Genomic DNA, 56701 nt, shown 5'->3' with positions numbered 1-56701 from the left:
GCCGAATGTCCGATTTCCGTAGACCACCGTCGCCCGGCCGTCGAGCACCGGAGCTAGCAGCTTGGGGATGTCCTGCGGGTCGTACTCGAGGTCGGCGTCGAGGATCACCATGTACTCGCCCTCGGCATTGTCGACCGCGCTCTTGATCGCAGCACCCTTTCCCGCATTACGCGGATGAGTGATCACCCGGAGCCGGGTGTCGTCGGCCCGTCCGAGGATCTCTCCGGTACCATCACGGCTACCGTCGTCGACCACAACAAGTTCGATCTCGCACGGATAGTCGACCGCGAGTGCCTGCTTGAGGGCGTCCGCGATGCGTTCTTCCTCGTTGTAGACCGGCATGAGGATCGAGAGCTTCACGGGGATCTCCACGGTGCCGACGACGAATCGGCCCTAGCCTAGCCTGAGTGGCGCCCTTCGCCGTCCCTGGCATCGCCACGGCCCCTGGTCAGATCTTCGTGACACGGTCTCGCGTCCATGTTGCCTCCGGCGCCTCCGGCCGCTGGTCGGGACCGGTTCGGCCGCTGCTCGGCGCCGTCAGCCCGTCCGGTAGGCGGCCGGCAGCCAGACGGTGAACCGGGCGCCACCCTCCGGGGCGTGACCCGCGCTGATCCGCCCGCCCAACCGGCGGACCAACCCGGCGGCGAGCGCCAGGCCCAGGCCGCTGCCGACCTTGCGGACACCCTGGTAGCGCTGCCGTAACGCGCCGCGTTCGAAAGCCACCGCGAGGTCGTCGTCGGCGAGCCCCGGCCCACCGTCCCGGACCTCCAGCACGCCACCCGCCGGCTCACCCGGACCTGGCGGCCGTACCGCGAGCACGATCGTCGCCCCCGGCGGCACCACCCGGAGCGCATTCTCCAGCAGCCCGTCGATGACCTGCCGGATCCGCCCGGGGTCGGTGTGGACCCAGGTCGGTACGGCCGGAATCTCGGTCCGCAACACGACGGCGAGGGCCGCGCAGCGGGCCGACCAGGTCTGCGCGGCATCGCTACCCAACTGGTCGAGGTCGACCGGCACCGGCTCCAACGCGAAGTCGGCCGCCTCCAGCCGGGCCAGTGACAGCAGATCGCTGACCAGCCGATCGAGGTGCTCCGCCTCGGTCAGCATGATCTGACCGGCCCGCTGGCCCCCGTCCGGGCCGACCACCCCGTCGGCCAGGGCCTCCGCGTAGCCACGGATCGCGGTCAACGGCGTACGCAACTCGTGCGAGACGGAGAGCAGGAACTCCCGCTGCCGCCCCTCGCTCTGGGCGAGCGCGGCGGCCAGGTCGTTGAGCGCGTACGCCAGGTCGGCGGCCTCCTCCGGCGGCTCCACCGGCACCCGTACCGCCCGGTCGCCGGCGCGTAGCCGGACCGCCGCCGTGGCCGCGTTGCTGATCGGCCGGGCCAGCCGGCGGGCGAGCAACGCCCCGGCCACGACTCCGGCCGCGAGCCCGGCGAGCAGCGGCAGCCAGAGCCACCCGACGATCTCCTCCCACAGGCCGGTGGTCGCCGGACGGGCCAGCACGACGCCGTTGCCGCCCGGCAACCAGCGGCCAACGATCACTGTCGACTGGCCGGAGACCTGTCGACGACCGGAGAAGTTCCGGCCCCCGGCCACCCGATCCACCACCTCGGTCGGCAGTCCGGGCCGGTCGGCGCGGCCGGCGCGGATCAGGTACGCGTTGATCCCCTGGTTGCGGAGTTGTCGGACGATCCGCTCCTCGTCGGCCGTCCGTCCCCGGTCGATCCGTGGGCGCAGCGCCTCGGCGGCCAGCCGGGCCTGTGCCGTCAACGCGTCCCGGGCCTGCCGCTCCGCCGAGCGCGCGGCGAGCGGGACGGCGACCACGGCGGTGACGAATACCGACACCAGGGCCACCGCGCAGCTGACCGCGACCGCGCGGGCCGTCAGGGTACGACCGAACCGGCGCCGCCGCCCCTGGCCGGACGGCTCGGTGCCGGCCGGCCGCCCGACGGGGTCAGTCGGCACAGGCGTACCCGACGCCGCGATGGGTGCGGATCACCTCGGCGGCGCCGCCCAGCTTGCCCCGTACCTGCGCGACGTGCACGTCGACGGTGCGGGTTCCCGTGTGCGCCGCGTAGCCCCAGACGCTGGCCAGCAGCTCCTCCCGGGTGAACACCCGTCCGGGGCGGCCCATCAGGTGCGCCAGCAGGTCGAACTCGGTCGAGGTGAGCTGTACCGGGGCCCCGTCCACGGTCACCAGTCGCCGTACCGGGTCGAGCGTGACCGGGCCGACGGTCCGGGGCCGCTCCGCACCGTCCGGGCTACCGCCGGTCCGACGCAGCACCGCCCGGATCCGAGCGACCAGTTCCCGAGGGCTGAACGGCTTCGTCACGTAGTCATCGGCGCCGAGTTCCAGGCCGACGACCCGGTCCACCTCGTCGTCCCGGGCGGTGAGGAAGATTACCGGGGTCCAGTCACCGGCGGCACGCATCCGACGGCAGACCTCGGTACCGGCCATGCCGGGCAGTGCGATGTCCAGTACGCAGGCGACCGGACGCATCCGGCGGGCGGCGTCGAGTCCGGCGGTGCCGTCGTGCTCGACGTGCACTCCGAACCCGTCCCGGGACAGGTAGAGGCGGACCAGGTCGGCGATGGACCGCTCGTCCTCGACGACGAGGACGAGCCCTCGCGGGTACGCGTCGACGGCCACCCGACAATGATGTCCGACGGGCGGCCCGGCCACCCGGGCCGGAACGTTCGGATCGGGTACGGAGTTGCGGTCGGTGCCGGCCGCGCCGGCGAGGACTCAGACGGCGATGGCGGGGCGCAGCCTCGGCGTACGACCGATGCCGGCCGGGCTCGCCCCCACGGGCCGGACCGCCGGTGACGCCCCGGGACGGCTGCCCTGGATGGCCGTGGTGCCGGCGGTGGGCACCGCGACGGCCTGCGGGACGGGGATGGCCCGTGCCGTCATCTTCGGCCGGAACACGTGACTGAACAGGGCGTCGAGTTCCCACACCTGACTGGGGCGGTCGGCCCGGATCAGGAAGCGTTCACGGACGCCGTCGACCGCGGTCGCGGCCAACTCGACCAGCAGTTCCCGAGGATCCGGGGTCCAGGTGACGTTGCCGAGGTGCCGCAGATCGGTGTTGAGGTGCAACCGGAGCCGGTGCAGGACCCGGCTCTGTTCGGTGACCACCAGCCGCCGGGTGGTCAACAGCAGCAGATAGCTGTGGTGTGCCGACTGCTCCGGCCGGATGCACCGGGTCACCAGGATCGTGGGATCTCCGGCATCCACGCAGTTGCGCAGGATCGGCAGGTGCCGACTCACAGTCGGGCTGGCCACCCCGGTCTCCGCGGCGGCCGGCAGGAACGTTCGAAAGAACACATCCATGTCCGTTTCAACGAGATTCTGCCGAGATTGACGCGGCAGGGACATGGATGAAAATGAAACTATAGAAGTTCCACGATGGTTGCGTTGGCCATGCCACCGCCCTCGCACATGGTCTGCAGGCCGTACCGGATGCCGTTGTCGCGCATGTGCTGGAGCATCGTGGTCATGATCCGGGCGCCCGAACCGCCCAACGGATGGCCCAGGGCGATCGCCCCACCCCGGGGGTTGAGCCGGGCCGGATCGGCCTCGGTCTCGGCCAGCCAGGCCAGCGGGACCGGTGCGAACGCCTCGTTGACCTCGTACACCCCGATCTCCTCGATTCCCAGCCCGGCCCGGCGCAGCGCCTTCGCGGTGGCCGGGATCGGCGCGGTGAGCATCAGCACCGGATCGTCGGCGGCGACCACGGCGGTGTGGATCCGGGCCAGCGGTCGCAGGCCCCGCTCCCGGGCCCACTCCGAACTGGTCACCGCGAGCGCGGCGGCACCGTCGGAGATCTGCGAGGCGGATCCGGCGGTGACCATTCCATCCGCCCGGAACGGGGTCGGCAGTTCGGCCAGTCGGGCCAGCGTGGTGTCCCGGCGGATCCCCTCGTCGACGGCGACCTTCGCCCCGTCGGGTACGGCGACCGGAACGATCTCCGGCTCGAACGCGCCGGCGTCCTGCGCGGCGGCCGCCTTCTGGTGGCTGGCCAGCGCGTACTCGTCGAGTTGGGTCCGGGACAGCCGCCATCGCTGCGCGATCATCTCCGCGCCGACGCCCTGGTTGAACGGCACCGGATCGTCGGCGGCGAAGCCCGGTCGGCCCCGGTAGCGGTCCCGCAGTTGCCCGCCGTAGGGCAGTCCGGTGCCGGCCGGCGTGCCGCCCGCCGGAGGCTGGATGCTACTGCCCATCGGCACCCGGGTCATCGACTCCACCCCACCGGCGACCACGAGATCCGCCTGTCCGGAGCTGACTGCGGCGGCGGCGAAGTGCAACGCCTGCTGGCTCGATCCGCACTGCCGGTCCAGCGTGGTACCGGGCACCGACTCCGGCCAGCCGGCGGCGAGTACGGCGTTCCGGCCGACGTTCCACGCCTGCTCGCCGACCTGGGACACGCATCCCCAGATCACGTCGTCCACTTCGGCCGGGTCCAGCCCGGCACGCTCGGCCAGCGCGGTGAGCACCCGCGCCGACAGGTCAACCGGATGCACCGGGGCAAGTCCGCCCCGACGCCGCCCGACCGGGGTCCGTACCGCACCGACGATGACCGCGTCCGCCATATCTACTCCCCAGTAACTTGCCTACTCCGATCCTACGTCGTCACCGGCGGCTCTCGGGCGCTGGCTCGGACCGGGTACGCCGGACCCGATCGCTGGCGGTGGCATCCTGGACCCGTGCATTCCGACCCGGACACTCCGCCGCTCCGCTGGCACGTCAACCGGGCGCTGCCCGTACTCAAGCTGACCGGGGCGGCGATCTTCGTCGCGCTGGGTGTGGCCTTCGCCGACGGCGACCCGGTACGGCTCGGCATCGCCGCGCTCGTCGCGCTCGGCCTGCTCGGCTGGGCGGTACGGGATCTCGTCGCCCCGGTGCGGCTCGCCGCCGATGCCGGCGGCATCACCGTGCCCAGGGGATTCGCCGGGCGACGGTACATCCCCTGGGCGGAGGTGGAACAGATCAACGTCGACAGCCGGCCCCGCCTCGGGCTGCGCACCGAGACGCTGGAGATCGACACCGGCGCCTCGATCCACCTGCTCAGCCAGTACGACCTCGGCGCAGCGCCGACGGACGTCGCCACCGCACTGGAGACGGCACGCCCGACCCAGCCGACGGGCCAGTCCAGCGATCCGTCCCACTGAACCCGGATCGCTCGCTGGTGCCCGCCGGCGATCGGTCAGCTCAGCAGGGCGGCCGTCTGCATCAGGGTCAACCCGGTCAGCACCAGCCCGATCAGCGCGCCGCCACCGACCTGGAAGAGCGTGCGCCGGGACCGTGGGGCGTACGCCAGCACCAGGGCCATGGCGGCGCCGGCCGTCAGGCCGCCCAGGTGGCCCGCGATGGAGATGCCGGGTACGGCGAAGGTGAAGACCAGGTTGATCACGAGGATCGGAATCACCGACGAGGTGTCCCGACCCATCCGCCGCATGATCACGAACAGGGCGGCGAAGAGTCCGAAGATCGCGGTCGAGGCACCGACGGTCCGGGCGGTCGGATCGCTGAACAGGTACGCCGCGACGTTGCCGCCCACCCCGGCGACCAGGTACAACGCCAGGAACCGCAGCGGCCCGAGGGTGGCCTCCAGGGATCGACCCAGCACCCAGAGCGCCCACATGTTCATCAGGAGATGCAGCGGCCCGTAGTGCAGGAACATCGCGGTGAACAGCCGGTAGTACTCGCCCGCCGCCACGCCCTCCTCCGGGCCGAACGGAAAGACGGTGTCCAGTCCGAGCACCGCTCCCCAGTTGGTCAGCGGCGTCGACCCGCCGAGCAACCCGCCGAAACCGGCACCGGCCAGCGAGTTGCCACCCCGGGCGGAGTAGACGGAGAGCAGGATCAGCAGGACGTTGATCGCGATCAGGGCCTTGGTCACGTAGCCCGAGTGACCGGCGGCACCGCCACCGAAGACGGTGCGCGCCGGCCGGGACGTTCGGCGCCCCTCGGCCACGCACTCCGGGCACTGGTGCCCGACCGAGGCCTCCCGCATGCAGTCCGGACAGATCGGCCGGTCGCACCGCGTACACCGGACGTAGGTTTCCCGGGACGGGTGGCGATAACAGGCCGGGGTGGTCGGAGGGGACTCGCTCATGCCAGCCCTCCGCGACACTCCGGTCCGGCAGAAGCCGGACCGAGCTGACCGATTCGCCCGCTACGCTCGCTCATGCCCGCCCTCCGCCGCGCTTATTCATGCCGGCAAAGGTACCCGGGATCGACGTCAGACGTCTTTACGCTCGATCTGGACGCGCTCGATGACGACGTCCTGGATCGGCCGGTCCTGCGCTCCGGTCGGAGTGTTCGCGATCGAGTCGACGACCTTTGCCGAGTCCTCGTCCGCGACCTGCCCGAAGATGGTGTGCCGGTTGTTCAGGTGCGGCGTCGGTCCGACGGTGATGAAGAACTGCGAGCCGTTGGTGCCCGGCCCGGCGTTCGCCATCGCCAGCAGGTAGGGCCGGTCGAACCGCAGGTCCGGGTGGAACTCGTCGGCGAAGTTGTAACCCGGGCCACCCCGGCCGGTGCCGGTCGGGTCGCCCATCTGGACCATGAAGCCGCTGATCACGCGGTGCGAGATCGTGCCGTCGTAGTACGGCCCACTACCCGGCTGGCCGGTGCGCGGATCGGTGTACTGCCGGGTGCCCTCGGCGAGTTCCACGAAGTTGGTGACGGTCTTGGGTGCGTGGTTGGGAAAGAGCTCCAGCCGGATCGGCCCGGCGTTGGTGTGCAGAGTTGCGTAGACGGCCTCGGCCACGAGTACTCCTCGATCGACATGCCGCCGGCCGAGAGGTACCGGCCGGCGGGACTCCTCCGCCGGCCAGGAGGCCCGGGCCGGCGCTGGGTAGGTGGTTCTATGCGGATCCTCCCATGTGCCCGTTCTGGCAGTGCGGGCGCATCCGAAGGTGCAGGATGACGGAGGAACAACACCCAAGGAGGTGGGGACCGGTGTTTGGATTCGGGGGGCGCAGATCCCGCAGGAAACTCGCCAAGGCCGAACTGGGCGAGAGTCTCGATCACCTGATGCGAGCGGCCACCCACGCCGCGTCAGGGTTCGGGGCGGCGGTGGGGCCACGGGCGGATGCCGCCCGTGCTTACCTCTCGCCGACGGCGACCATGGTGCGGCAGACGGCGTCGGAGGGCTGGGAGTCGACGGTGACCCGGTTCGCACCGCTGGCCGTGGCCGCCGCAGCCGCTGCGGACGGCGCCCGCCAGGCAGGCTCGGTCGCCCTTAAGGCGAGGTCGAAGAAGATGAAAGCGATGCGGAAGAAGAACTCGATGATGCGTCGACGTTGGCCGATGCTGACCGGGCTGCTGGTCGCCGGGGCGGTGGCCGGGGCCATGGGCGCGGCCGCGATGCGGCGGCGGGGGCGACACCCATGGGACGAGTACGACCCGGCGGCCACCCTGGACGCGGTACGCGACGACGCTGCCTCGATCATGGGCAGTTCCGGGCGCGAACCGGCCTCGCCGAAGTCCTCCCCGATGGACAAGGCCAAGGATCGCACCGCGGCGGCCGGCGAGAAACTCGCCACGACCACCGCGCCGATCAGCGAGAGCACCAAGAAGGTCGTGACGAAGAGCGGCGACAAGTCGGACGGCCTGCTCGGCGCCGCCGCCACGCCGTCGCGGAACAGCGGCGGCTGAGCACCGGACACCGGCAGGCGGCACTCCGTCCGCGCGATGCGTCGAGGGCGGAGCGGGGGCCGGGGACGGACGAGACGATCGCGGCGTGGGGCAAGACTCGCCCCACGCCGCGTCTCACGCCGGTCCGGTCGGTCAGAGCCAGCGGTTGCGCCGGAACCAGCGGTAGAGACCCAACGAGATCGCCAGCATCAGGGCCAGGACGACCGGATAACCGTATTTCCAGTTCGTCTCCGGCATGAAGTCAAAATTCATTCCGTAGATTCCGGCTATCGCGGTCCAGACCGCCGCGATCGCGGCCCATGCGGCGATCTTGCGCATGTCGTTGTTCTGCTCGACCGTCACCTGGGCCAGCCGGGCCTGCAAAATCGAGTTCAGCAGGTCGTCGTAGGCGCTGACCTGCTCGACCGTCCGGGTCACGTGATCCTGCACGTCGCGGAAGTACCGCCGGATCTCCTTCGGCACGTTCCGGTTCACCTGCGCGGTCAGCGACATCAGCGGCCGCTGCAACGGGACCACGGCGCGCTTGAACTCGACCAGTTCCCGCTTCATCTGGTAGATCCGCTGGATCCGGCCGTGCGCCTGGCGGGCGAACACCTCGCCCTCGAGGATGTCCAGATCGTCGCCGACCCGGTCGGTCACCTCCAGGTAGATGTCGACCACCCGGTCCATCACGGCGTACGCCACCGCCCAGGGCCCCTGGCCCAGGATCTCCCGCCGGCTCTCCAGGTCCGACCGGACCGGAGCGAGCCGGCAGGCGTCGCCGTGCCGCACACTGACCACGAAGTCCGGACCGATGAAGAGCATCACCTGGCCGGTCTCGATCACGTCGGAGTTCTCGGTCAGCTCGCCGTGCCGGACATAGCGGACGGTACGCAGCACCAGGAACGTGACCTCGCCGAACCGTTCCAGTTTGGGGCGCTGCTCCGCCTTGACCGCGTCCTCGACGGCCAGCTCGTGCAGCCCGTACGTCTCCGCGATGCCGGCCATCTCCGCCGAACTCGGCTCGTGCACGCCGAGCCAGACGAAGGCACCGGGCTGCGCGCGGGCGGCCTCCAGGGCGTCGGCGTGGCTCCACTCGCCCGGCTGGCGTACCCCGTCGACGTAGACGCCGCAGTCGACCACGCCGCCGTGCTCGGACCGGCTGTCCGGGGTCCGCTGCTGGCCGACCTCGGTGTTGAGCATGCGGGTCACCGCGCGCACCGGCGCGGTCCAGGCCCGGGGTCTCGGCCTGCCGCTCCCGTTGAGGTCAACTCGATCGTGATCAACTCGATCCGGCATCGCCGCCCCCCTTTCGGCCAGAGTCTGGGTGCGGATTGCAGGGTACGCCGACCCCGCGCGCCCGCCGGCATGTCACGAGTCACCACCCAGGCTGGGCCAGGTCACCGGCGGCGATCAACTGGCCCGGCGAGCGTGGCCGGCAGGGACGGCTCACCGGGAGCCGCGCTCCGGGTGGACGGGATCAGGCGGTTCCGCCGGTCGGGTCACCAGGGGGTGGCGCCGGGTGGACCGTCCACGTCGGGGGGTAAGGTGCGGACGGCCCACCCGGCGCCGTGGGGGCGGGGGGTTCTGTCTTGCGCGCCAACCACGGACGGAACTCCGCCGGGCCGCCGCCGCCCGTAGGCGGATGCTCGGCCCTGACGCGAGTGGCGCTCGCAGCATTGTGAGCCGCCTACCGGCCCGTAGGAAACCCCGGATCGACCCCTGGCGGCCATTGTCGGATATCCGACACAAGTTCCGGCCGAAAAAAGGGGCACTGGCGGCAGGCTCCGGCTAGCCCGAGCCCTGGGCAAGCCCTCCCCGAGGCCTGGGCAGGCCCTCCCCGCGACCGCGAGCCCTTCCCGCGACCGGCCGAACCCAGGCCGACGACGAGGCCGACGACGAGGGCCGGTCCGGAACACGAACGCCGGGGCACGAAACGGGCGGCGTCCGCCCCCGTCCGTACCCCGGCGCCAGGTCGCTCCCGGGTCAGTCGCGTACCGCCCGCACGGCGTCGGCGAGCCGGCGTACGCCCTCGTCGATCTGGTCCACCGTCACCCCCGAGTACGCCAGCCGCAACGCGTGCTGACCGCCCTCGACGAGGAAGTCACTGCCCTTGACCACCGTCACGCCCCGCTCGGCCGCCGCCGGCGCCAGCCGGTCCACGTGCACGTTCTGCGGCAGCTCGATCCAGAGGAAGTAACCACCGTTCGGCTCGGTGAACCGGACATCCGGGATGTGCTTCCGCAGCGCCGACGCCAGCGTCCCGGCCCGGTCCCCGAGCGCGGTGCTGACGGTACGGATCGACCTGTCGATGTCGCCGGAGACACAGAACTGGTGCACGATCGCCTGGGCCACCATCCCCGGCGAGATGTAGAGGTTGGTCGCCTCCTTGGCGATGTCGGCGATCAGCGGGGCCGGTCCGACCAGGTAGCCGACCCGGACGCCCGGGCAGACCGTCTTGGTGAAGCTGGAGGCGTGCACCACGCTGCCCCGCTCGTCGAGCGAGAGCATCGAGGGCAGCGGCTCGCCCCGGAACCGGATGTCCGCGTACGGGTCGTCCTCGAAGATGGTGAAGTCGTACTCGGCGGCCAGTTCGAGGAGGGCCTGCCGCTTCTCCAGCGAGAGGGTCACCCCGGCCGGGTTCTGGAAGTTCGGAATGATGTGCGCCAGCTTCGGACGTACCCCGGATTCCAGCAGTTTGCCCAGCTCGTCGGTGTCGATCCCGTCCGGCTGGATGGTCACCGCATGGATCTCGCCGCCCTGCTGTTGCAGGTTGAGCAGCGTCCGGTCGTACGTCGGCCGCTCCACCACGACCGCGTCGCCCGGCCGGATCAGGTGCGCGAACAGAAACGCGTCGGCCTGGAGGGACCCGTTGGTGACCAGGACCTGGTCGACTTCGACGCCGTGCTTGTCGGCGATCCACTTCCGCAGGGGCGGGTATCCGACCGATGTCCCGTACCCGGTGATGCCGGCCGGATCGGCGTCGAAGGCGCGCCCGGCCGCGGCCTTCAGTCCGTCGATATCGACGATGTCCAGCGACGGCGCACCACGGGCGAAGGAGATCAGCTGCTCGGCAGTCATGACTCCCCAGCCTACGGGCGCTCCCGGCGTCCGGGGCGGAGGCACGACAATGTCCGTATCTTGAGCAACGGAACCGGCGGGCACGCGTTCGCCCATCGGGGAATGACCGGGTACCACCTCCGAGGCGGGCCGGCGGAACGGTCAGATCGACGCGACCGCCGGGGCGTCGACCCAGACCCGGACGATGTCCCGGACCGAGATCATGCCGAGCACCTCGCCGTCTTCCAGCACCACCAGGTGCCGGAAGCCGCCCCGGGCCATCGCCTCGGCCGCCTCGTGCACCGTCCAGTCCGGGCCGGCGTAGACGACGTCCCAGGTCAGATGGGCCGCGGTCCGTTCGACATCGCAGTCGAGCCCGGCACCGATCGCCTTGAGAACATCGCGTTCGGTCATGATGCCGACGCCCTCGGAATCGGGATCGACCACGACCGCGGAGCCGACACCCCGCCGGGACATCATCTGGGCGGCCTGCCGAAGCGTGTGCTCCGGACCGACCACGAGAACGTTGCTGGACATCGCTTCGCGTACCCGCATCACACATCACACCTTCGGGACGGGACGGGCGGTACCGGTAGGAACAGACTGGACGCTCGGCCGGGGAAGTACAAGCCGGCGGTGGGTGGTGTCAGGTCAGGGTGACTAGTCTCGACGGGTGTCCACAGAGCCCCTACGCTGCGCCGGAGCCCTCGTCGTCGACGACGAGGGCCGGATCTTTTTCCAGCGACGGTCCCCCCACCGTAAGCTCTTTCCCAACACCTGGGACATCGTCGGCGGCCATCTCGAACCGGGCGAGACCGTCGAGGAGGCGCTGTTCCGCGAGGTCACCGAGGAGACCGGCTGGACCGTCTCGCTGGTGCTGGGCCTGGTCGGCGAGCATCGCTACACCGGCAGCGACGGACTCGACCGGATCGAATCCGACTTCCTGGTCCGGGTCGACGGTGACCTCTCCCGGCCCCGGCTCGAACCCGGCAAGCACACCGAGTTCCGCTGGCTCGCCGAGCACGAGGTCGGCGTTCTCGACGAGGGCCGCGACCCGGGCGACGGGCTGATCCGGCAGATCGCGGAGGACGCCTTCCGCGCCCTGCACCTGATCGGCCTGTGAACGACCTCGTCCCGCTCGCGCCGCACCAGGCAGCCGCGCTGGTCTGGCCGGCGGTCGACCGGGTCTTCCGCGCCGCGATGACGGCCGCCCGCAGCCGAGGTGGGGCAGAACTGGTCCAGCGCTATGGCGGACCGGCCGCGGTGGGCTTCCTGGTCGACTTCCGGACCCGGCTGGCCGCGCCAACCGGAACGATCAGCGGTACCGGACTGGCCGCCCTGATCCGCTACGGCGACCAGGCCGAGTGCCAACGTGCGCTCGACAAACAGGTCGCGCACGGCATGATCCATCGGCAGCCGGACGGCGGGATCCTCGCCACCGAGCGCGGCCGGGCCTTCCTGGGCGAGCTCTACGAGTTGCACGCCGAGGTGACCCGGGAGATCTGGACCGGACACTCCGAGCGGGTACGTCGGCTCGTCGACACGGTCGGCCGGCTGCTCGGCGCCGCACTCGACGCCCCACCACCCGCGCTCGACCTCCCGCCGGTCGGTGGGACCGGCCCGACCGGCGGTGGCCCGGCCGATCCGGGTCGACCGGTCGAGGTCGGCGCGTTCGGCGCGATGGCGTCGCCGTACGAGCCGGACGGCACTCCGGCCGGCGTTCTGCTGCTCAACCGCCTCGGCACGCTGCGCTACCACCGCGCCGACGCGCACGCCGCCGCCTGGCAGGCCGCGGGGCATACCGCCCGGACGATCGTCGACCTGACGTCGGGGCCGGAACGGCTCGCCATCGAGTTGGAGACCGACCGGCGGGCCGCCGGCCCCTACGCCGTACTCACTCCTCCCGAACGGCTGCGACTCCTCGCCGACCTGGCCGCCCTGCCCGGCTGATCTGGAACCGATCACCTGCTGTCCTGTCCGGCTGATTCCGGGGCGGCCTGCCTGTTGACGGCCGCCGCCGGGCGGGACCGTGCCCGGGGCGGCTACGGTCGACACGGATTGGCCCAGGATTCGCCGGGAATTCGTGCTGCTGTCACGCGGCGCTATCCTCCCTGCGATGGCGGTTGTCGTGAGGAAGGACCCGGAATGATCGGTATGGTGCTGGCCGCGGGAGCGGGCCGCAGATTGCGCCCGTACACGGACACCCTACCCAAAGCACTCATTCCGGTCGACGGCGAGACGACGATCCTCGACATCGCGCTGGGCAACCTCGCCGAGGTCGGGCTCACCGACGTCACCGTGGTGGTCGGGTACGCGGCCGAGGCCGTCGAGTCGCGGAAGGCCGCCCTGGAGGACCGGTACGGCGTACGGCTGACCCTGGTGCACAACGACCGGGCCGAGGAGTGGAACAACGCGTACTCGCTCTGGCTGGCCCGGGACCACTTCGCCCAGGGGGCGCTGCTGGTCAACGGCGACACCGTGCATCCGGTGAGCGTGGAGAAGACCCTGCTCGCCCAGCGTGGCCCCGGCATCCTGCTCGCGATCGACAACATCAAGAAGTTGGCCGACGAGGAGATGAAGACCATCTTCGACAGCCGTGGTCAGCTCACCCGGATCAACAAGCAGCTGGACCCCGCCGAGGCGTACGGGGAGTACATCGGGGCGACGTTGATCGAGTCCCGGATCGCCGCGGAGCTGGCCGACGCCCTGGAGACCACCTGGCGGCGCGATCCGCACCTCTACTACGAGGACGGGTACCAGGAGTTCGCCGACCGGGGCGGCGAGGTGCGGGCGGCCCCGATCGGTGACGTCTCCTGGGTCGAGGTCGACAACCACGACGACCTCGCCCGAGCACGGGAGATCGCATGCCACTACTAGCCCGTACCGTCAACACCCCGCTGGCGATCGACGTGCGCCGCGGCGCGATCGCGGACCTGGGTCCGCTGCTGGCCGACCGGCGCATCTCGGCCGGCGGCGAGGTGGCGGTGGTGGTCGGCCCCGGGCAGGGCGAGCGGATCGCCGAACTGATCCGGCCGGGCCTCGGCAACGCCGACGTCTTCACCGTGGTCGGCGGCACCATCGACGCCGCACAGGAACTCGGCCAGAACCTGCGCCGCCGCTCCTACGACGCGGTGGTCGGGATCGGTGGCGGCAAGACCATCGACACCACCAAGTACGCCGCCTCCCGGTACGGCATCCCGATGGTGAGCGTGGCGACCAGCCTCGCCCACGACGGCATCGCCTCGCCCACGGCCTCCCTCGACCACGACGGCGGGAAGGGCTCCTACGGGGTGCACATCCCGATCGCCGTCGTGGTCGACCTCGATTTCGTGGAGAACGGTCCGGACCGGCAGACCCAGGCCGGCATCGGGGACGCGCTCAGCAACCTCAGCGCGGTCGCCGACTGGGAACTGTCGCACCGGATACGCGCCGAGCCGATCGACGGGCTGGCCGTGACGCTGGCCCGGACCGGGGCCGAGGCGCTGGTCAACCACCCCGGCAAGATCACCGATGACGGATTCCTGACCACGCTGGCCGAGGCACTGATCCTGGGCGGTATCGCGAGTTCCGTCTGCGGGTCGAGCCGGCCGGCCAGTGGCGGCTGTCACGAGATCTCGCACGCCCTCGACCACCTGTGTCCGGGTCGGGCCTCGCACGGCGAGCAGGTCGGGCTCGGTGCACTGTTCTGCACGTTCCTACGTGGGGACCTGGAGCGGTTCGGCCAGCTGGCGGCCTGCCTGCACCGGCACGGACTGCCCACCACCCCCGGCGAGCTGGGCCTGACCGACGCCGAGTTCGTCGCGGCGGTGTACCACGCGCCGCGTACCCGACCGGACCGGTACACCATTCTCGAACACCTCGACCTGGCTCCTGACGCGATCGGTGAACGGCTGGCAAACTACGTCGATGCACTCCGTGAACATCTCGGCTGAGTTCTTGCCCCCGCCCACCGCTGCCGACTTCTACCGGGTCAACCGGGGCGGTGGTCTGTTCAGTGAGGCGATCAGCCAACGGATCGGCGCCGGCATGGCCCTGGCCGCGCACCGGATGGGACTGCCACCCACCGCGCTGACCATGGGCAACCTGCTGCTCGGGCTGGCGGTCTCGGTGACCGTGGTGACGCTTGCCGGGCAGGTGGCCACGGGGGACGTGGCCGCCTGGGTCGTGGGCCTGGTCGCGCTGGTCGGCTGGCAGTTGGCGTACGCCCTGGACTGCGCGGACGGGCAGCTCGCCCGGGTCACCGGCCAGGGCAGCCCGGCCGGCGCCCGGGTGGACGTGCTCTGCGACGTGGCGGCCCAGATCGCGCTGGTGACCGCGCTGTCGGCGACGGCGGTGGCGCAGCGGCCGTCGGCGCCGACCTGGCTGGTCGCGGCGTTCGCCGGCACCTGGATGGTCAACCTGGTGACCTCGGTGATGGCCGCCGGCCCGAACGCGGCCAGCATGGTCACCTCGACCTCGCTGCCGGTCCGGCTGGCGAAGCTGATCCGGGACTACGGCGCGGTGATCTTCCTGGCCGGTGTGGTGCTGACCCTCGTGCCGGAGTGGACGACCTGGCTCATCGCCGCGTTCACCCTCGTCAACGGCGGCTTCCTGCTCGCCAGCATCGCCTTCTCGGCCCGCGCGTCGCTTCGCTGAGCGCCGCGCGCTCCGCTGAGCGGTTAGGAAGGGGCCCTTCTTCTACAGAAAACGATAAGAAGGGGCCCTTCCTTACAGCTTGGTGTACACGTCGACCAGCTGCCGGGTGACCACGTCGGGGTGGAACGTCCGCTCGTAGCGGGTGCGGGCGAGTGGGGCGAGGTCGGCGGCCGTGGCGCGGGCGGTGGGGAGGGCGGCGGCCAGGGCTGCGGGGTCCGCGGGGACGACCCAGCCGGCCGGGCCGGTGGGGTCGTGGGCGCCGACCAGGTAGGGGATGCCGCCGAGTGCGGTGCCGAGCACCGGGCGGCCGGCGGCCAGGGCCTCGATCACCACCGTCGGTAGGACGTCGTGCCAGGTGGGTACGGCGAGGACGACGGCGGTGGAGCGGAGCGCGGCAGCCACTCCGGCCCGGTCCAGGGGGCCGAGGAACTCGACGTCGCCGCGTTCGGCGGCGGCGGCCTCGGCAAGGCCGCGCAGTTCGCCGTCGCCGGCGATCCGGAGTGGACCGAGCGCGCCGTCCGGGTGCCGGCGCCAGGCGTCCAGCAGCAGCCCGACGCCCTTCTCCGGGGAGAGACGGCCGAAGAACAGGAAGCCCTCGCCGAGCGGTGCCGGTGTTCCGGGGTCCGGGATCCCGTTCGGCTTGATCACGATCCGGTCGTCGGGGATGCCGTAGTCCCGCAGGTGGTCGGCGATGCCCGAGGTGAGCGCGATGTACCGGTCCACCGAGCGCCAGGTCGGCCGGTGTACGGCGAGCGTCGTCGCCATCAGCGCGCTCTGCGCCCGGGAGCCCCGGTAGCACCGGTGCACGATCGCCGGCACGCCCAGCGCCCGACCTCGGCAGTCCTGGCAGATCCGGCCGTCCCGGAAGTAGAGCCCCGAGGAGCAGACCTGGCGGTAGTTGTGCACCGTCTGCACCACCGGCACCCCGTGCTTGTGCGCGGTCCGGACCACCCAGGGCGAGAGCAGCGGGTACGGGTTGTGCAGGTGCAGTACGTCCGGCCGGTGCTCGGTGATCAGCCGGCTCAGCTCCTGCTGCGCCCTCGGAGCGTAGATCGGCGAGATCGGCAGCAGCGCCTTGGCGGCCGGCGAGAACTCGGCGATCTCGTCGGAACTGCGCAGGAAGGGAAGAACCTCCACGCCGGCCGCCCGGAGCTGGATGATCTCCTGGTCGACGATGGTGTTCTCACCGGACGGCTGCGCCTCGCGGTAACGGTTGTGCGCGACGATCACCTGCACGCCGGTTGCCCTCCTTCGTGACCGCCGCCGACCCGGCCGCGCGGCGAGCGGGCCCGGTCGGATGGGCGCGCATTGCCGCACCCGGGGGATTGAACGCTACCGTTTACCTCGTGCCTGAGTTACCGGAGGTGGAGGCCCTCGCCGGCTACCTGCGCGAGCGGGCGGTCGGCCGGCGGGTCGACCGGATAGAGGTCGCGGCGATCAGCGCCCTGAAGACGTACGACCCGGCGCCGTCGGCGGCAGCCGGGCGGGAGGTCGTGGACGCGGGTCGACACGGCAAGTTCCTGGACGTACGACTGGACGGCGAGCTGCATCTGGTGGTCCATCTGGCCCGTGCGGGCTGGCTGCACTACCGGGAGGCGTTCAACTCGACCCTCCCTCTCAAACCCGGCAAAGGCCCCATAGCCCTTCGAGTACGCCTCGACGACGGGTCGGGCTTCGACCTGACCGAGGCCGGTACGCAGAAGAAGCTCGCCGCCTACCTGGTCACCGACCCGGCGCTGGTGCCCGGGGTGAGCCGACTCGGGCCGGACGCGCTCGCCACCGACCTGGCGACCTTCACCGAGCGGCTCCGCAGCCGGCGTGGACAGGTCAAGGGCGTACTGACCGACCAGGAGGTGCTGGCCGGGGTCGGGAACGCGTACTCGGACGAGATCCTGCACGTGGCGAAGCTCTCGCCGTTCGCGCTCACGAACCGGCTCTCCGAGGCACAGCTGGCGACCCTGCACGCGGCGGTCCGCGAGGTGCTCGGCGACGCCGTCGCGCGCTCGATGGGGCAGCGGGCCGCCGAACTGAAGGGGGAGAAACGGGCCGGGCTGCGGGTACACGCCCGAACCGGTCTGCCCTGTCCCGTCTGTGGCGACACCGTCCGGGAAGTGTCGTTCGCCGACTCCAGCCTCCAGTACTGCCCCGGCTGTCAGACCGGCGGCAAGCCGCTCGCCGACCGCCGGCTCTCCCGGCTCGTCCGTTGACCGGCGTCGCGGAACCGTCGCGCTCGTTGATCGGTTCGGCTCGCCCGCTGAGTGCGCGTGCTTGTATGTTGAGCGATTGTGCTTGTACGTTGGGTGACCCTGGCTCTTGATAAGCATGGAAAACGCCCACGGGACGATGAAACGGCCCGCGCTGGGCTCTACCGCCAACCCTTTCCGTCGGTATAGTGACCCGGTCTGCGACTCTGCTCTGGGGCGGCCCGGCTCTTCTTGCCGGTGGGGCGGGCGGCGTACTGTCCCTCGGGTCGGCGTCCCCGTGGGGCCTGCATGGGAGAGACTGAGACGGTGGGCGACCCGAGCCCTTACGGCAAATGGGCGGCACGTGTCACGCGGGAGGACGTGGGTGAGGTGACGACAAGCCTCCAGCGCCCGGTAGGCAACGCTGGCCAACCGAGCACCCTGCGGCACGTCGACAGCTTCGAGATCCAGCCGCCGACCGCTCCGCAGCCCAATGGCGTACCCCGCTCCGCGTGGGCGCGGTCCCACCGGCGGGTGTCCCGCTGGCACCGGCCGTACATCGCGATCCTGCTGCTACTGGACTTCGCGGCGACGGTGCTGGCGAGCTGGCTCGCCAGCACCGAGTTCGAGCAGGCCAGAGCCGGTTTCCAGACCTCCAACGCCACCTGGTTCTACACCGTCTCCTACCTGTTACTTCCACTCGGCTGGCTGATCGTGCTCTGGTCCAACGGGGCCTACGACCGGCGCTACCTCGGGCTCGGCACCGACGAGTTCAAGCGGGTCACCCGGGCCGGGGTGGCGGTCGCGGCGAGCGTCTCCTTCGTCACCTTCGCCACCAACACCGACGTGTCCCGGCTCACGGTCGGCACGGCGCTGCTCGGCGCGATGCTGCTGGTCCTGTTCGCCCGGTACCTCGCCCGGATCGTCCTGCACACGGTCCGCCGCCGAGCCGGGCAGGCCGCCCAGCAGGTGGTGCTGGTGGGCACCCTGCCGGAGACGCTCGAGGTCTACACGGCGGTCAGCCGGAGCCCCGCCGCCGGGCTCATCCCGGTGGCCATCCACCTCACCGACGGGTACGCGGCGGCCCGGGGCATCGAGACCCCGATCCCGGTGTACGCCGGCCGGGACGTCCTGTCGCTGGTCCGGGAGGTCGGCGGCGACACCATCGCGGTCTGCGGCTCGGCCAGCACGGAACCGGGTGAGTTGCGCCGGCTCGCCTGGCAGTTGGAGGGCTCCGGGGTCGACCTGATCGTGGCGCCGCAGCTCACCGACATCGCCGGTCCCCGGGTGCACATCCGGCCGATCGAGGGCCTGCCGCTGCTGCACGTCGAGGAGCCGACCCTCTCCGGTCCGGCCCTGCTGGCCAAGAACCTGCTCGACCGGCTGGCCGCCGGGCTCGGACTTCTGCTGCTGATCCCGCTCTTCGTCACGATCGCGGTCGCGATCCGGCTCTCCGATCCCGGGCCGGTCTTCTTCCGCCAGCCCCGGGTCGGCCACGAGGGCCGGACGTTCCGGGTCTGGAAGTTCCGGACGATGTACGTCGACGCCGAACAGCGCCTCGCCGGCCTGGTCGACCAGAACGAGACCGACGGCATGCTGTTCAAGATCAAGGAGGATCCCCGGGTCTTCCCCGCCGGGCGATTCCTCCGGGCAAGTTCGCTCGACGAACTACCCCAGTTGATCAACGTGCTCTGGGGCGAGATGTCCCTGGTCGGCCCCCGCCCGCTCCCCGCCGACGACGGCGACTTCCTCGGCGACGTCCGGCGCCGGCTGCTGGTCCGTCCCGGCATCACCGGGCTCTGGCAGGTCTCCGGCCGCTCGGACCTGTCCTGGGACGAGGCCGTCCGGCTGGACCTCTACTACGTCGACAACTGGTCGCTGGCGTACGACCTGAGCATCCTGTGGCGGACCATCGGGGTCGTGCTGGCCCGCAAGGGCGCGTACTGACGACGCAGGGACGCGTACTGGCGGCGCATCGGCAGCGGCGCGATCCGGACCGACCGGGGGCGGGATCCGGACGTACGCGGGCTTGGCGAACCGGGCGGGAACCGTCAGGATCTCTGCGTGGGGCCGAACCTTTCCACGGCGATCGCCGTGGTGGCGATGATCAGCGCGTTGGTCGCCGCGCTCTTCGCCGTCGTCCGGCTTCGGGCCCGGCGGGGCATCGCCACCGCCACCCAACGGGCCACCTACGACGTTCTGCACACCGCCGGCCTGGCCGCCGAGCCGCTCCGCGCCGGGCTCACCCCGGCCGGCGCGGCCAAGGCGGTACGCCACCTGCGTACCCTGGTCGGCTCCGCCGGACTGGCGCTGGCCGACCGCGACCGGATACTGGCACTCGACGGCCGGGGCAGCCACCACAGCCAACAACTGCTCGCCGCCGCCGTCCAGACCATCACCACGCGCCGGTCCACAGTGCTCGGCGAGACGGAACTACGCTGTGACCGGGTCGACTGCCCGGTTCGGGGCGCCGTGGTCGCCCCGCTGACCGGTCCGGACGGCCGGGCCACGGTGGCACTGGTGGCAATCGCCGACAACCAGCCCGTGCCGGGCCTGGTGCAGGCGGCGCTGGAGACCGCGCACTGGGCCGGGGCACAGCTCGCGCTCGCCGAACTCGACTCGTCCCGGGAGCGGCTGGCCCGGGCCGAGGTACGGGCGCTACGGGCGCAGATCAGCCCACACTTCATCTACAACGCCCTGACCGCGATCGGATCGTTCGTCCGGACCGATCCCGAGCGGGCCCGCGAACTGATCCTGGAGTTCGCCGAGTTCACCCGGTACTCGTTCCGCGCCCACGGGGAGTTCACCACGCTCGCCGAGGAACTGCGGTCCATCGACCGGTACCTGACCATCGAGCGTGCCCGGTTCGGCGACCGACTCCAGGTGCGGCTACAGATCGCACCCGAGGTGCTGCCGGTCAGCCTGCCGTTCCTGTGCCTGCAACCACTGGTCGAGAACGCCGTCCGACACGGGTTGTCCCGCAAACCGGGGGTGGGAATGGTGAGCATCGAAGCACGGGACGCCGGCGCCGAGTGCCACATCACGGTCGAGGACGACGGCGTGGGGATGGATCCGGCCGTACTGGTCGCCGGGATCGCCGACGCCGCGGCCGATCCGACCGACGACTCCGGCCAGCACGTCGGGCTGTCGAACGTGGACGAGCGACTCCGGTCGGTCTTCGGCGACCAGTTCGGCCTGGTGGTGGAGACCGGCCTCGGATCGGGTACGAAGGTGAGCATGCGGGTGCCGAAGTTCCATCGCCACGTCCGGGCGAGCGCATGAGCGAACGCAGCGAGGTGTCGGCATGAGCGGGTTCCTGCGGGTACTGGCGGTCGACGACGAGCCTCCGGCGCTCGACGAACTCGCGTACCACCTGCGGGCCGACCCCCGGGTGGCCCGGCTGCACACCGCCGGTGACGCGACCGAGGCGCTGCGGGTGCTCCGCGACGCCGACGTCGACGTGGTCTTCCTCGACATCCGGATGCCCGGCCTCGACGGCATGGAACTGGCCCGGGTGCTACGGCGGTTCGCCCGGCCACCGGCGATCGTCTTCGTCACCGCGTACGACGACGGCGCGGTCGACGCCTTCGACCTCGGCGCCACCGACTACGTACGCAAGCCGGTCCGGGCCGAACGGCTCGCCGAGTCGCTGCGCCGGGTCGTCGGCTCGCGGGTGGTGCCGACGCATCCGGCGGCGATGGCGAGGGCCGAACCCGATCCGACGATCCCGGTGGAGCTGGCCGGCACCACCCGGATGCTGCCCCGCTCGGCCGTACGCTGGGTGGAGGCGCAGGGCGACTACGCCCGGCTGCACACCGCCGACGGCTCACACCTGGTCCGGGTGCCGCTGGCCACCCTCGCCGAGCGCTGGGCCGACGCGGGATTCGTCCGGATCCACCGGTCCTATCTGGTGCAGCTCCGCCTGATCGCCGAGCTGCGGCTGGCGAACTCGGGCTACGTCGTCGTGGTCGACGAGACCGAGTTGCCGGTCAGCCGGCGGCACACCCGCGAGCTGAAGGACAAACTGGTCCGCGCCGCGAAGCAGGACTGGAATCGCTGACGCGGGGCGCCTTCCTCGGCATCGCCGCCACCATTTCTCTCGGCGCCACCTGCCGGACGTCTCGACGGGCAGGCCGTACCGTACGAAGGGTGAGCTCCACTGACGGGGATCCCGAGATCCGGCGCCGGAACAGTGAGCGGTACCAGTGGGAGAAGGACCGGGTACGGCTCGACGAGGCAGAGCGGCGCCGGACCGGCGGGACCGAGCGGGACACCGGCCTGAGCACGCACGATCTCGACTTCCACGCCGAGTACGCCCGGATCGAGGCCGACGAGGACCTGGCCTCGGCGTTCGGGGTGCCGGCCGGTACTCCACTGCTCCGCCGGGCGTACCGGACCAGCCGCCGGGGCGAGGCCGTTCCGCTCTCCGCCTCCCGTTCCTACCTGCCGTACGAGTTGGTGGCGCGGAACCCGGACCTGCTGGACCCGGAGAACGAACCCTGGCCGGGCGGTACGCAGCACCAGCTCCACACCGTCGGTGTCGAGTTGGCGCGGGTCGAGGACCAGATCCGGGCCCGGCCGTCGTCGTCGGACGAGGCCACGATGCTCGGCATCGACCCGGGAGTATCCGTCCTGACGCTGCGCAAGATCTCGGTGGACGTCACCGGGCGGGTGGTCGAGGTTGCCGACGCCGTGTTTCCGGGGGACCAGACCGAGCTGGTCTACGCCACGAACCTGAAGCGGTGGACCGCCTGACGACCCGCGTCATTCCGGCGCGTCCGGCACCACCGTGGACGTCGGCAGCGGTGGCACGTGCGACAACCGAACCCGGCGGCGCTCCGGGTCGACGTCACGGATCTCGACCCGCAGCTCGTCGCCCACCCGTACGCCCTGCTCGCGAGCGCCGACCGGCCCGCCGGACAGGTCGGAAACCGGCACCAGTCCCTCGATCCCGTCGGCGACCCGTACGAACACCCCCACCGGAGCCAGCTTCGTGACGGGGCCGCGCACGACCTCGCCGACCCGCTCCGCGAACCGGATCAGAGGATCTTCCTGAAGTGCCTTCAGCGACACGGCCACCTGCCCCCGTCGCGTGTCCGCCTCCAGCACCTCGACGGTGACCCGCTGGCCGACCGCGACAACGTCCGACGGGTGACCGATGTGTGTCCAGGAGAGTTCCGGAACTCGGATGAACCCGGTGCCACGGTGGTGGTCGGGCTCGCCATCGAGATCCACGAAGACGCCGAAGTTGTGGACCTCGGCCACCGTTCCGGTCAGGATCTCCCCGCGCCGGATGCCGAGAAGATAGGCCCGCAGAACCTGGTCCTCGCATGCCTTGGCCGACAGCCGGACGCGCATCCTCGGCCAGTCGACCCCGATCACCTCGACCGCGACGACCTGCCCCACCTCGAAGAGTTCCGAGGGATCGGCCACACGGCGCCACGACAACTCGTGCATCGAGATGTGCCCCGGACAGCGATCCGGACCATCGAGTGGCGTCTCAAGGTCCACGACGACCCCCTCGTCGTCGAATCCGAGCACCGTGCCGGCCCTGACCTCGCCAGGCCGGAGCGCACGGAGGACAACCCGCAACGGATCGGCCGACACGGACTCGGTCACGCCTGCGACCCTATGCGGCGCCTCTGGTGCCAAGTTGGGCTGGGACACACCACTGACAGTGGAACCGATGGGCCTACCGGTGTCTTTGGAGAGGTGGAAACCCCACCTACGGAAGGTACGCGCATGACTGAGCGGATCCGATCGCTGCTCGATGCGGCGGTCGCCGACACCCGGCCACGGGTTGTCGACCCGGTGTCGGAGGTGCTCCGGCGCGGGCGGGCCCATCGGCGGCATCGGCTGGCCATCACCGCGGCGGCCGGCACCGTGGCGATCGCCCTGCTCGCCACCGGCGGCCTCGTCGCCGCGAACCGAGGCAGCGGCGGAACGACCACCGCCAACCCCTCCCCGAGCGCCAGCGCCCCACCCACCCTCCCCTCGGAGGCGAGCAAGAGGCCCAACAGCCGACCGACGGTGGCGGCGACGGTGACCGACGGAGAGGTACGCGCGAACGGCCTGATCCTGGCTGCCCCGAAGGGATGGCAGGTCGTCCAGGGCGGTGGCCAGCAGATGACCGACTGCGACGTGGTACCCCGCTCGGTGCTGATCAACGTCAGATTGGGTCCCGGCGGTAACTGCAACTCCCCTGCCCGGATCAACGTCGGTCCCTGGGGCACAAAATCCTACAGGTCCGAGGAGTCGAAGAAGTTCAGCGAGGGAATCAGCGAGATCGTCCTGCCCGGCGGGCAGCCAGCATGGTTGACCGACAACGACGTCGAAAACTTTCGGGTCTTCGAAAGGTCGGGGGCGGCGGCCTTCAACATGGGGTTCCCGTGGGCCGGAACAGCGTTCGGTATCGAAGTGGCTCCAGAGGAGTTGGATCTCGTCCTCGGTTCAATCAGCAGCGAACCGGTCGCGCCGGGCCGGCTGGTCCTGCCGGACAACTCGCCGACGGCGGCGCTCGGTCAGCGGGACCGGGACCGAATCGACTCCACCAACGCGTCCGCCATCTCCCAGGTGCTGGAGCGCCTGCGTGGACTGGACCGGGTCGTCCAGCCCGACGAACTGCCCTGCGCTTCGGCGCAGCCGCTGACCCCGAGCCGGAAGCTGGCCGGTAAGGACATGGCCGCGCTCACGTTGCACTACCCGTCCGGTCCCGCGCAGGCCGTGGTGGCGATCAGCAGCACCGACGAGTGCGCGTTCGCCACCTCGTCGATGGGCGGCCGCGTCTGGCTGCCCGCCGGCTTCCTGGCCGAAATCCGAGCCCTGCTCGCCGACGGGGAGGGCCGATGAGCAGCTACGTGAACGGGCCGGACAGCTTTGCCGAGTTCGTCAACGCCCGCTACGCCGCCCTGGTCCGACACGGCACCCTGCTCACCGGGGACCACGGACACGGTGAGGACCTCACCCAGGAGGCGCTGGTGAAGACGTACCGTGCCTGGCACCGGCTGCACCCGGACGGCGACGCCGACGCGTACACCCGGCGGGTGATGGTGCGGGCGGCCTGGCGGGCCGGACGGCGGCTGTGGCGGCGGGAGGTCCCCACCGGGGAACTGCCGGAGCGGCGGGCCGCCGACCCCTACGAGCCGCGCGACACCGCTCGGCTCGTGCTGAGCGCGCTGCGCGACCTGCCCGCCCAGCAGCGGGTGGTGCTGGTCCTGCGGTACTGGGCCGGGCTCAGCGAGCAGGAGATCGCCGGGATGTTGAACTGCTCGACCGGCACGGTGAAGAGCCGGGCCAGCCGGGCGGTCAGCGCGCTTCGGCGCGTCGACGGCCCGCTGGCCGAGGCGTTCCAGGTGTCTCCGGCGGCCTCGAACTGACCAGCGTCGAGCATGTGGTGGGACTGGACAGGTCCGAGACACGCGCCGGACCCCGGTGCCGGGCACCGGGGTCCGGACGGCGTGTGGCTCAGCCTGCGGTCACCCTGGCACGCAAGGCGTTGACGGTGCTGACTGCGGTGGGGACGTCGCGGCACGTGACGAGCCGGCGGGTGCCGTCGGTCAGCCGTAGGGCCAGAACCTGACCGGGCAGCAGCGGTAGCGTGGGGTCGGTCGCGCCGCGCAGCATTCCACGGGTGAGCCAGGTGGCCGGGTCCAGGCGAGCCTCCTCCGCTGCGGCGATGGCGGTCAGCGGCAGTCGCCATCGGACCAGGCCGAAGGTGAGCCGGACTCCACGGGCGTCGATGGCGAGCCGGTAGCGGGTGAACGGCAGCAGAACGGGCGCGGTCACGGTCGGCGCCAGCCCCGCCCAGCCGGGCACGCCGACGAGGGGCACCAGCATGGCGGCGAGCAGGAGACCGCAGAGGGCGAGCGCGACCATCGCCCACACGACCGGGCGCAGCGAACGCGACTCCCACCAGAGCAGTCGCTCGCCGTCGGCTGCGGTGGCGTGCTGGGCGGACTGCGGCGCTGCGGCGACCGCAGTCGTCGCGGTGGGATCCGAGGGCTGCGCCGGGGCGCGGCCGGCCAGCAGGATCGCCACGAGACCTGACAGGACCGCGGCCACTGCCGGCACGGCCATGGTGGCGGCAAAGTAGCCCCAGGAGATGTGCACGTCGGCGGCGGTGGTCGCGTCGAGCGCCGCTCCCAGCACCATCAGCAGGATCGTCACCGCCGCGCTGGCGATGGTGGCGACCGCGACCTGAACACCGGCGCGTAGCCAGTGCCGGGGTGTCCGGGGCAGCCGGCCTGCGGCAAGAAACACGACGAGCCCGGTGATCCATGCGGCGAGTGCCACTCCGATCAGGATCGCGGCCAGGGCGTCGACCGAGATCGTGGTTTCCATCGGGCGGTCGCCGACGCCGCCCTGGTTGGGTAGGCGATCCGGCAGGCGGTCCCACCACGCCAGCATCAGGGCCGTCGCACCGCCGAGCAGGACCCCCGGCAAGAGACCGATTCCGGCGATCCACCGCGCTGTCCTCATCCGCCTGCCTCCTTCGTGTATTGCTGACGTACCAGTGCCACGACCTCGTCCAGGCCGACGCCGGCCCGTCGCGCGTCGCTCACCAGGTGCCGCACCCACTCGATCACCTGCGCCCGCTCCCGGGGCACCGCGCCGGTCACCACGGCGCCACGACCGCGCCGCAGTTCGATCAGCCCGTCGTCGCGCAGTGCCGCGTATGCCCGGAGAACCGTGTGCATGTTGACGTCCAACGTGTCGGCAAGTTCCCGGGCCGCTGGCAGACGATCACCGCGCCGCAACGCCCCCTCGGCCAACGCGCGACGCACGTTGGCCGCGATCTGCTCGGCCAGCGGTGTTCCGCTCTCCGCCACAACACTGAACAACATGTTTGCATACTACTAGAACAAGTCAAGCAAGGCGAGGGCTAAAGCGGCACCCGACAGCCTGCGTCAGCTCGTCGTCGGCGCCGGGGTCCGGTCGGCGGATTCCGCGGTGACCACCACCTGCGAGACATCGATCTTTACGGCTTCGGCGGCCCGTGCGCGCAGCAGGTCGAAGGTGGCGCGGTCGATGGCCGGGCCGACGTACGTGGCGCGTACCCAGCTAATCCAACGATTCTGTGCGTCACGTTCCTGCCCGCTGGCCGAGCCTCTGATCGGTATCCCCTCGAGGTCGATGACCGGTGACCTCCCAGGACCGGAGGCGGCGGGAGCGGAGGCGGCGGCGCCGGTGGCCGATACGGTGAACCAGAGCCCGGGCACCTCGACGACCCGCGCGTCCTGCACGCCGTCGAGCTTGCGCAGGTTCGCGGCGGCGCGCTCCAACTCGGCTTCCGTGACCGACTGATCGACGGCGACGGCCGGGCCGCCGACCGGAGCGTCGGGAAAGTCCGTCCGCAAATCCTTGAGGTGGGAGAAGTCATGATCCCCCGGGCCGAGCGCGGAGAACACCGCCGTACGGAACTCGTTCGTGGAAGTCACGTCCGGCGCCTCGACTCCCGCGTCCGGCGTCCAGGTCAGGACAGGGATCTCTGTCCAGTACTCGCGCAACGACGGGTCCAGCGCGGTGGCCGACGCGGCCGGCTGCGGGCGGACCTCGTCCCGGTCAGGCCCGGCACCGGTGACGGCCGCCACCCCGACCACCAGGACGAGCACGGCCCCGAACACGCCGGCCGTCGCGACCCTCGCGGCTCGGCGGCGCCCCGCCACCCTCTGGACCAGGCCGTACGGTGGCACGATCGCCCGGCGCGTCGCGTCGTCGGCCGCGTCCCGGAGCATGGTGTCCAGGCCGGGCAGCGGGCTCTCCAGGGCAGGCTTTCCGGTCACGGGGCTTTCGAACTCGCGGCTCTCTCGGTCGGGGTACTGGCGGTCAGGCATGACGACGCTCCAAGGTTGTGTTGTCGGTCGGTCGGTCGGACCGGCGCGGCGTGCCGGCCCCCGGGTCACCCGCGAGGGGCGTGGCGCCGGACTCCGGCCGGCCCCACGGACGCGAATCGTCCGCCTCTTCGAGGATCTGTCGCAGAGCGGTCCGCCCGCGCGACAGCCGGGCCTTGACCGTTCCGGACGGCACTCCCGTCTCGACGGCGACCTGATCGACGGACCGATCGCACAGGTGGTACAGCACGATTGCGCGCCGCTGCTCCTCGGGCAGACGTTGCAGGGCCGCCACGATCAGCGGAGTCTCCACGCCGGGCGCAGGCACGTGTGGAGCCAGCCCGCGGCGCCGCCACGCCGCCAACCCGGACCGTGTCGAGCGCCAACGGCTGACTGCGACCCGGTGGGCGACGGTTCTGATCCACGCCTCCGGCGCGTCCCCGTCGGCGAACCGACGGCGTCTGCTCCAAGCTCGGACAAACGCTTCTTGGACGGCGTCCTGCGCCTCAGCAAAGTCGCCGGTCAGCAGGTACACCTGACCGACCAACCGCGCGAACGCCGATGCGTAGAACGCCCGGTAGTCGTCGTCTGTCACGCCGACCTCACTCTCGTTGGTGGCTGCTGCTCCTCCCACTCACGCAGCAGAGCGACCCCGCGGTTGCACTGGATCGAGGAAATATCCGCAAGTCCGGAAGTCGGCTGGCACGTCGAAGAAGGCCGGCGAGCCGAAGAAGACAGACAAGCGGCAGGGCGGCGACCCGGACGACGGTACGGTCCAGCATGCCGGCCCGGCGCCGCTAGAGGCCCGTGGATGGCCCGTCGCATGATCGCCGGCTAGGGAAAGCACGAAGGCCCTGGCTGGGACTCGCGTCCTGACCAGGGCCTTCGGGTCTGAGCGGGTGAAGGGAATCGAACCCTCACTGTCAGCTTGGGAAGCTGATGTTCTGCCATTGAACTACACCCGCGAGCGGACCCCACTGTACCTGGTCGGGTCCGCTCGTGCACTCACCCGCCCCCTCCGGCCGTGGCTCGACTGCGCCTTCGCGTCGTCGCAATCCCCGAGCACCACACCGCCGCGCGTCATTTGCAAAGGCCACCACGCAAGGTAACGTCCGCCCCACCTGTAACAGTGGCACTACGTGTTCATAGCGCCACTTTCCGGAGGCAAAGGGTGAGGCAATGGCGTTACACAACATTCGACGGTCGTCGCGCTGGGTCGGCATGGCGAGCCTTCCACTCGTACTGCTGCTCGGGTCCAGCCCGGCGGTCGCGGCGTCGGCGCTCCCGGCCGGCGACGCCGAGCCGGGCTGCGTCGAGTCGACCGACGACCACCCGACCGCCAAAGCCAGACCCGGTACGCCGCACGGAGTCGAACCGAACGAGCTGACCGCGACCGAGGCGGCCGAACGGGACCGCCTCGTCGATGCCGCGTACGCCCAGCGGGTGGGTGTCGCGCCGCTCGGCCTGCCCGGCAAGGTCCCGATAACCATCGACGTCGTCTTCCACGTCATCTCGAAGGACCGGACCCGGGCCGGCGGCAGCATCCCACAGGCACTGATCGACACGCAGATCAAGGTGCTGAACGACTCCTTCGGCGGCCGTACCGGCGGCGCCTGGACGCCCTTCGAGTTCAGGCTCAAGAAGGTGAACCGGGTGGTCAAACCGGCCTGGTACCCGATCGTGGTGGACAGCCCGGCGGAGGCACAGATGAAGCAGGCACTCCGGGTGGGCGGGAAGAAAACCCTCAACCTCTACACCGGGCTGTTGGACCAGGACCTGCTCGGCTGGGCGACCTTTCCGGAGCGGAGGTTCGACCGGCAGGACGGTGTGGTCGTGCTCTCCGAGTCGCTGCCGGGCGGTACGGCGACGCCGTACAACGCGGGCGACACGGCCACCCACGAGATCGGCCACTGGCTGAATCTCTACCACACCTTCCAGGAGGGCTGCGCCGGCCGGGGCGACCAGGTGTTCGACACGCCAGCGGAGGCGGTGCCGGGCTTCGGCTGCCCGGTGGGACGGGACAGTTGCCCCACCAGGCCCGGCTCCGATCCGATCCACAACTTCATGGACTACTCGGTCGACGCATGCATGAGCCAGTTCACCTATGGGCAGGCGTTCCGGATGCTGAAGGCGTGGAAGGCGCTGCGCGAGTCGTAGGGGCGCCTCCGGTCAGGGCGTCGGCACCGGCTCCTCGACGACGGCCCGGCGTCGATGGGCCCTCCGCTTCGGGCCGATGCCGGCCCTGGGGCCGGTCGTGGCGCCGGCCGGGTCCAGCCAGACCTGCACCGCCGGGCGTTCGGACCGGTCCCCGGCCAGCGGGGTGGCTCCGTTGCTGCCGTGCCGGGACAGCATCGCCACGTCGACCGTGAACTCGAACAGCCGCCAGTCGACCTGGGGCGCGGCCCTCAGGTTGCCGGCGAGTTGGTCCACCCGGGCCTGATCGGTCACCGGCCGGGCGCGACCGGCCACGTACGCCTCGTCGTCACTGTCCTCCGGCGGAAACGAGTGCAGCGCGTAGCGACCGTCCCGTTCGAGATCGCGACGCTTGGGCGAGTCGACCACGAAGCAGAACATCCCCTCGTCGGTGATGACCGGGGAGACCGGATGCACGCGCGGCCCACCGTCGGCACGCACCGTTGCCAGGTAGCCGAGACCCGGCCCGTACTGCTGGATGAGGACACGGATCGCGTCGGCGAGACCGGGCTCGTCGGAGGCGAATTCGGACCAGGATGCCATGAGGACATTCTATCGAACATATGTTCGATCACCTACCCCGGCCCACTCCTCGGCAGGTCGCGGCCGAGCCCGATCGGGGAAGTCGCTAAGGTGGCACGGTGCTGCTCTCCGACCACGACCTAGTGATCGAGATCAAGGCGGGCACCCTGGCGCTGGAGCCCTTCGAGCCCGCGTTGGTGCAACCGTCGAGCATCGACGTACGCCTGGATCGCCTGTTCCGAGTCTTCAACAACCATCTCTACACCCACATCGACCCGGCGATCCAGCAGGACGAACTGACCTCGCTGGTCGACGTGCCGGACGGCGAGCCCTTCGTGCTGCACCCCGGCGAGTTCGTGCTCGCGTCGACACTCGAGGTGATCTCGCTCGGCGACCAGCTCGCCGGCCGGCTGGAAGGCAAATCCAGTCTGGGGCGGCTCGGCCTGCTCACCCACTCGACCGCGGGCTTCATCGACCCCGGGTTCTCCGGCCACGTCACCCTGGAGCTGTCCAACGTCGCCAACCTGCCGATCAGGTTGTGGCCCGGGATGAAGATCGGCCAGCTCTGCATCTTCCGGCTCTCGTCGCCGTCCGCGCACCCGTACGGCTCGGCCGTCTACGGCTCGCGCTACCAGGGGCAGCGCGGGCCGACCCCGAGCCGCTCGTGGCAGAACTGGCACACCTGGCCCACCCGCTGAGCTGACCCGAACCGCCGCGCTGCGCACCGCCCGCGGTACTACCGGGTACTACCGATACGAGAGGCCCCCGCCGCGACTGCGACGGGGGCCTCTCGACGTGCTGTGCGGTCTTCCGGGTTCGGCTTCCGGTCGACCGACGGACTGGATCAGCCGGGTCTGCCGAAGCTGTGGATTTCGCCGTCGTCCATCCGCTTCATCTTGACCGGCTCGCCGGCCCGGGAAGCGTGCACGATCCAACCACCTCCGACGTACATCCCGACGTGGCTGAGGTCGGCGTAGTAGAAGACCAGGTCACCGGGTCGGAGCTCGGAGCGGCTGACCGACTTGACCTTCCCACGCTGCGCGCGGGCGTTGTGCGGCAACGACACGCCGCCCTTGGCCCAGGCGGCCAGGGTCAGGCCGGAGCAGTCGTACGAGTTGGGGCCTTCGGCACCCCACACGTACGGCTTGCCGATCTGCTGGCAGGCGAACTTGACCGCCTTGCCGGCGTTGCCACCGGGGTAGGTGGCCGGGCAGGGTGCCGGGGCGAGCGGACCGGCGGAACCGTTGCCGTACGCCTGGATCCGCAGCTTCTGTAGCCGGTCGACCTCGGCGTCGATTTCCTTCTTCTTCTTGGCCAGTTCGGCCTCGGTCTTGGTGAGCTGGCTGACCAGGGTGTCGAGCGGGCGCTTCTGGGCGTCGTACTTGTCCCTGAGGTCGATCACCGCCTGCACGTCGCGCTGCTGCTGGCGGGCGAACTGGTCGAGTACCGAGAGCTGGCCGACGAGTGCGGCCGGCGACTTGTTGGTCAGTAGGGCGTTGATCGACGAGGCCTTGTCGCCCTTGTACGCCTCCACGGCGAACTCGCTCACCCGGTCCATCGCGGCGTCGATCTGCGTCTGGAGTGGGGCGATCTTGTTCCGGAGCGTCTTGGCCTGGGCCTTCTTCGCGGTCAGGTCCTGCCGGGTGGCGTTGTGCTTCTCGACGATCGGTTCGAGCTTGCGCCAGGCCGTGTCGATCTGCTTCTCGATCTCGGCCACCGAGGGTTCGGCGAGGGCCGGCGTGGTGCCCACGAACAGCACGGCGACGCTGGCCAGCACGGCGAATGCGGCGACGAGAATGGACCTTCGCAAAGGCGGTGTCGCCGTCCCGGCACCGGTCGTTACCGACCGGAGGGACTGCGACCGCGGGGCAAGGGGAGCCACCGGGGTCCGTACTCCTTCTTCCGTAGCCCGCCTACCGGGTTAGCTGACGGGTTCGGGCGGGAAGAGATTCGCCCTACCGCTGACGCGGATTCACCCCATGGTGCCCGGGTCCCCGGTTCGCTGATATTCGACGATTCGGCGGTGTAGAGACGTCGCCGCCCGGTTGGGCGGCCTGCCGTCGTCTCCGACGGTCCCCAACATTAGAGAAGCCTGTTATTCAAACGCAACCCGTGATCCGAGTCGATTCGTTACGTATCGGGATGCTCGCTGAGGGTGCGAGCGAACAAGCGTCCGAAACTGAGCGAACAAGCGTCCGAACGCCCTCTGAAATAGGTGAAGATTTCCTACATCGTGATGAGTGAGGCCGGCAGCTATTGACGGACGCCGGTCCCGGGTGGAGGGTGATCATCAAGCCCACCCCCGGCGAATGGAGGTTCGATGCCTCGGACGACAATGCCGTTGAGCAGGAGAATCGCGCTCGGTACCGCCGTGGTCGGCGCCGTCGCGCTGGTGCCGTCCGGCCCCGCGCCGGCGGCGGCTCCGGCGACCGACGGCCGGCAACAGGAGTACGCGGCCGCGGCGAGCGAATTCGGCGTACCGGAAAGCGTTCTGCTCGGCGTCTCCTATCTGGAATCTCGTTGGGACACCAACGCCGGCACGCCGAGCACCAGCGGCGGGTACGGCCCGATGCACCTCACCGACTTCGCCTATCTCGACGGGCTGGCCGGACCGCCCCACGAACACGGCGAGGACCGGCGTGGCGACAGCGCCCGGCCCGCCGCACCGTTGCACCCGAGCGTCACGGACGAGGGAACCACCACCGGAGGGGACAGCGCGGCACCGGCACCGGGTGCGCAGACCCTCGACGCCGCCGCCGCGCTGACCGGGGTCGACGAGCGGGCACTGCGGACCGAACCGGCGGTGAACATTCGGGGCGGGGCGGCGCTGCTCGCGTCGTACCAGAAGGCGCTGGCCGGACCGACCGGCCGGACCAGCGACCCCGCGGCCTGGTACGGCGCGGTGGCCCGGTACGCCGGCAGCGACAGTGCGGACGCCGCGCGGACCTTCGCCGACGAGGTCTTCCGGACCATCACCGAGGGTGCGGCCCGGACCACCGACGACGGCCATCGGATCATCCTGGCCGCGCACCCCGGACTCGTACCGGCCCGAGCCTGGCTGGACCGGCTCGGCCTGCGCAAACCCGCCCGGCCGGACGGGTTGGAGTGCCCGCGCGACATCTCCTGCGAATGGATCCCCGCGCCGTACCAGGCGTTCGGTGCCGGTGACTACGGCAACCACGACCTGTCCGACCGGCCGGGACGGCAGAAGATCGAGTACATCGTCATCCACGACACCGAGGGGAGCTACGACACCACGCTGCGCCTGGTGCAGGATCCCACCTACGTGAGCTGGCAGTACACGTTGCGCTCGGCGGACGGGCACATCGCGCAGCACGTGAAGGCCAAGGACGTCGCCTGGCACGCCGGCAACTGGTACGTCAACGCCAAGGCGATCGGGCTCGAGCACGAGGGCTACGCCGCGCAGGGCACCTGGTACACCGAGGCGATGTACCGCACCTCGGCCAAGCTGGTGCGCTACCTCGCCGACCGGTACGACATCCCGCTGGACCGCCAGCACATCATCGGCCACGACAACGTGCCCGGAATCCTGCCGGCGAACGTCCGGGGCATGCACTGGGACCCCGGGCCGTACTGGGACTGGTCGCACTACTTCGACCTGCTCCGGGCCCCGTTCTGGAGCACCGGCACCTCCCGCACCGGACTGGTCACCATCGACCCGGACTTCGCCACCAACCGGCCGGCCTTCACCGGCTGCGACACGGCCGGCGTACCGTGCCCGGCGCGCGGCTCCTCGTCGGTGATCCTGCGCAGCGCTCCGGCCGCCGACGCGCCGCTGGTGAACGACATCGCACTGCGCCCCGACGGCACCCCGAACACGATGCACATCTCCGACCACGGGGCGCGGGCGTCGGCGGGGCAGACGTACGCCGTCGCGGACCGGCAGGGCGACTGGACCGCGATCTGGTATCTCGGCCAGAAGGCCTGGTTCCACAATCCGGCCGGGAACCCGACCGCGAAGTGGTCGATCGGACTGGTCGCGACGCCGAAGCCGGGCCGGGCGACGATCCCGGTGTACGGCAGGGCGTACCCGGAGGCCGCCGCCTACCCGGCCGGCGTGCCCTACCAGACGGTCACGCCGTTGCAGTACACCCTCTCCGCCGGGCAGCGGTACGCCGTCGGCAACCTGCTGCCCAGCGAGTACTACCGGGCCACCACGTTCGACGGTTCGTCGCCCGGGGACTGGACGGTGATCCGCGGCGACACCCGGTACGTCCAGATCCAGTTCGGACACCGGATCATGTACGTCAACGCCGACGACGTAGGGCTGCTCCTCTCCCCGATCGGCGCACCAGGCTGATCCGACCGGTCGACGCGTCGGGGCCCGCCACGCGGCGGGCCCCGACGCGTACCGGAGAGGCGCGGCACCCGGCCGGGGCTCAGGCCGGTGCGGGCTGCTGACCGGCGGCGGTGGGCTCGGCGGCACCGACGACGGCGGTCAGCACGTCGTCGAGCGTGACGACACCCATCGGCACCCGCCCGTCGCTCACCAGCACCATGTGCCGGCGCTCCCGGCGCATCGCGAGCAGCAGGTCGGCAAGGGTGCGATCCGGCGGCACCACGGCCAGCGGACGGACCAGGTCGGCCGGCACCGGCGCCCGGCGCGCGGCACCCTCGTACCCCAGGATGTCCTTGACGTGCACGAAGCCCAGCACCCGGCGGGTGGACCGCTGGACCACCGGGAACCGGGACCGGCCGGTCCGGGTGGCCAGTACCTCCAGCGAGGCCGGTGAGACGTCCTCGGCGACGGTGGTCACCGTCGCCCAGGGCCGCAGCGCGTCCCCGGCGGTACGGCGGTGCATGGCGAGCGCGCCGGTGATCCGGGCATGCTCCTCCGAACCGAGCAGGCCCTCGGTACGCGCCTGCGAAACCAGCCCGGCCAGTTCCTCGGCGGTGAACACCGTCTTCACCGCGTCGGTCGCCTCGATCCGCCACAGCCGCAGGATCCGCGCGGAGGCCCACTTCATCGCCAGCAGCAACGGCTTGGTCGCCACGCAGAACGCCAGCATCGCCGGGCCCAGCCAGAGCGCGGACGGCTCCGGACCGGCCAGGGTGATGTTCTTCGGCACCATCTCGCCGATCACCGTGTGCAGGAACACGACGAGACCCAGCGCGAGCACGAAGGCGACCGGGTGCACCGCGCGGTCCGGCAGCCCCAGCGCGTGGATCGGGCCCTCCAGCAGGTGCGCCAACGCCGGCTCGGCGATCGCGCCCAGCCCGAGCGAGCAGATGGTGATGCCGAGCTGGGCACCCGCGATCATCAACGGGATCTGGTTCATCGCCGAGAGCGCCATCCGGGCCCGCTTGGATCCGGCCGCCAACGGCTCGATCACGGTACGCCGCGACGCGATCAGCGCGAACTCGCTGCCCACGAAGAAGGCGTTGCCGAGCAGCAGTCCGACGGTGATCAGCAGGTTAGTCACGGTGATCGCCGGGCTCCTCCGGGCGGACCACCCGGACCTGCTCGATCCGGTGCCGGTCCACTTCGACCACGGTGAACTCGAAGCCCTGCTCCCGCACGGTCTCGCCGGCCACCGGAATATGCCCGAGCCGGGCCAGCAGGAACCCGGCCAGGGTCTCGTACGGCCCCTCGGGGAGCCGGAAGCCGACCTGTTCGGCCAGTTCGTCCTCGCGTAGCACCCCGTCGACCAGCACCGTCCGGTCCCCGCCCGGCGCCGTCAGCTCACCCGGGCTCTCGTGCATCGCGTCGGGGTCGAACTCGTCGGCGATCTCCCCGACCAGCTCCTCCACCAGGTCCTCGACGGTCACCACCCCGTCCGTGCCGCCGTACTCGTCCACCACGATGGCCAGGTCGGCGCCGGCGGCGCGGAGGGCGGCGAGGACGCCGTCGAGGTCGAGGCTCTCCGGCACGTACACCGGCTCCCGGGCCACCGAGGCCACCGTCGTCCCGGTCCGGTCCTTCGGCGGTACGCCCAGCGCGTCGGACACCCCGGCCACCCCGGTCACCAGGTCGAGGGTGTCTTCGTAGACGGGAAACCGGGTACGCCCGGTCTGCTGCGCGAGCGCCAGCAGTTCGGCGACCGAGGCGCCGGCCCGGAGTGCGACCACGTCGACCCGGGGAGTCATCGCCTCGGCAGCCCGCTTGTCGCCGAACCGGATCGTGCGTTGCAGCAGCATCGCGGTCTCCCGGGGCAGGGCACCGGCCTGGGCGGAGATCGCCGCCAGCAGGCCCAGTTCCTCCGGCGACCGGGCGCTGGCCAGTTCCTCCTGCGGCTCCACCCCGAGCCGGCGGACCAGCCAGTTCGCCGAGTTGTTCAGGGCCCGGATCAACCAGCCGCACACCCGGGAGAAGGCCCGCATCGGCGCGGCGGTGGCCAGCGCGACCGGCATCGGCCGGGCCAGTGCGGCATTCTTCGGCACCAGCTCGCCGAAGAGCATCGAGAGCAGGGTGGCCAGCGCCAGCGCCAGCAACGGGGTGATCCGCCCGGTCGCGTCCCCGGCGACCGGCCGGAGCACCGGCGTGAAGAGCTTCGCCAGCGCCGGTTCGGCGAGATAGCCGGTGAGCAGGGCGGTGATGGTGATTCCGAGCTGGGCACCGGAGAGCTGGAAGGACAGCTCGCGCAATGCCTTGCGTACCGTGCCGGCTCGGCGGTCGCCTTCGGCCGCACGCCGGTCCAGTTCCGCCCGGTCGACGGTGACCAGCGCGAACTCGGCCGCGACGAAGAACGCGTTGCCTCCGGTCAGCAGCAGGAACCCGGCCAGTGGCAGCAGTGTGGTCAACAGTAGGGCGTCGATGTTCGGTTCACCTCGACCGTGGTTGCGTCCCGCCCGGGATAATCGAGCACAGTACCGGCCCGACCAGCCATCGAGCGCCCCGGCCGGGGTGGGCCCCCGCCGATCGGCGGCTCAGCGCCGGAAGCAGCGCCAGTCGAAGGCGTCGCCGGTGTCGTTGCGGGCGAACGCGTCGTCGCCGTAGGTGTCCCGGCAGGCGGTGTCCATGTCGACGATGCGGGACGACAGCAGCAGTCGCTCGCACTCCCACCGGCCGTCCCCGCGCGAGTCCGCCCAGCTCGCACCGCCGACGTGCCGATCGCAGTACCGGTCCATCATCTGTGCCAGTTCGTCCCGACCGTCGGGACCGAGCAGCACCGGCTCCGGCGGCGGGGGTGGCAGTTGGGCGGCCGGCGGTCTCGACGTACCGCCGGGGCCCTGCGTCGGGGTGGCACCTGGCACCGCTGTCCTGGTCGGGACGGTCGGGGCCGACGGCGTCGGCCCCGGGGCGTTCGTCGCGCGCGGCGGCAGCGGCGACGTCGTCGGGGACGGGGAGACCTCCGGCGTAGCGCTCGGCGTCGGCCCGACCGCCTCCGTCGGCGGAGGTGTCGGCGGCCGGCTGGCGACCGCGACGGGCACCGCGACCTCCGGTCCGGACTCACCACCCCAGAGGTACGGTCGCAGCACGGTCGCCCCGGCCGGGATGGCGAGGACCAGCAGCCCGACGCCGAGTCCCAGGATGGCCGTCAGCCGCAGTCCCCGGCCGGACCGGGCCCGCCGATCCGCCGCCCCGGTCACCCCGGCCGACCGACCGGCCCGGTGCCGTCCGGTCGACTCCGCAGCCGTCCCCGTCGGTGCATCCTCCACCACGCGCCGTCCGCCTCCTCGCGGTCTCGTGGAACTCGATCGATGCGATCGATGATCGGTGCGATCAGTGCGATCGCGACTCCGACCGACCTCGGCCGACGCCGACCCATCGGCGATCGTCAGCCCGCCCAACATCAGCAAGATACGGGCAAACGGCGTGTGTGGTTCACCGCAGTCCGTGACTGTGGAGCGCGGCAGGCGGTCCGGCGCCGCTCCTCAGGGTTTACCCAGCCGTCGGCGGTTAGCGTCGGAATCATGATCACTGCTACGGATCCGCTCGCCGCCGAGCCCACGCCGCTGACCGGAATCGCCGAGTGGGCGACCGACCTGATGGACAGCCTGGGCGCCCCGGGAGCGGGATTGGCGGTTGCCCTGGAGAACCTCTTCCCGCCACTGCCCAGCGAGATCATCCTGCCGCTGGCCGGCTTCGCCTCGAGCCAGGGCGAGATGAGCCTCTGGTCGGCGATCTTCTGGACCACACTCGGCTCGGTGGTCGGCGCCCTCGCGCTCTACTATCTCGGCGCGCTGCTCGGCCGGGACCGTACTCGGGCGCTCGCCGCCAGGATTCCGCTGATCAAGCTGGCTGACGTGGACCGTACCGAGGCGTGGTTCGTCCGGCACGGCGCCAAGACCGTGTTCCTCGGTCGGATGATCCCGATCTTCCGCAGTCTGATCTCCATCCCGGCGGGCATCGAGCGGATGCCCCTGCGAACCTTCCTGGTCTGCACCGCCCTCGGCAGCCTGATCTGGAACACGGTCTTCGTACTGGCCGGATACCTGCTCGGCGAGAACTGGCAGCGCGTCGAGGAGTACGCCGGCCTGCTCCAGAAGGTCGTCATCGTCGTGGTCGTGGTGGCCGTCGGTTGGTTCGTGGTTGCCCGGCTGACCCGGCGCGATCCGGCACGCAGCCGGCACCGCAGGTAATGCAGTCGGCACGGCAGGTAAACCTGTCCGGAACGGGCCCTTGCCGGTGCACCAGGTGCGGGTGGTCGCGGCGAGCCGGGACGCCGGTTTTCGCCGGCACCGGTGCCGGCGAGATGGCCGGCACCGATTCTGCCGCTGTGGGGTGATCGCCGCAGGTCAACGGCGGTCGCCGGGGTGTAAGGGCCGGCGTTGACACCACTGGTGCGGTGCATAATATAGATGAAAGTCTATCGATGGTACCGCTCCCATCCTTCCGGACGTGCCGTCCGGGTTGGTCGCCCGCCCCGAGGGGGCACGTTCCCGTCGATCCACCACCCTCGACTGGAGGATCAACAGATGCGCTTCCATCGTTACCGGTCCCGGCTGTGCTCAGCCGCGACCGTCGCCGCCCTGGTCGCGGCCGGCGGAGCGGTCGTCACCGCCACCGCCGCGCAGGCCGCCGCGGGCTGCACCGTCACCTACTCGGTCGCCTCGCAGTGGTCTGGTGGCTTCACCGGAGCGGTCTCCGTCACCAACCTCGGCGACCCGATCAGCTCCTGGACGGTCACCTGGAGCTACGCCGCCGGCCAGCGGGTGAGCCAGGCATGGAACGCCACCGTGACGCAGAGCGGCAGCCAGATCACGGCCCGAAACGCCGGGTACAACGGCAGCCTCGGCACCGGGGCGAGTACCTCGTTCGGCTTCAACGGCACCTGGACCGGCAGCAACCCCGAGCCGACCGACTTCGCCGTGAACGGCACCGCCTGCACGGGTACGCCCGGCGGCAACCCGACCACCCCGCCGACCAACACCCCGCCACCGACCACCCCGCCGACGACGCCACCGACCGGCAACCCGCCCGGCAACCCCACCTGGGGCACCGCGCTGCCGCCGGCGGGCGCACCCACCAGCCGGGCGTACGACCTCATCGCCACCGCCAACGAGAAGGGCTACCTGCCGCGGTCCGGCGAGTGCTCGGTCGAGATCCACGCGCGGTACTGGACGTACGGCCCGGACGGCAAGGTCTACCCGACCTGGCACCCGAACCGGGACGCCAGCGGTTGCAACTTCGGCCACGAGCACGGTGACGACCCCCGACCGTCCGACCTGTTCGGCACGGTCAACTGGCCGGCCTTCGGCTACACCAGCGAAGTGATGATGAGCAGCATGCCCGAGAGCAGCCACCGGCACGAGGACCACGTCGGGCACAAGGTCCTCACGGTCAACAACGTCAACGTGATCCAGGGTGACAACGGCACCAGCTTCTTCCCGCCGCAGGGCACCACGATCGCCGTCTGCGACGTGCTGCTCAAGTTCCACCAGGGCACCCACTCGCCGGACGCCTTCACCAACAACATCCACGAGTTGCTCTTCAACCAGCGCTGCGCCGCGAGCAACGGCGGCCAGGTCACCGAGGCCCGGTTCAGCGCGCTGATCCCGCTCGGGCGGGCCGGGGGATTCAGCCCCAGCGAATGCCCCGGCTTCGGTGGCCAGTTCATCAACGTCGCGCCCCCGGTGCCGGCGGACTCGCCGTCGGAGACCCGGTCGCTGGGCCGGCTGATCACCGAGCCGGGCTGCGTGCAGGCGATCCGGGAAGGGCGTACCCACAACGACCCGCTCTACCCCAACCCGGTGCCGTTCACGGTGTCGGACATGGACGACTTCTGGTTCTCCGACTTCCAGATAACCGGATCCGGGCTGAACTTCCGCCTCGCGCCGCTGTTCTACGTGGTCAACCCGTCGCGCTACTACGACCCGACCCAGCCGAACCGGCTGGGCCGGATCGTGGACCTGTGCTACACGAACCTCGCGGGTGGTGACTACTGCAACCAGGCCCGGCAGGCCGGGCAGAATCTCGCCTGGGACGACCCGCGCTCGCCGTTCAAGGGCACCCTGCGGGAGTTCAGGCCGGGCACCTTCTCGGTGCAGAACAGCGGCTCGACGACGGTCTACACCGACGTGTACGGCCGCAACGCCTCGGCCACGCCGTTCGCCGGCTCCATCCAGCAGTACTTCTCCGGCAACCAGAGCGGCCAGATGTACGTCCGTGGCGCCACCAGGGACTACTCCGCGAACGGGGTGCACGCCCCAAACTGACGCCTGACCAGCAGGAAAGGGGTCCTTCAGAAGAGTAGCGAAGCGCTCGGCCGGGCTGCCCCGGCCGAGCCTTCCGCCCGCCCGGCCGCATGCACCCGCCAGCGACGCTGTCGGTTCCAAACATGTTAGGAGGGGGCCCTTCTTCTACAGAAAACGATAAGCGGGGGCCCTTCCTTACACCTCAGCCGCCGAGGTAGCGCAGGACGGCGAGGACGCGGCGGCTGTAGCCGGTGACGTGCGCCAGGTCGAGCTTGTCGAAGATCGCGTTCACGTGCTTCTCGACGGCGCTCTGCGAGACGTGCAGGTGTGCCGCGATGGTGGCGTTGGTGTGGCCCTGCGCCATGTGGTCGAGTACGGCCCGCTCCCGGGCGGTCAGCCGGCTCAGCGGGTCGGTGTGGCTGGTCCGGGCCAGGAGTTGGCGTACCACCTCCGGGTCGAAGGCGGCTCCGCCGTCACCCACCCGGGCGAGCGCGTCGAGGAACTCGCCGACCTGGGCCACCCGGTCCTTCAACAGGTACCCGACGCCAGCACTCTGGCTGGTCAGCAACTCCACGGCGTAACGCTTCTCGACGTACTGGGAAAGCACCAGGACCCCGACGGCGGGCCAGCGGCGGCGGATCTCCAACGCGGCGCGCAGTCCCTCGTCGGTGTGGGTCGGCGGCATCCGTACGTCGGCGACCACCGCGTCCGGCGGATCCGCCTCGACGGCCGCCAGCAGCAGGGCCGCGTCGCCGACCGCAGCCGTGACCTGGTGGCCCTCCTCGACGAGCAGCCGGATCAGGCCCTCCCGGAGCAGGATCGAGTCCTCAGCCAGCATCACTCGCATGGCAGCTCCGCGACGACGCTGGTCGGCCCGTCCGGTGGACTCTCCACCCGGAGCCGGCCATCCTGGGCGGCGACCCGGCGCGCCAGCCCCGACAGTCCGCCGCCGGTCGGATCGGCGCCGCCGATGCCGTCGTCGCGGACCGTGACGACGAGTCGCCCCTCCCGGGCGGCGACCTCGACCTCGACCCGGCTGGCTCGGGCGTGCTTGGCGGCGTTGGTCACCGCCTCGGAGATCACGAAGTACGCGGCGGTCTCGACCGCCCGCGACGGCCGCCCGGTCAGCCGGTAGTCGATCTGGACCGGCAGCCCGGCCCGCTCCGCGACCCGGTCCAGCGCGTCGGCCAGCCCCAGGTTGTCCAGCGCGGTCGGATAGACCCGCCAGGCCACCTCACGCAGGTCGTCGAGGGCCCGCCCGGACTCCTCGTGCGCCTGACGCAGTAGCTCCGCCGCCTTCGCGGGGTCGCTGCTGCGCCGGGCCCGACCGACCAGCATGCCCAGGGCGACCAGCCGCTGCTGTACGCCGTCGTGCAGGTCGCGTTCGATCCGCCGGCGTTCCGCGTCGACCGCCGCCACCACCCCGGCCCGGCTGGTGGCCAGCTCGGTGATCCGACGCTGCAACACCTCGCGCCCGTCCGGCCCGAGGAAGCGCCGGGCCAGCCAACGGTCCACCGTCACGATGCCCGCGGCGCCCTGGACCACGAGGAAGAGTCCGACCAGCCCGAGTACGAGCTGGCCGAGGAAGGTCGGCAGGCTGCTCTCGCCCTGCAACGCCTCCCAGACCCAGACTCCGCCGGAGAGCACGCCCCAACCGAAGAGCAGCAGGACGAAGCCGCCGAGCATCCCGACCGCCCAGCGCAGGGCGAGGTACCGCACGGCCCGGCGACCGCTGTAGTCGGCCGCGTTCTCGCTGTCCAGGAACGTGGCGAGGCGCCACCGTTCGATCTCGGCCAGGTGTCGGGCGCCGGTCTCGACCCGCTCGACGATCCGCCCGACGGCCGCGCGCCGGGTTCCGGGCCTGACCCGGACCACCAGCAGTGCCGACCCCAGGGCCAGCAGGTAGGTCAGCTCCACGGTCGCGGTCACCGCGCCGAGCAGGATCCCGACGGCGAACCGCAGCCAGCGCCGGGCCAGGCCGGGCGCGGCCGATCCGACGGCGGGCCGGGACCGCGTCGCGCCCTGCCCGGTCAGGTCATCTGGAAGTGCTGACACCTCTGGAGGCTACCCGTGTGGTTTTCCACAGCTCCGAGCCTGGGGAGGCTCCCAGCCTGGGGAAGCTCCGAAGCTGGTGCCGATCCTATTGGCGGGTGCGGCCGGGGACGGTCAGCTGTTCGTCTCGGCGGGAAGCGCGACGTCCGACTGCTCGGGGGCGGCCGGTGGCTGGATCGAGCGGAGCAGCACCGTGGCGACGTCGATCACCTCGACCTGCTCGCCGGCGCCCTTGCCGGTGACCCCGTCGCCCAGCATGGTGGAGCAGAACGGGCAGCCGACCGCGATGGTCCGGGCACCGGTGGAGATGGCCTCCTCCACACGGTCGACGTTGATCCGCTTGCCGATCCGCTCCTCCATCCACATCCGGGCGCCGCCCGCACCGCAGCAGAACGACCGCTCCTGGTTACGCGGCATCTCGGTCACCCCGTCGGCCGCCGCCGCTCCGAGGACCTCGCGTGGCGGCGTGAAGACCCGGTTGTGCCGACCCAGGTAGCACGGGTCGTGGTACGTGAGCGAGCCCTCCACGGGCTGGACCGGGGTGAGCCGGCCGGCCGAGACCAGCTGGGCCAGCAACTGGGTGTGGTGTACGACCTCGAAATGCCCGCCGAGCTGCCCGTACTCGTTGCCGAGGGTGTTGAAGCAGTGCGGACAGGTGGCGACGATCTTGCGCTTCGCCGGCTCGCGGTCGCCGAACGCCTCGTTCAGCGTCTCCACGTTCTGCTGCGCGAGCATCTGGAAGATGAACTCGTTGCCGATCCGGCGGGCCGGGTCACCGGTGCAGGTCTCGCCCTCGCCGAGGATGGCGAAGTCGACCCCGGCCTCGTGCAGCAGGGTGGCCACCGCCCGGCTGGTCTTCTTGGCCCGGTCCTCGAACGCCCCGGCGCAGCCGACCCAGAAGAGGTACTCGAAGTCGTCGACCTCGCCGACCCGGGGCACCTCGAAGTCCAGCCCCTTGGTCCAGTCCTCCCGGGTGTTCGGCGGCGCGCCCCACGGGTTGCCCTTGTTCTCCAGGTTGCGCAGCATCACGCCGGCCTCGGACGGGAAGCTCGACTCGATCAGCACCTGGTAGCGACGCATGTCGACGATGTGGTCGACGTGCTCGATGTCCACCGGGCACTGCTCGACGCAGGCCCCGCAGGTGGTGCAGGACCAGAGCACGTCCGGATCGATGATTCCGAGTTCCTCCGCGCCGCCGATCAGCGGCCGGTTCGCCTCGGCCAGCGCGAGTACGTCCAGGTGCGCGAGTTGCGCGGCGGTCGCCTTCTCCTCGCCGGACAGGTCCTTGCCGCCACCGGCCAGCAGGTACGGCGCCTTGGCGTACGCGTGGTCGCGCAGCGACAGCACCAGCAGTTTCGGCGACAGCGGCTTGCCGGTGTTCCAGGCCGGGCACTGCGACTGGCAGCGTCCGCACTCGGTGCAGGTGGTGAAGTCCAGCAGCCCCTTCCAGGTGAACTGCTCGACCTGGGCCACCCCGAACTGGTCGGACTCGGGGTCCGCCTCCTCGAAGTCGAGCGGCTTGCCCCCGCTCATCATCGGACGCAGTGCGCCGAGACCGGACGCCGGCCGGTCGGGGTTGCGCTTGAAGAAGATGTTGAAGAACGCGGCGAACCTGTGCCAGGCCACCCCCATCGTCACGTTCAGCGCGATGACGATCACCCAGGTCATCGAAATGGCGATCTTCACTGCGGCGGTGACGCTGACGCCCGCCGCCGCGTCCGGCAGCAGGCTGCCGATGGCGTGGCTGACCGGGGTGGCCCAGAAGGGAAACTCGAAGTGGTCCGTGGCGACCTTGAAGCCCCGGATCAGGAATCCGCAGACCAGTACGGCGAGCACCACGGCTTCGACGAAGTAGCCCTGCCACATCGTCGAACCGGTGAACCGCGACCGCCGCTCCGGGTTACCGGGGCGGTTGGCCAGCCGGATGGCGATCAGCACCAGGATGCCGACCACCCCGAGGACCCCGATCACCTCGGTGACCAGGCCGTAACCGACCCAGTGCCCGAGCACCGGAAGCCCGCCGGTCGGGCTGACGACCTCGAAGTACGCCTCCAGCACCAGCAGCGAGAGGACGACGAAGGCCACCATGACGAACCAGTGCGCGGCGCCCACCACGCCCCAGCGCAGCATCCTGGTGTGGCCGACGGTCTCGACCAGCATGTTCCTGGCCCGGACGCCCTTGTCGGCGAACCGCTCCGGGTCGGGTTGACCCTGCCGGATCACCGCCGTCATCCGCAGCACCGCGCGCGTCGCCAGCCATACCGCTACCGCGGTGATGCCGGCGGCGAGGACCGTGGTGACGATCTGGACGCTGTCCATGCGCTTGGCCTCCCGGTCCTGCTGCTGCCTGATCCGTCCGCTGCCGGGCGGTCGGTCCATCGACCGGCGGCGGCGATGTGTGCAGCCTACGCGGCGAGGTTACTCGTTGGTAACGTGACGGTCCTCGCAGCGGCCGCCGCCGCCCTGCGGACACCCTAGGCCGTCGGGCGGCACCGCCGGCCGACCAGGCGGCGCCGACCGGAGCGAAGCACGCCATCTCACCCGCCGGGAGGCCGAGGAACGTCCGTCGCGGGATCGACCCGCGACCGGCCGGCGGCGGGTGTCGTCCGCCGGGGAGGACGGCGTTCCGGCGGATGTGCGACGCCGGGCCGGCGTCGCGACGGGAGTCCGAACTCGAGGTCAGCGCCAGCGGGAGAGCAACCCGAGCGATCCGACCATCGCACCGAAGCCGATGGCGAGGTTCCAGTAACGCCAGGTGGCGACCGGGTACTGCATGTCGGACAGGTAGAAGACGACCAGCCAGCCGATGCCGAAAACGATCAACGCGACTGCGGTGGCCGGCAACCAGACCGGGCTAGGCTTACGCGTCGCCGCGGTCGACGTCGGTCGGACGTCGGTCGGTGGCGTGTACACCTTCTTCTTGCGGACCTGAGACTTGGGCACGGCGCTCTCCTGAGGGGGTGGTGATCCTCGTCCGGCCTGACAACCGGACGCAAGGGCGACGGTCCATGGCCAATAATGTTCGACAGCTAGCGTAGTCGCGATGACCCGTTCAAGCCACGGACCCGGTCACGCGGGTACGGAAGGGTGAACGTCCCGATCGCTCCAAGAATTCCCGCGATCAGGACATACTTAGCATATTGGCATGACCCGGAGGGAAGGGCTCGATGGAGTACACATCCGGCGCCGCCTCCTGGCAGAAGGTGCTCCGGCGAGCGGCCGCAGGGCTGCTCCCCCGGCGGTCCACCCAGCGCAAACCCGGTTGGTCGATAGGCGTACCGCTGATCGCCCTCGCCGCGGGGGTGCTCTTCACCACCTCGGCGACAACGGCGGGTGGGACCTCGCTGCGCGAGGATCGACGCCCGGAAATCGCTCAGCTCATCGAGGACCGTCGAGATCAGGTCGCCACGGGCCAGGAACGGGCCGCCGCCCTCCGGGACGACGTGGAAAGCCAGACCGAGGCGCTCGGCGGCTCCGACGGCAGGGTCGCGGCGCAACGGGACCGCGCCGCGGGCAGTCGGCAGGCGGCCGGCTTCACCGCGCTGACCGGTCCTGGGATCAGTGTGGAACTCAACGACGCACCACGGCTCGGCGACGGCAGCCAGCCGGCCGACGCCAGCAACGACGATCTCGTGGTGCACCAGGGCGACGTGCAGGCCGTGGTCAACGCGCTCTGGGCCGGAGGGGCCGAGGCCATGACAATCATGAATGTCCGCATCCTCTCCACCAGCGCGGTACGCTGCGTGGGGAACACGCTGCTCCTGCACGGCAGGGTGTATTCACCACCCTTCCAGATCACCGCCATCGGCGATCCGGCCGCGCTCACGCGGGCACTCGCCGCATCCGAAGGGGTCCGGGCGTTCAAGGACGCCGTTGCGCACTACCAACTCGGATATCGCGAGACAGTGGAGCCCACCGTGACCGTGCCGGCGTACGACGGCCCCGGCGGACTGCGGTCCGCGAAGGTTCCGGGGTGATCCAGTGACCGGCGACCCGAACTCCGCCCGCAACGGTCGGCACCGCGCGCCCGACGGCGACGACCCGACGATGTTCATTCCCCGCCCGGGAGAGGCCGGCGAGCCGTCCCCTACGGACCGGCCGGAGCGACCAGCCCCGCCCGGCCCCGCCGAACCGTCCGGCCGGCGGCTCCGGATCACCGTCGACCACGTCGTACCGCCGCCGAGTCCTCCTCGGGAGCCGCGGGAGCCGGAAGTCGGACGAGGCAACGACGACACCGTCGCACTTCCCACCGGCGACCGGAGCCGCAGGACGACCCCCCAGCCAGCGGGCCGCCCGGTGCCGTCCGCACCCGAACCACGGCCCCAGGACGGCCTCGACGGACACCAGCGGCGCCCGGTTCCACCGCCGACCGGACCCGAGCACTGGGAGCCGCAGGCCGCCCCGGGCCGCTGGACGGCCCCGTCGACCGCTGGTCCGGACCGCAGGGAACCGACCCCCACGGTCGGACCGGATCGCTGGGAACTGACCCCGGCCACCGCCCGGGAACGCCGGGAGGCCCCGCCGGCCGGCCCCGGACCGGTGGCCGCTTCCATGGCCGGTCTCGGCGGTACGGCACCGGGGCCGGTCCCGCCCGCCCCCGTTCCGACCGGCCGGATACGTCCGCCCGGCCCCGACGCGGCCGGTATTGCCGAGCGTCCCGGCGCGGCCGGTATGGCCGAGCGTCCCGGGGGAATCGACCGGAACGACAGTCCGACCGCGCTCATCCCGAAGGTCCCGAATCCGGATCCCGGGACCACCGCCCTGATCCCCACCGTCTCCAACCGGCGGGGAAGCGGCGACAACGGCGCCACCACGAGCGTTCCGCACGTGCCCGGACCGGGTACGCCACGCCGGGACGACATCGAGGCGACGGCCCTCATCGGGGCCATCCCGCCGCCACCTCCCGGCGGCGACGAGCCGGACGGCGATTCGGCGGCCGAGGCCGAACAGCGCCCCCGACGCGGTGAGCGGGTCATCCGGCTCCGGCCGGAGCAGACCGGCGAGGGCTACAAGAGCGTCTACTCCGAGCTGACCCGACCGTCGATCGGCTCCCGGATCCGCACCGGCATCCGGGCCACGGGAGAGGTGCTGATCACCTTCGGGCTGGTGGTGCTGCTCTTCGCCGCGTACGAGGTCTGGGGCAAGTCCACCATCGTCAACGCGCACCAGGACGACCTGACCCAGCAACTGGCCCAGCAGTGGGAGGATCCCGACCCGACCGTCGGTCCGACCCCCACCGCCACTCCGAAACCCGAGAAGCCGGTACGGGGAAAGCCGATCGCCGGGCTCTACATCCCGAAGCTGGACAAGCACTGGATCGTGGTGGAGGGGGTCACCCAGAAGGACATCCGGTACGCGCCGGGCCACTACCCGGAGAGCGCGCTGCCCGGGCAGGTCGGGAACTTCTCGGTGGCCGGCCACCGGAACCGGGCCACGTTCTGGCGACTGGACGAACTCGACGACGGCGACCCGATCGTGGTCGAGTCGAAGACCACCTGGTACGTCTACCAGGTCTCGCAGACCCGGATCGTCAGGCCGAGCCAGGTCGAGGTGGTGGCTGCCGTACCGGGCAGGCCCGGGGTCAAGGCCAAGGACGCGATGCTGACCCTGACGACCTGTAACCCCAAGTTCGACAACTACCAGCGGTTGATCGTGCACGCGAAGCTGGTCCGCACCGAGCCGAAGACGCCGGGCGCCCCCAAGCCGGTCGAGTTGGGCGGCTGACCGGCGATGTACGGATGGATCTGGCGGAAGTTGCCGTTCGGGCTCCCGGGCAAGCTGGTTGGGACGTTGCTGATCACCGCGAGCGTGCTTGCCCTGCTCTGGTACATCGTGTTCCCCTGGGCCGAGCCGCTGCTGCCGTTCGACGACGTCCAGGTCACCCAGGACTCCGGGGTCCCGGGCGGCGAACCCGGGGTGGGCGACGAACCAGGTACCGACGTCTCCGGGGAGCCGACCGGTGACGGCCACGAGCTGCCGTACGACACCGAACAGAACAACACTCCGCCCCCGAGCCCCACCAGGTAGGCCCGATGCGCGTCCTCGTGATCGACAACTACGACTCGTTCGTCTTCAACCTCGTGCAGTACCTCGGTCAACTCGGTGCCGAGTGCGAGGTACGCCGCAACGACGAGATCGACCTCGCCGAGGTGGGCCGGCTCGACGTCGCGGGGGTGCTGCTGTCGCCCGGCCCCGGCACACCCGACCGGGCCGGCGTCTGTCTGGACGTGATCCGGGAGTACGGCGGCGAGCTGCCGATCCTCGGCGTCTGCCTGGGCCACCAGGCCATCGGTGCCGCGTTCGGCGCGACCGTCACCCGGGCTCCCGAGCTACTGCACGGCAAGACGTCAGAGGTCCGGCACCGCGCCGAGGGCGTGCTGGCCGGGTTGCCGGATCCGTTCACCGCGACCCGCTACCACTCGCTCGCGGTGCTGCCGGAGACCCTGCCGGCGGAGATCGAGGTGACCGGCTGGACGGAGTCGGGCGTGGTGATGGCGATGCGCCACCGGACCCTGCCGATCGAGGGCGTGCAGTTCCACCCCGAGTCGGTGCTGACCGAGGGCGGCCATCTGATGCTGGCGAACTGGCTGGCCGCCTGTGGCCTGCCAGCCGCGCTGGACCGTGCTCCCACCCTGGCCGCCGAGGTGGACGCCCGGCGGTGCTCGGCCTTCGTCACCGTCTGATCCGGGCCGCTCCGGCGGGCTGGCGCCGCTCCGGCGGGCTGGCCGGCACCGCCGAACGCGGCGCCGGCCGGCGCCGGCTCGCTCAGCGCGTCTGCGGCCGGTTCGGCGGCGGACTCAGCGGCGGAAAGAGTCCACCGCCGACCCCGGGTGACGTCGACTGGGTGGGCGTGGTCGGCGGCGGGTTGTTGGGCTCCTGTTCGGGAACGGTGACGGTGATGGTGACGACCGTGCCGGTCGGCCGCTTCTCGTTGGGGCGGGGGTTCTGGGACTCCACCTCGCCGGCCTGGTCGCGGGGCACCTCTTCGCCCTCGACCACCTTCACGTCGAAGCCCGCCTCGTCCAGGATCTCCCGCGCGTCCTCCTCGGACCGGCCGAGGACGTTCGGCACCGAGACGACGTTGCCCCTGGAGACCTCGACGGTGACCGTGCTGCCCTTCTCGACCTCCCGTCCCGAGGGCGGGTCCAGCTTGGTGACGATGTCCTTGGGCTCGGCGCTGTTCACCTCTTTTTTGACGACCACGAGGTCGAGGTTCTCCAGCGTGCCCTTGACGGCCTCGAACTTCGATCCGACCAGGTTGGCGGGAATCTTCACCTTGCCCGGTCCCGCGCAGACCACGATCTGGACCTCGGTGTTCGGCTCGACCTTGCTGCCCGACGCCTGGCTCTGACCGGTGACCTGCCCGATCGTGCAGTCCTCACTGGTGTCCGGGTTGCCGGTAACCGGTGTCAGGCCTCTCTGCCGCAGCGTGTCCTCGGCGACCTGCCTGGTGCTGCCGACAACGTTCGGCACCTCGACGGTGGCCTGGCTGCCGCCGTCGTCGTTGTTGAGCATCAGGGCGGCGACCAGGGCGATCACCGCGAGGACGCCGAGGCCGCTCAGCGCGGCGAGTACCCAGGCCGAGGCCCGGCGTCGCCGGGCGTCGCCGACCCGGGCCGGCGGCATCGGTCGGTTACCGCCCTGCATCGGGCGGGTCGCCGTCTGCGACATCGCCATCGTCTCGTCCTCGCGCATGACCGGGGTGGCCATGACCGGGCGGCCAGCCGCCGCGCGGAGCAGGTCGGCGCGCATCTCGCCGGCGCTCTGGTAACGGTTGAGCGGGTTCTTCGACAGCGCCTTCAGCACGATCGCGTCGATCGGCGGCGTGACGTCCCGGTTGATGTCGCTCGGCGCCGGCGGATCCTCCCGGACGTGCTGGTAGGCGACGCTGACCGGGCTGTCACCGACGAACGGCGGATGCCCGCAGATCAGTTCGAACAGCACGCAACCGGCCGCGTACACGTCGGAGCGGGCGTCGACCGCCTCGCCCCGTGCCTGCTCGGGCGACAGGTACTGCGCGGTACCGATCACCGCGCTGGTCTGCGTCATCGTGGTCGCCCCGCTGGCCAGCGCCCGGGCGATGCCGAAGTCCATGACCTTGACCTGGCCGTTGAGGGTCATCATCACGTTGCCGGGCTTGATGTCCCGGTGGATGATGCCGTGCCGGTGGCTGAACTCCAGGGCGGCGCAGACGTCTGCGGTGATCTCCAGGGCCCGGCGAGGCTGTAGCCGGCCCTCGGCCGCGAGCACCTCCTTGAGGGTCCGTCCGTTGACGAACTCCATCACGATGAACGGCAGCGTCTCGCCGGTCGGCGCGATCTCCTCGCCGGTGTCGTAGACGGCGACGATCGCCGGATGGTTCAGCGAGGCGGCGTTCTGTGCCTCGCGCCGGAAACGCATTTGGAACGTGTCATCTCGGGCCAGATCGGTACGAAGCATCTTAATCGCGACATCACGACCGAGCCGGAGGTCTCGCCCCCGGTGCACTTCGGCCATGCCGCCGTAACCGAGCAGCTCGCCGACCTGATACCTGCCACCTAGCAGGCGGGCCTGCGCCGTCATCTCGTCAGTCGTCCTTCGCTCATCTGGTCACCCCGCCGGGATACACGACTCGCTCCACCTGACGACGGTACGGCGCACCGAGCGGCCCGTCGCGTCCGTCTTCCGACCGCAATACCGATATCGCCGCTTTCTGCGATGGCATCGCGCTGTTGCTGTCGTAGTTCTTCCGCCACTGAAAGGCAATCACGCCGGAGCAGATCAGTACCAACAGGCCCAGTACGACGAGGAGCACGATCACCAACGAGCGGTTCCCGGGCTGCGGCGCCGAGGACGGCACCGGATGCCTCGGGTACGAGTATGCCGCCTCCGGTCGAGGCCGGACCGGCTGCGGCACGGCCGCGGCCCCCCGGTTGTATCCGCCCGGTCCGGCGCCGGCACCGGCCGGCGGGCGCGACACCGGCGCGGCCGGCGAGTGCGGCGCGTGCGGTGCGACCCTGGCTCCGGGTGGCGGCACCCGGGTCGCCGACGGGGTCACGACCGGGCCGTGCGGCGGAACGGGCTGGGGCGGTGAGGTGGGCCGCTGCGGCGGTAGGGGCACCGAGCCGAGCGGCCGGGCCGGTTGCCCCGGTGTGGTGGTGCCGACCGTGGCAGCCGCCTGCCGGGACACCGCTGCCAACTCGGCGGCACTCTGCCAGCGGGCTCCCGGGTCCTTGGCCATCGAGCGCTCGACTATCGCCCGGATCGCGGGCGGGATGTCCCCGGGCAGCTGCCGGGGAGTCTCCCGGACGTGCTTCATGGCGATCTCGATCGCGCTGTTGCCCTCGAACGGTCGACGGCCGGCGAGGCACTGGTACGCCACCACGCCGAGCGCGTAGACGTCGGAGGTGGGGGTGGCGACCGCGCCGGCGGCCTGCTCCGGCGAGATGTAGGAGGCGGTGCCGAGCACCGACCCGGCAGCGGTGAGCTGGCCGACCATGGCCGAGCGGGCGATGCCGAAATCGGTAAGCACCAGCGTGCCGTTCGGCCGGACCAGGAGGTTTCCGGGCTTCACGTCGCGGTGCACGATGCCCTTGTCATGGGCCGCCTGCAACGCGTCGGCGGCCTGCGCGACCAGCGCCATGGTGCGGGCCGGGGTGAGCCGGCCGACCCGGCCCAGGGTCCGGGACAGGGCGTCACCCTCGACGTACTCCATGACGAGGAAGGCGATCTGCTGGTCGCTGCCGTAGTCGTAGACGTCCACCACGCCGGGGTGGTTGATGGTCGCCATGGTCCGGGCCTCACCCCGGAACCGCTCGGCGAAGCCGGGTTCGTCCAGCAACGCCGGCAGCAGGATCTTGACCGCCACGGTACGGCCGAGCACCTCGTCGGTGCCCCGCCACACGTCGCCCATGCCGCCACCGGCGATCCGCTCGTCGAGCCGGTACCGGCTACCGAGCAGCACTCCGGGCTTGAGCATCTCACCGACCTCCCCGGTCGGCGATAACCGCGCGCATGATCTCCTTGCTGATCCGCGCCGCCTCGGCACTACCGCCCGCGCCGGCGTCCTCCAGCAGGACGCAGACCGCGGAGACCGGCACGCCGGCGCTGTTGATCGCGAAGCCGATGAACCAGCCCTGGTCGCCGTTGACGCCGCCGGTCTCCGCGGTGCCGGTCTTGCCGCCGACCCGGTAGCCGGAGATCTGCGCGTTCTCGCCGGTGCCGTTCTGCACCACGCTGACCATCATGTCCTGGAGATCGCGGGCGACGGTCGGGCCGACCGGCTCGCGCAGCTCCTTGGGCACGGCGGTGTAGTAGTCGGTGGTGCGGTCCGGGCCGAGCTGCTGCTGCACGAGGTACGGCCGCATCTGCCGGCCGTTGTTCGCCACCGCGGCCGCGATCATCGCGCCTTGCAGCGGGGTCATCCGCACGTCGTTCTGCCCGATCGAGGACTGGGCGAGCGTCGGCGGGTCGTCCCGGCCGTCCGGCGTCTGCATCGAGCCGGTACGGCTGGCGGCCACGGCCTGGCCACCACCGTTGAGCCGGCCCACGCTCAGTTCCTCGTCCTCGAAGCCGAACTTCCGGGCTTCCGCCTTGAGCTTCTCGGCGCCGAGCGTGACGCCGAGCCTGGCGAAGCCGGTGTTGCACGACTCGGTCAACGCCTCTTTCAGGGTCACCTGCGACTCGGGACAGATGCTCGCGGCCGCGTTGCGGATCGGCACACCCGCAGTCGGCGCCAGGTAGCTCGAGCCCGCCGGGATCTGGGTGTTCTGGGTGTACCCGTTCTCCAGCGCGGCCGCCGAGGTGATGACCTTGAAGGTGGAGCCCGGCGGCAGGGTCTCGGCGAGCGCCCGGTTCTTCAGCGGGCCGTCCTTGTCGTTGTCCAGCTGGTTGTATGCCGCCTCGGCCTTCTTGGAGTCGTGGTCGACCAGCGGATTCGGGTCGAAGCTCGGCATCGAGACCAGCGCCTGGATCGCCCCGGTCGCCGGGTCGATCGCCACTGCCGCGCCCTTGGTCACGTTCTTCTTGTTCTCGGCGAGCTGCCGGAACGCCGTCTCCTGGGCGCGCGGCGAGAGGGTCAGCAGGATGTTGCCGCCGGCGGTCTGGTTACCGGTGAAGATGTCCCGCACCCGGTCGGCGAAGAGCTGGTCACTGGTACCGGCGAGGAACTCGTTCTCGCTCTTCTCGATCCCGGTGTCGGCCAGGTTGACCGGCTTGTAGCCGAGCACGTGGGCGTACATCTCGCCCTTGGGGTAGGAGCGGAGGAACTTCAGCTCGCCGCCGGTCTCCCGGCTGGTCGCCAGCGGTGTTCCGCCCGCCTCGATGAGGCCCCGCTTGCGCTCGTACTCGGCGACCTGTACCCGGCCGTTGTAGTCGCTGTTGCGGTATTCGTCGGCCTTGTAGGCCTGTACCCAGTTGAGGTTGACGAAGAGCAGGCCGAACAGGACCATCACGACGACGCCCACCCGGCGCAGAGGTGCGTTCACGGTCTGATCACCTCCGTTGTCGCGCCGTGCAGCTGTGCCGGTGGAGCCGCGGGTGCCCCGCTGGGCCGAGGACCGGTGCCCGACTCGACGGGCCGGCGCGCGGCGTCGGAAATCCGCAGCAACGTCGCCACGAGCAGCCAGTTCGCCATCAGCGACGAGCCGCCCGCGGAGAGGAACGGCGTGGTCTGACCGGTGAGCGGGATCAGACTGCTGATGCCACCGATGATGACGAAGAGTTGCAGGCACAGCGTGAAGGAGAGCCCGCCGGCGAGCAGCTTGCCGAAGGAGTCCCGGACGGCCAGCGCGGCCCGCAGGCCCCGCTCGATGATCAACAGGTAGATCACCAACAGGGCGGAGAGCCCGAACAGACCGATCTCCTCACCCATTCCGGCGAAGATGAAGTCGTTGTGCACCTCGGGGATCTGGGTCGGCTGCCCGCCGCCCGGCCCGGTCCCGAACAGGCCACCCGTGCCCAAACCCAGCAACCCCTGCAACGGTTGCCAGCCGGCGCCGTACGCATCGCCGTACGGGTCGAGCCAGATCTCCACCCGGGTGTAGAAGTTGGCGAACGGTCCACCGACGGTGCTGCCGAGGAAGTAGGCGAGGAAAGCGCCGCCGAAGAAGAGCAGCAGACCGATGATCAGCCAACTGACCCGTTCGGTGGCGATGTAGAGCGTGACCACGAACATGCCGAAGTAGAGCAGCGAGGTGCCGAGGTCCTTCTGGAAGACCAGCACGCCGAGGCTGATCAGCCAGACCACCACGACCGGCCCGAGGTCCCGGCCACGCGGGAAGTCGATGCCCAGGAAGCGCCGGCTGGCCAGCGACAGCACCTCGCGCTTGCGGACCAGGTAATAGGCGAAGAAGACCAGCAGCGCCAGCTTGGCGAACTCACCGGGCTGGATCGTGAACCCGCCGACGCTGATCCACAGCTTGGCGTCCGACTGCGGGTTGACCTGCGAGTAGCGGGCCGGCAGCACCGCCGGGATGATCACCAGCACGATGCCGGCCAGGCCCAGCGTGTACGCGTACCGGGAGATGGCCCGGTGGTCGCGCATCAGCACCAGCAGCCCGGCGGCCAGGATCACCGAGGCCAGCGTCCAGGCGAGCTGGCGGCCGCCGGTGCCGGAGAAGATCGCGAAATCGGCGCGCTCCTCCGGCGCGGCGTTGGCCAGGTCCAACCGCCGGAGGAAGGCCACGCCGAGACCGTTGACCAGGGCGACCGCCGGCACCAGCACCGGATCGGCGTACGGGGCGAGGAAGCGGACCACCAGGTGCAGGGCGAGGAACACCGCGCCGACCGCCGCGATCGGCACCCAGAAGTCCAGCGTCACGGTGTCGAGGAGGTTGGCCTCGACCGTCGCCGCGTACGCCGCCACCACCGCCATCGCCAGCAGGAGCAGCGCCAGCTCGGCGTTCCGCCTGGACCTGGCGGCCACCCGGACGCGTGGCATCTCGCCCGTGGGTGCGGGCGTCGATGCCGATCCAGGTGGGGCGGTCACGATGATTCCCTCGGATCGTCGGAGCTGACGCTCACTCGATCGACCGGCATCCCGCAGGGTCGATGACCGGCGGGATCGGGTCGGACGGTGGCGCGTCGGGCGTACCCGCCGGGGTGGCGGTTGCTCGCGCGGTCGGGCCGGGGGTGGAACTCGGCGTGGCGGGCGGCGGCGTGGTGGCGCTCACCGTGGGCGTGACACCGGGCGAGGCGCTCGGCGGGCAGATCGGCTTCAGGTTGGGGTTGCCCGGGTCGTCGTTGGTCAGCTCGGCGAGCCGACGTTCGGCGTCGGGCTGGTCCTTCGCCTGGATGCCCTGCTTGACCTGTTCCTGGGCGGCGTCGGTCAGGTCGTCCAGCTCGGTGGGGCTGGTCGCGTGCACCTTCGACAGGTCGAGCCCGGCGATCCGGCCCGGCACCCCCTGGAAGACCGCCAGCTGCCCGTCGTCGGTGGCACCGACGTAGTACTGCCGCTGGGTGACGCTCCAGCCGAACCAGAGCCCGCCGCCGACGAGGCCGAGCAGCACCACGACCAGCAGGGCGGTCCGCAGCGGACGTCGACGGGGCCGCTCGGAGTCCTCGTCGCCGCCCGAGTCGGACTCGGTCGACTCCGGGCTGGCCGGACGGGGCGGGGACAGCGCGGACGCACGTGCTGCCGGCGTCGAATCGTCGGCCGAGGTCGCCATCCCGCGATCCCGGGCCGCCGCGCCACCGACGATCGGCGCCGCCTCCAGGATGTCCTGGTCGGTCGCGTCGGCGATGATCACGGTGATGTTGTCGGGACCACCGCCGCGCAGCGCGAGCTGCACCAGCCGCTCGACGCACGCCTGTGGATCCTGGTGGTTGCGCAGCGTGTCCCCGATGGTCTCCGCGCTGACCACTCCGGAGAGCCCGTCACTGCAGATGAGGTACCGGTCGCCGGGCAACACCTGGCGGACCGAGTACTCGGGGTCGATGTCGCGACCGTCCAGCGCCCGGGTGAGCAGGGAGCGCTGTGGGTGACTGCTCGCCTCCTCCAG

The 56701-nt window shown here is 70.9% G+C and carries 52 protein-coding genes, 1 tRNA gene, 1 pseudogene and 1 riboswitch (2 of these 55 only partly in view); of the genes and pseudogenes, 23 read left to right on the top strand and 31 right to left on the bottom strand.

The genetic code is table 11. The features are described from left to right. The 5 genes from ACFP2T_RS24060 to ACFP2T_RS24040 all read right to left on the bottom strand — a co-directional run. Positions 1 to 360 carry the 5' portion of a glycosyltransferase family 2 protein gene (locus ACFP2T_RS24060; RefSeq protein WP_377425101.1) on the bottom strand. The gene continues 345 nt to the left of window position 1, outside the view, so the window shows 360 of its 705 coding nt (coding positions 1–360); the start codon lies at positions 358 to 360; its stop codon lies off the left edge, out of view. A 177-nt stretch (positions 361 to 537) separates the two neighbouring features. Next, the gene (locus tag ACFP2T_RS24055; protein ID WP_377425100.1) at positions 538 to 1968 is read right to left on the bottom strand and encodes a sensor histidine kinase; all 1431 of its coding nucleotides are present in this window, start codon (positions 1966 to 1968) and stop codon (positions 538 to 540) included. Beyond that, the gene (locus tag ACFP2T_RS24050) at positions 1958 to 2653 is read right to left on the bottom strand and encodes a response regulator transcription factor (RefSeq protein WP_377425099.1); all 696 of its coding nucleotides are present in this window, start codon (positions 2651 to 2653) and stop codon (positions 1958 to 1960) included. The genes ACFP2T_RS24055 and ACFP2T_RS24050 overlap by 11 nt, the downstream gene beginning before the upstream one ends. A gap of 96 nt (positions 2654 to 2749) precedes the next feature. Then, positions 2750 to 3337 carry a hypothetical protein gene (locus ACFP2T_RS24045; RefSeq protein ID WP_377425097.1) on the bottom strand — a complete coding sequence of 196 codons (588 nt, stop codon included), beginning with the start codon at positions 3335 to 3337 and terminating at the stop codon, positions 2750 to 2752. A 59-nt stretch (positions 3338 to 3396) separates the two neighbouring features. After that, on the bottom strand, positions 3397 to 4596 hold the full coding sequence (locus tag ACFP2T_RS24040) for a thiolase family protein (RefSeq protein ID WP_377425096.1): 1200 nt from the start codon (positions 4594 to 4596) through the stop codon (positions 3397 to 3399). A 114-nt stretch (positions 4597 to 4710) separates the two neighbouring features. Here ACFP2T_RS24040 and ACFP2T_RS24035 point away from each other — a divergent pair, with 114 nt between their 5' ends. Continuing rightward, the gene (locus ACFP2T_RS24035; RefSeq protein ID WP_377425095.1) at positions 4711 to 5175 is read left to right on the top strand and encodes a PH domain-containing protein; all 465 of its coding nucleotides are present in this window, start codon (positions 4711 to 4713) and stop codon (positions 5173 to 5175) included. Between the two features lie 35 nt (positions 5176 to 5210). Here ACFP2T_RS24035 and ACFP2T_RS24030 read toward each other — a convergent pair whose 3' ends face one another. Both ACFP2T_RS24030 and ACFP2T_RS24025 read right to left on the bottom strand, forming a co-directional pair. Further along, positions 5211 to 6122: a rhomboid family intramembrane serine protease gene (locus tag ACFP2T_RS24030; protein WP_377425094.1), complete on the bottom strand. Its 912-nt coding sequence runs from the start codon at positions 6120 to 6122 to the stop codon at positions 5211 to 5213. Between the two features lie 126 nt (positions 6123 to 6248). After that, positions 6249 to 6779: a peptidylprolyl isomerase gene (locus ACFP2T_RS24025; protein WP_377425093.1), complete on the bottom strand. Its 531-nt coding sequence runs from the start codon at positions 6777 to 6779 to the stop codon at positions 6249 to 6251. Positions 6780 to 6970: 191 nt separating this feature from the next. Between ACFP2T_RS24025 and ACFP2T_RS24020 the strand changes: the two genes are divergently transcribed. Beyond that, positions 6971 to 7669, top strand: coding sequence for a hypothetical protein (locus tag ACFP2T_RS24020; protein ID WP_377425092.1), 699 nt, complete (start codon positions 6971 to 6973; stop codon positions 7667 to 7669). A 132-nt stretch (positions 7670 to 7801) separates the two neighbouring features. On the opposite strand, the gene corA is transcribed toward ACFP2T_RS24020, so the two are convergent. The 3 genes from corA to ACFP2T_RS24005 all read right to left on the bottom strand — a co-directional run bounded on the left by corA (position 7802) and on the right by ACFP2T_RS24005 (position 11263). Then, entirely contained in the window at positions 7802 to 8947 is a 1146-nt protein-coding gene (corA, locus tag ACFP2T_RS24015; protein ID WP_377425090.1) for a magnesium/cobalt transporter CorA, read from the bottom strand. Positions 8948 to 9634: 687 nt separating this feature from the next. After that, positions 9635 to 10729 (bottom strand): aminotransferase-like domain-containing protein, encoded by a 1095-nt coding sequence (locus ACFP2T_RS24010; RefSeq protein ID WP_377425089.1) that lies wholly within the window; start codon positions 10727 to 10729, stop codon positions 9635 to 9637. Positions 10730 to 10870: 141 nt separating this feature from the next. Beyond that, positions 10871 to 11263: a CBS domain-containing protein gene (locus ACFP2T_RS24005; protein ID WP_377425088.1), complete on the bottom strand. Its 393-nt coding sequence runs from the start codon at positions 11261 to 11263 to the stop codon at positions 10871 to 10873. A 118-nt stretch (positions 11264 to 11381) separates the two neighbouring features. On the opposite strand from ACFP2T_RS24005, the gene ACFP2T_RS24000 reads away from it, so the two are divergent. The 5 genes from ACFP2T_RS24000 (at position 11382) to ACFP2T_RS23980 (ending at position 15343) form a co-directional block, all read left to right on the top strand. Continuing rightward, a complete protein-coding gene (locus ACFP2T_RS24000; RefSeq protein WP_377425086.1) occupies positions 11382 to 11831 on the top strand; it encodes an NUDIX hydrolase in 450 nt (149 codons plus the stop codon). Then, on the top strand, positions 11828 to 12658 hold the full coding sequence (locus ACFP2T_RS23995) for a hypothetical protein (RefSeq protein ID WP_377425084.1): 831 nt from the start codon (positions 11828 to 11830) through the stop codon (positions 12656 to 12658). The genes ACFP2T_RS24000 and ACFP2T_RS23995 overlap by 4 nt, the downstream gene beginning before the upstream one ends. A gap of 195 nt (positions 12659 to 12853) precedes the next feature. Further along, positions 12854 to 13585, top strand: coding sequence for a phosphocholine cytidylyltransferase family protein (locus ACFP2T_RS23990; protein WP_377425082.1), 732 nt, complete (start codon positions 12854 to 12856; stop codon positions 13583 to 13585). Continuing rightward, entirely contained in the window at positions 13573 to 14640 is a 1068-nt protein-coding gene (locus ACFP2T_RS23985; protein WP_377425080.1) for an iron-containing alcohol dehydrogenase family protein, read from the top strand. The genes ACFP2T_RS23990 and ACFP2T_RS23985 overlap by 13 nt, the downstream gene beginning before the upstream one ends. After that, entirely contained in the window at positions 14615 to 15343 is a 729-nt protein-coding gene (locus ACFP2T_RS23980; protein WP_377425079.1) for a CDP-alcohol phosphatidyltransferase family protein, read from the top strand. Before ACFP2T_RS23985 ends, ACFP2T_RS23980 begins: the two co-directional genes overlap by 26 nt. Before the next feature lie 72 nt (positions 15344 to 15415). On the opposite strand, the gene ACFP2T_RS23975 is transcribed toward ACFP2T_RS23980, so the two are convergent. After that, complete coding sequence (locus ACFP2T_RS23975) at positions 15416 to 16579, bottom strand: glycosyltransferase (protein WP_377425078.1); 1164 nt, start codon at positions 16577 to 16579, stop codon at positions 15416 to 15418. A 110-nt stretch (positions 16580 to 16689) separates the two neighbouring features. Between ACFP2T_RS23975 and ACFP2T_RS23970 the strand changes: the two genes are divergently transcribed. From ACFP2T_RS23970 to ACFP2T_RS23950, 5 genes are all read left to right on the top strand, one after another. Then, positions 16690 to 17550: an Fpg/Nei family DNA glycosylase gene (locus ACFP2T_RS23970; RefSeq protein ID WP_377425077.1), complete on the top strand. Its 861-nt coding sequence runs from the start codon at positions 16690 to 16692 to the stop codon at positions 17548 to 17550. A 357-nt stretch (positions 17551 to 17907) separates the two neighbouring features. After that, positions 17908 to 19473 carry a sugar transferase gene (locus ACFP2T_RS23965; RefSeq protein ID WP_377425228.1) on the top strand — a complete coding sequence of 522 codons (1566 nt, stop codon included), beginning with the start codon at positions 17908 to 17910 and terminating at the stop codon, positions 19471 to 19473. Between the two features lie 117 nt (positions 19474 to 19590). Beyond that, positions 19591 to 20808: a sensor histidine kinase gene (locus ACFP2T_RS23960; RefSeq protein WP_377425075.1), complete on the top strand. Its 1218-nt coding sequence runs from the start codon at positions 19591 to 19593 to the stop codon at positions 20806 to 20808. A 22-nt stretch (positions 20809 to 20830) separates the two neighbouring features. Beyond that, entirely contained in the window at positions 20831 to 21586 is a 756-nt protein-coding gene (locus ACFP2T_RS23955) for a LytR/AlgR family response regulator transcription factor (RefSeq protein ID WP_377425074.1), read from the top strand. An 89-nt stretch (positions 21587 to 21675) separates the two neighbouring features. Then, positions 21676 to 22281 (top strand): UTRA domain-containing protein, encoded by a 606-nt coding sequence (locus ACFP2T_RS23950; RefSeq protein WP_377425072.1) that lies wholly within the window; start codon positions 21676 to 21678, stop codon positions 22279 to 22281. A 9-nt stretch (positions 22282 to 22290) separates the two neighbouring features. Here ACFP2T_RS23950 and ACFP2T_RS23945 read toward each other — a convergent pair whose 3' ends face one another. After that, positions 22291 to 23145 (bottom strand): S1 RNA-binding domain-containing protein, encoded by an 855-nt coding sequence (locus tag ACFP2T_RS23945; RefSeq protein ID WP_377425070.1) that lies wholly within the window; start codon positions 23143 to 23145, stop codon positions 22291 to 22293. Positions 23146 to 23268: 123 nt separating this feature from the next. On the opposite strand from ACFP2T_RS23945, the gene ACFP2T_RS23940 reads away from it, so the two are divergent. Next, positions 23269 to 24375 carry a hypothetical protein gene (locus ACFP2T_RS23940; RefSeq protein ID WP_377425069.1) on the top strand — a complete coding sequence of 369 codons (1107 nt, stop codon included), beginning with the start codon at positions 23269 to 23271 and terminating at the stop codon, positions 24373 to 24375. After that, positions 24372 to 24902: a SigE family RNA polymerase sigma factor gene (locus ACFP2T_RS23935; RefSeq protein ID WP_377425068.1), complete on the top strand. Its 531-nt coding sequence runs from the start codon at positions 24372 to 24374 to the stop codon at positions 24900 to 24902. The genes ACFP2T_RS23940 and ACFP2T_RS23935 overlap by 4 nt, the downstream gene beginning before the upstream one ends. An 88-nt stretch (positions 24903 to 24990) precedes the next feature. Here the strand turns inward: ACFP2T_RS23935 and ACFP2T_RS23930 are convergent, their stop codons facing one another. The 5 genes and pseudogenes from ACFP2T_RS23930 to ACFP2T_RS23910 form a co-directional block, all read right to left on the bottom strand. Further along, positions 24991 to 26004, bottom strand: a complete 1014-nt coding sequence (locus ACFP2T_RS23930; RefSeq protein ID WP_377425067.1) for a hypothetical protein — start codon at positions 26002 to 26004, stop codon at positions 24991 to 24993. After that, positions 26001 to 26369, bottom strand: coding sequence for a GntR family transcriptional regulator (locus ACFP2T_RS23925; protein WP_377425065.1), 369 nt, complete (start codon positions 26367 to 26369; stop codon positions 26001 to 26003). Before ACFP2T_RS23925 ends, ACFP2T_RS23930 begins: the two co-directional genes overlap by 4 nt. Positions 26370 to 26432: 63 nt before the next feature. Continuing rightward, positions 26433 to 27308, bottom strand: coding sequence for a hypothetical protein (locus ACFP2T_RS23920; protein WP_377425064.1), 876 nt, complete (start codon positions 27306 to 27308; stop codon positions 26433 to 26435). Positions 27309 to 27477: 169 nt separating this feature from the next. After that, a pseudogene (locus ACFP2T_RS23915) lies at positions 27478 to 27951 on the bottom strand (SigE family RNA polymerase sigma factor); the annotation flags it as partial. A 299-nt stretch (positions 27952 to 28250) separates the two neighbouring features. Continuing rightward, positions 28251 to 28321 (bottom strand) — tRNA-Gly (locus ACFP2T_RS23910). A 214-nt stretch (positions 28322 to 28535) separates the two neighbouring features. On the opposite strand from ACFP2T_RS23910, the gene ACFP2T_RS23905 reads away from it, so the two are divergent. After that, positions 28536 to 29513: a zinc metalloprotease gene (locus tag ACFP2T_RS23905; RefSeq protein ID WP_377425062.1), complete on the top strand. Its 978-nt coding sequence runs from the start codon at positions 28536 to 28538 to the stop codon at positions 29511 to 29513. A 12-nt stretch (positions 29514 to 29525) separates the two neighbouring features. Here ACFP2T_RS23905 and ACFP2T_RS23900 read toward each other — a convergent pair whose 3' ends face one another. After that, positions 29526 to 30092 carry a pyridoxamine 5'-phosphate oxidase family protein gene (locus tag ACFP2T_RS23900; RefSeq protein ID WP_377425061.1) on the bottom strand — a complete coding sequence of 189 codons (567 nt, stop codon included), beginning with the start codon at positions 30090 to 30092 and terminating at the stop codon, positions 29526 to 29528. A 98-nt stretch (positions 30093 to 30190) separates the two neighbouring features. Between ACFP2T_RS23900 and dcd the strand changes: the two genes are divergently transcribed. Then, on the top strand, positions 30191 to 30769 hold the full coding sequence (dcd, locus tag ACFP2T_RS23895; protein ID WP_377425060.1) for a dCTP deaminase: 579 nt from the start codon (positions 30191 to 30193) through the stop codon (positions 30767 to 30769). A gap of 146 nt (positions 30770 to 30915) precedes the next feature. Here dcd and ACFP2T_RS23890 read toward each other — a convergent pair whose 3' ends face one another. Further along, the gene (locus tag ACFP2T_RS23890; RefSeq protein WP_377425058.1) at positions 30916 to 31881 is read right to left on the bottom strand and encodes a C40 family peptidase; all 966 of its coding nucleotides are present in this window, start codon (positions 31879 to 31881) and stop codon (positions 30916 to 30918) included. Between the two features lie 84 nt (positions 31882 to 31965). Continuing rightward, a riboswitch (cyclic di-AMP (ydaO/yuaA leader) is annotated at positions 31966 to 32104 on the bottom strand. A gap of 287 nt (positions 32105 to 32391) precedes the next feature. Here ACFP2T_RS23890 and ACFP2T_RS23885 point away from each other — a divergent pair. Beyond that, positions 32392 to 34392, top strand: coding sequence for an N-acetylmuramoyl-L-alanine amidase (locus ACFP2T_RS23885; protein WP_377425056.1), 2001 nt, complete (start codon positions 32392 to 32394; stop codon positions 34390 to 34392). Between the two features lie 79 nt (positions 34393 to 34471). Here ACFP2T_RS23885 and ACFP2T_RS23880 read toward each other — a convergent pair whose 3' ends face one another. The 3 genes from ACFP2T_RS23880 to ACFP2T_RS23870 all read right to left on the bottom strand — a co-directional run bounded on the left by ACFP2T_RS23880 (position 34472) and on the right by ACFP2T_RS23870 (position 37694). Continuing rightward, positions 34472 to 35515, bottom strand: coding sequence for a hemolysin family protein (locus ACFP2T_RS23880; protein ID WP_377425054.1), 1044 nt, complete (start codon positions 35513 to 35515; stop codon positions 34472 to 34474). Next, complete coding sequence (locus ACFP2T_RS23875; RefSeq protein WP_377425053.1) at positions 35508 to 36833, bottom strand: hemolysin family protein; 1326 nt, start codon at positions 36831 to 36833, stop codon at positions 35508 to 35510. Before ACFP2T_RS23875 ends, ACFP2T_RS23880 begins: the two co-directional genes overlap by 8 nt. Positions 36834 to 36959: 126 nt before the next feature. Continuing rightward, positions 36960 to 37694, bottom strand: coding sequence for a hypothetical protein (locus tag ACFP2T_RS23870; RefSeq protein WP_377425052.1), 735 nt, complete (start codon positions 37692 to 37694; stop codon positions 36960 to 36962). A gap of 252 nt (positions 37695 to 37946) precedes the next feature. Here ACFP2T_RS23870 and ACFP2T_RS23865 point away from each other — a divergent pair, with 252 nt between their 5' ends. Both ACFP2T_RS23865 and ACFP2T_RS23860 read left to right on the top strand, forming a co-directional pair. Then, positions 37947 to 38615 (top strand): DedA family protein, encoded by a 669-nt coding sequence (locus ACFP2T_RS23865; RefSeq protein ID WP_377425051.1) that lies wholly within the window; start codon positions 37947 to 37949, stop codon positions 38613 to 38615. 336 nt (positions 38616 to 38951) lie between these two features. Continuing rightward, the gene (locus ACFP2T_RS23860) at positions 38952 to 40691 is read left to right on the top strand and encodes a cellulose binding domain-containing protein (RefSeq protein ID WP_377425049.1); all 1740 of its coding nucleotides are present in this window, start codon (positions 38952 to 38954) and stop codon (positions 40689 to 40691) included. Positions 40692 to 40872: 181 nt separating this feature from the next. Here the strand turns inward: ACFP2T_RS23860 and ACFP2T_RS23855 are convergent, their stop codons facing one another. From ACFP2T_RS23855 to ACFP2T_RS23840, 4 genes are all read right to left on the bottom strand, one after another. Next, positions 40873 to 41517 carry a response regulator gene (locus tag ACFP2T_RS23855; protein ID WP_377425048.1) on the bottom strand — a complete coding sequence of 215 codons (645 nt, stop codon included), beginning with the start codon at positions 41515 to 41517 and terminating at the stop codon, positions 40873 to 40875. Continuing rightward, positions 41508 to 42725, bottom strand: coding sequence for a sensor histidine kinase (locus ACFP2T_RS23850; protein WP_377425047.1), 1218 nt, complete (start codon positions 42723 to 42725; stop codon positions 41508 to 41510). Before ACFP2T_RS23850 ends, ACFP2T_RS23855 begins: the two co-directional genes overlap by 10 nt. Before the next feature lie 111 nt (positions 42726 to 42836). Further along, positions 42837 to 45041, bottom strand: coding sequence for a (Fe-S)-binding protein (locus ACFP2T_RS23845; RefSeq protein ID WP_377425226.1), 2205 nt, complete (start codon positions 45039 to 45041; stop codon positions 42837 to 42839). Positions 45042 to 45401: 360 nt separating this feature from the next. Further along, the gene (locus tag ACFP2T_RS23840; protein ID WP_192766277.1) at positions 45402 to 45665 is read right to left on the bottom strand and encodes a cell division protein CrgA; all 264 of its coding nucleotides are present in this window, start codon (positions 45663 to 45665) and stop codon (positions 45402 to 45404) included. A 224-nt stretch (positions 45666 to 45889) separates the two neighbouring features. Between ACFP2T_RS23840 and ACFP2T_RS23835 the strand changes: the two genes are divergently transcribed. Genes ACFP2T_RS23835 through ACFP2T_RS23820 form a run of 4 tightly spaced genes read left to right on the top strand, consistent with a single transcriptional unit; the run spans position 45890 to position 49405 of the window. Further along, positions 45890 to 46699 carry a DUF881 domain-containing protein gene (locus tag ACFP2T_RS23835; RefSeq protein ID WP_377425045.1) on the top strand — a complete coding sequence of 270 codons (810 nt, stop codon included), beginning with the start codon at positions 45890 to 45892 and terminating at the stop codon, positions 46697 to 46699. A gap of 4 nt (positions 46700 to 46703) precedes the next feature. Beyond that, positions 46704 to 48446 (top strand): class E sortase, encoded by a 1743-nt coding sequence (locus tag ACFP2T_RS23830; RefSeq protein WP_377425044.1) that lies wholly within the window; start codon positions 46704 to 46706, stop codon positions 48444 to 48446. A 6-nt stretch (positions 48447 to 48452) separates the two neighbouring features. Continuing rightward, complete coding sequence (locus ACFP2T_RS23825) at positions 48453 to 48749, top strand: hypothetical protein (RefSeq protein ID WP_377425043.1); 297 nt, start codon at positions 48453 to 48455, stop codon at positions 48747 to 48749. Positions 48750 to 48754: 5 nt separating this feature from the next. Continuing rightward, the gene (locus ACFP2T_RS23820) at positions 48755 to 49405 is read left to right on the top strand and encodes an aminodeoxychorismate/anthranilate synthase component II (RefSeq protein WP_377425041.1); all 651 of its coding nucleotides are present in this window, start codon (positions 48755 to 48757) and stop codon (positions 49403 to 49405) included. Between the two features lie 82 nt (positions 49406 to 49487). On the opposite strand, the gene pknB is transcribed toward ACFP2T_RS23820, so the two are convergent. The 5 genes from pknB to ACFP2T_RS23795 all read right to left on the bottom strand — a co-directional run. Continuing rightward, complete coding sequence (gene pknB / locus ACFP2T_RS23815) at positions 49488 to 51284, bottom strand: Stk1 family PASTA domain-containing Ser/Thr kinase (protein ID WP_377425040.1); 1797 nt, start codon at positions 51282 to 51284, stop codon at positions 49488 to 49490. Between the two features lie 19 nt (positions 51285 to 51303). After that, positions 51304 to 52680: a serine/threonine-protein kinase gene (locus ACFP2T_RS23810; RefSeq protein WP_377425039.1), complete on the bottom strand. Its 1377-nt coding sequence runs from the start codon at positions 52678 to 52680 to the stop codon at positions 51304 to 51306. A gap of 1 nt (position 52681) precedes the next feature. After that, entirely contained in the window at positions 52682 to 54187 is a 1506-nt protein-coding gene (locus tag ACFP2T_RS23805; protein WP_377425037.1) for a peptidoglycan D,D-transpeptidase FtsI family protein, read from the bottom strand. Then, positions 54184 to 55641: an FtsW/RodA/SpoVE family cell cycle protein gene (locus ACFP2T_RS23800; protein WP_377425224.1), complete on the bottom strand. Its 1458-nt coding sequence runs from the start codon at positions 55639 to 55641 to the stop codon at positions 54184 to 54186. Before ACFP2T_RS23800 ends, ACFP2T_RS23805 begins: the two co-directional genes overlap by 4 nt. 79 nt (positions 55642 to 55720) lie before the next feature. Continuing rightward, positions 55721 to 56701 carry the 3' portion of a PP2C family protein-serine/threonine phosphatase gene (locus ACFP2T_RS23795; RefSeq protein ID WP_377425035.1) on the bottom strand. The gene runs 438 nt beyond the window's last position, so only the last 981 of its 1419 coding nucleotides appear in the window; its start codon lies off the right edge, out of view; the stop codon is at positions 55721 to 55723.

The organism is Plantactinospora solaniradicis (assembly GCF_042658085.1).
GTDB classification, from domain to species: domain Bacteria; phylum Actinomycetota; class Actinomycetes; order Mycobacteriales; family Micromonosporaceae; genus Plantactinospora; species Plantactinospora solaniradicis.
The sequence above is the reverse complement of the archived record's forward strand: the minus strand, read 5'-3'. Positions and strand labels throughout refer to the sequence as shown.

Coding starts and splice junctions, on each gene's coding strand:
- ACFP2T_RS24045 (WP_377425097.1), bottom strand. CDS start 3,337: ATGGATGTGTTCTTTCGAACGTTCCTGCCGGCCGCCGCGGAGACCGGG.
- ACFP2T_RS24040 (WP_377425096.1), bottom strand. CDS start 4,596: ATGGCGGACGCGGTCATCGTCGGTGCGGTACGGACCCCGGTCGGGCGG.
- ACFP2T_RS24030 (WP_377425094.1), bottom strand. CDS start 6,122: ATGAGCGAGTCCCCTCCGACCACCCCGGCCTGTTATCGCCACCCGTCC.
- corA (WP_377425090.1), bottom strand. CDS start 8,947: ATGCCGGATCGAGTTGATCACGATCGAGTTGACCTCAACGGGAGCGGC.
- ACFP2T_RS24010 (WP_377425089.1), bottom strand. CDS start 10,729: ATGACTGCCGAGCAGCTGATCTCCTTCGCCCGTGGTGCGCCGTCGCTG.
- ACFP2T_RS24005 (WP_377425088.1), bottom strand. CDS start 11,263: ATGCGGGTACGCGAAGCGATGTCCAGCAACGTTCTCGTGGTCGGTCCG.
- ACFP2T_RS23990 (WP_377425082.1), top strand. CDS start 12,854: ATGATCGGTATGGTGCTGGCCGCGGGAGCGGGCCGCAGATTGCGCCCG.
- ACFP2T_RS23985 (WP_377425080.1), top strand. CDS start 13,573: ATGCCACTACTAGCCCGTACCGTCAACACCCCGCTGGCGATCGACGTG.
- ACFP2T_RS23980 (WP_377425079.1), top strand. CDS start 14,615: ATGCACTCCGTGAACATCTCGGCTGAGTTCTTGCCCCCGCCCACCGCT.
- ACFP2T_RS23955 (WP_377425074.1), top strand. CDS start 20,831: ATGAGCGGGTTCCTGCGGGTACTGGCGGTCGACGACGAGCCTCCGGCG.
- ACFP2T_RS23940 (WP_377425069.1), top strand. CDS start 23,269: ATGACTGAGCGGATCCGATCGCTGCTCGATGCGGCGGTCGCCGACACC.
- ACFP2T_RS23935 (WP_377425068.1), top strand. CDS start 24,372: ATGAGCAGCTACGTGAACGGGCCGGACAGCTTTGCCGAGTTCGTCAAC.
- ACFP2T_RS23930 (WP_377425067.1), bottom strand. CDS start 26,004: ATGAGGACAGCGCGGTGGATCGCCGGAATCGGTCTCTTGCCGGGGGTC.
- ACFP2T_RS23925 (WP_377425065.1), bottom strand. CDS start 26,369: ATGTTGTTCAGTGTTGTGGCGGAGAGCGGAACACCGCTGGCCGAGCAG.
- ACFP2T_RS23905 (WP_377425062.1), top strand. CDS start 28,536: ATGGCGTTACACAACATTCGACGGTCGTCGCGCTGGGTCGGCATGGCG.
- ACFP2T_RS23900 (WP_377425061.1), bottom strand. CDS start 30,092: ATGGCATCCTGGTCCGAATTCGCCTCCGACGAGCCCGGTCTCGCCGAC.
- ACFP2T_RS23885 (WP_377425056.1), top strand. CDS start 32,392: ATGCCTCGGACGACAATGCCGTTGAGCAGGAGAATCGCGCTCGGTACC.
- ACFP2T_RS23865 (WP_377425051.1), top strand. CDS start 37,947: ATGATCACTGCTACGGATCCGCTCGCCGCCGAGCCCACGCCGCTGACC.
- ACFP2T_RS23860 (WP_377425049.1), top strand. CDS start 38,952: ATGCGCTTCCATCGTTACCGGTCCCGGCTGTGCTCAGCCGCGACCGTC.
- ACFP2T_RS23855 (WP_377425048.1), bottom strand. CDS start 41,517: ATGCGAGTGATGCTGGCTGAGGACTCGATCCTGCTCCGGGAGGGCCTG.
- ACFP2T_RS23845 (WP_377425226.1), bottom strand. CDS start 45,041: ATGGACAGCGTCCAGATCGTCACCACGGTCCTCGCCGCCGGCATCACC.
- ACFP2T_RS23835 (WP_377425045.1), top strand. CDS start 45,890: ATGGAGTACACATCCGGCGCCGCCTCCTGGCAGAAGGTGCTCCGGCGA.
- ACFP2T_RS23825 (WP_377425043.1), top strand. CDS start 48,453: ATGTACGGATGGATCTGGCGGAAGTTGCCGTTCGGGCTCCCGGGCAAG.
- ACFP2T_RS23820 (WP_377425041.1), top strand. CDS start 48,755: ATGCGCGTCCTCGTGATCGACAACTACGACTCGTTCGTCTTCAACCTC.
- pknB (WP_377425040.1), bottom strand. CDS start 51,284: ATGACGGCGCAGGCCCGCCTGCTAGGTGGCAGGTATCAGGTCGGCGAG.
- ACFP2T_RS23810 (WP_377425039.1), bottom strand. CDS start 52,680: ATGCTCAAGCCCGGAGTGCTGCTCGGTAGCCGGTACCGGCTCGACGAG.
- ACFP2T_RS23800 (WP_377425224.1), bottom strand. CDS start 55,641: ATGCCACGCGTCCGGGTGGCCGCCAGGTCCAGGCGGAACGCCGAGCTG.